The organism is Bifidobacterium tsurumiense (genome assembly GCF_000741765.1).
GTDB lineage: Bacteria > Actinomycetota > Actinomycetes > Actinomycetales > Bifidobacteriaceae > Bifidobacterium > Bifidobacterium tsurumiense.
Genome location: NZ_JGZU01000004.1, coordinates 1 through 57,671, shown reverse-complemented (window position 1 = coordinate 57,671; position 57,671 = coordinate 1). Strand labels below are relative to the sequence as shown.

39 protein-coding genes, 2 tRNA genes and 3 pseudogenes are annotated in these 57,671 nt (G+C 52.3%); 32 read left to right on the top strand and 12 right to left on the bottom strand.

Features of this window, described 5'->3' with window-relative positions:
• Positions 1-9 precede the first annotated feature (9 nt).
• On the bottom strand, positions 10-1,038 hold the full coding sequence (locus tag BITS_RS02495) for a glycosyltransferase family 2 protein (protein WP_026642280.1): 1,029 nt from the start codon (positions 1,036-1,038) through the stop codon (positions 10-12).
• 234 nt (positions 1,039-1,272) lie between these two features.
• Positions 1,273-2,517, bottom strand: a complete 1,245-nt coding sequence (locus tag BITS_RS02490) for a nucleotide sugar dehydrogenase (RefSeq protein WP_026642281.1) — start codon at positions 2,515-2,517, stop codon at positions 1,273-1,275.
• 337 nt (positions 2,518-2,854) lie between these two features.
• Between BITS_RS02490 and BITS_RS02485 the strand changes: the two genes are divergently transcribed.
• The 7 genes from BITS_RS02485 (at position 2,855) to BITS_RS09440 (ending at position 10,663) form a co-directional block, all read left to right on the top strand.
• The gene (locus BITS_RS02485) at positions 2,855-3,511 is read left to right on the top strand and encodes an ECF transporter S component (RefSeq protein ID WP_051264358.1); all 657 of its coding nucleotides are present in this window, start codon (positions 2,855-2,857) and stop codon (positions 3,509-3,511) included.
• A gap of 102 nt (positions 3,512-3,613) precedes the next feature.
• A complete protein-coding gene (locus tag BITS_RS02480) occupies positions 3,614-4,816 on the top strand; it encodes a phosphotransferase enzyme family protein (RefSeq protein ID WP_152571238.1) in 1,203 nt (400 codons plus the stop codon).
• A gap of 137 nt (positions 4,817-4,953) precedes the next feature.
• On the top strand, positions 4,954-5,922 hold the full coding sequence (locus BITS_RS02475) for an ABC transporter substrate-binding protein (protein ID WP_044259291.1): 969 nt from the start codon (positions 4,954-4,956) through the stop codon (positions 5,920-5,922).
• Between the two features lie 339 nt (positions 5,923-6,261).
• Positions 6,262-7,263 carry a hypothetical protein gene (locus tag BITS_RS08655; RefSeq protein WP_051264359.1) on the top strand — a complete coding sequence of 334 codons (1,002 nt, stop codon included), beginning with the start codon at positions 6,262-6,264 and terminating at the stop codon, positions 7,261-7,263.
• A gap of 10 nt (positions 7,264-7,273) precedes the next feature.
• Complete coding sequence (locus BITS_RS08650; RefSeq protein WP_162141990.1) at positions 7,274-9,427, top strand: DUF1349 domain-containing protein; 2,154 nt, start codon at positions 7,274-7,276, stop codon at positions 9,425-9,427.
• A complete protein-coding gene (locus BITS_RS08870; RefSeq protein ID WP_238556527.1) occupies positions 9,400-10,284 on the top strand; it encodes a hypothetical protein in 885 nt (294 codons plus the stop codon). The genes BITS_RS08650 and BITS_RS08870 overlap by 28 nt, the downstream gene beginning before the upstream one ends.
• Positions 10,285-10,486: 202 nt before the next feature.
• Positions 10,487-10,663, top strand: a complete 177-nt coding sequence (locus BITS_RS09440) for a hypothetical protein (RefSeq protein WP_162832369.1) — start codon at positions 10,487-10,489, stop codon at positions 10,661-10,663.
• Positions 10,664-10,757: 94 nt separating this feature from the next.
• Here the strand turns inward: BITS_RS09440 and BITS_RS02460 are convergent.
• Positions 10,758-10,831: transfer RNA gene (locus BITS_RS02460), tRNA-Lys, on the bottom strand.
• Positions 10,832-11,276: 445 nt separating this feature from the next.
• On the opposite strand from BITS_RS02460, the gene BITS_RS02455 reads away from it, so the two are divergent.
• From BITS_RS02455 to clpB, 6 genes are all read left to right on the top strand, one after another.
• Positions 11,277-12,011, top strand: coding sequence for an MIP/aquaporin family protein (locus BITS_RS02455; RefSeq protein ID WP_026642285.1), 735 nt, complete (start codon positions 11,277-11,279; stop codon positions 12,009-12,011).
• A gap of 300 nt (positions 12,012-12,311) precedes the next feature.
• Complete coding sequence (locus BITS_RS02450) at positions 12,312-13,445, top strand: DUF3152 domain-containing protein (protein ID WP_238556526.1); 1,134 nt, start codon at positions 12,312-12,314, stop codon at positions 13,443-13,445.
• Positions 13,446-13,505: 60 nt separating this feature from the next.
• Positions 13,506-14,687: a glutamyl-Q tRNA(Asp) synthetase gene (locus tag BITS_RS02445; RefSeq protein WP_026642287.1), complete on the top strand. Its 1,182-nt coding sequence runs from the start codon at positions 13,506-13,508 to the stop codon at positions 14,685-14,687.
• A gap of 223 nt (positions 14,688-14,910) precedes the next feature.
• On the top strand, positions 14,911-15,756 hold the full coding sequence (locus BITS_RS02440) for a YggS family pyridoxal phosphate-dependent enzyme (protein ID WP_026642288.1): 846 nt from the start codon (positions 14,911-14,913) through the stop codon (positions 15,754-15,756).
• A 78-nt stretch (positions 15,757-15,834) separates the two neighbouring features.
• A complete protein-coding gene (locus BITS_RS02435; protein WP_026642289.1) occupies positions 15,835-16,650 on the top strand; it encodes a fumarylacetoacetate hydrolase family protein in 816 nt (271 codons plus the stop codon).
• Between the two features lie 390 nt (positions 16,651-17,040).
• On the top strand, positions 17,041-19,665 hold the full coding sequence (gene clpB / locus BITS_RS02430) for an ATP-dependent chaperone ClpB (RefSeq protein WP_026642290.1): 2,625 nt from the start codon (positions 17,041-17,043) through the stop codon (positions 19,663-19,665).
• A gap of 250 nt (positions 19,666-19,915) precedes the next feature.
• On the opposite strand, the gene BITS_RS02425 is transcribed toward clpB, so the two are convergent.
• Complete coding sequence (locus BITS_RS02425; RefSeq protein ID WP_034534002.1) at positions 19,916-22,594, bottom strand: HAD-IC family P-type ATPase; 2,679 nt, start codon at positions 22,592-22,594, stop codon at positions 19,916-19,918.
• A 170-nt stretch (positions 22,595-22,764) separates the two neighbouring features.
• Between BITS_RS02425 and BITS_RS02420 the strand changes: the two genes are divergently transcribed.
• The 14 genes and pseudogenes from BITS_RS02420 (at position 22,765) to BITS_RS02360 (ending at position 38,049) form a co-directional block, all read left to right on the top strand.
• Positions 22,765-23,046 (top strand): metal-sensitive transcriptional regulator, encoded by a 282-nt coding sequence (locus BITS_RS02420; RefSeq protein WP_026642292.1) that lies wholly within the window; start codon positions 22,765-22,767, stop codon positions 23,044-23,046.
• Between the two features lie 110 nt (positions 23,047-23,156).
• A complete protein-coding gene (locus tag BITS_RS02415; protein WP_026642293.1) occupies positions 23,157-24,503 on the top strand; it encodes a DNA recombination protein RmuC in 1,347 nt (448 codons plus the stop codon).
• Between the two features lie 174 nt (positions 24,504-24,677).
• Positions 24,678-25,334 carry a hypothetical protein gene (locus BITS_RS02410; RefSeq protein ID WP_026642294.1) on the top strand — a complete coding sequence of 219 codons (657 nt, stop codon included), beginning with the start codon at positions 24,678-24,680 and terminating at the stop codon, positions 25,332-25,334.
• Positions 25,327-26,025 carry a TrmH family RNA methyltransferase gene (locus BITS_RS02405; protein WP_026642295.1) on the top strand — a complete coding sequence of 233 codons (699 nt, stop codon included), beginning with the start codon at positions 25,327-25,329 and terminating at the stop codon, positions 26,023-26,025. The genes BITS_RS02410 and BITS_RS02405 overlap by 8 nt, the downstream gene beginning before the upstream one ends.
• A 65-nt stretch (positions 26,026-26,090) precedes the next feature.
• The gene (locus tag BITS_RS02400) at positions 26,091-27,122 is read left to right on the top strand and encodes an ABC transporter ATP-binding protein (RefSeq protein ID WP_081693548.1); all 1,032 of its coding nucleotides are present in this window, start codon (positions 26,091-26,093) and stop codon (positions 27,120-27,122) included.
• Positions 27,119-28,048, top strand: a complete 930-nt coding sequence (locus BITS_RS02395; RefSeq protein WP_026642296.1) for an ABC transporter permease subunit — start codon at positions 27,119-27,121, stop codon at positions 28,046-28,048. The genes BITS_RS02400 and BITS_RS02395 overlap by 4 nt, the downstream gene beginning before the upstream one ends.
• 247 nt (positions 28,049-28,295) lie before the next feature.
• Entirely contained in the window at positions 28,296-28,592 is a 297-nt protein-coding gene (gatC, locus tag BITS_RS02390) for an Asp-tRNA(Asn)/Glu-tRNA(Gln) amidotransferase subunit GatC (RefSeq protein ID WP_026642297.1), read from the top strand.
• Position 28,593: 1 nt separating this feature from the next.
• Positions 28,594-30,135: an Asp-tRNA(Asn)/Glu-tRNA(Gln) amidotransferase subunit GatA gene (gene gatA / locus BITS_RS02385; RefSeq protein WP_026642298.1), complete on the top strand. Its 1,542-nt coding sequence runs from the start codon at positions 28,594-28,596 to the stop codon at positions 30,133-30,135.
• Positions 30,136-30,156: 21 nt separating this feature from the next.
• Positions 30,157-31,653: an Asp-tRNA(Asn)/Glu-tRNA(Gln) amidotransferase subunit GatB gene (gene gatB / locus BITS_RS02380; RefSeq protein WP_026642299.1), complete on the top strand. Its 1,497-nt coding sequence runs from the start codon at positions 30,157-30,159 to the stop codon at positions 31,651-31,653.
• 196 nt (positions 31,654-31,849) lie between these two features.
• Positions 31,850-32,902, top strand: a pseudogene (locus BITS_RS02375) (GNAT family N-acetyltransferase); the annotation flags it as partial.
• A gap of 9 nt (positions 32,903-32,911) precedes the next feature.
• Entirely contained in the window at positions 32,912-33,226 is a 315-nt protein-coding gene (locus tag BITS_RS08865) for a DUF2469 domain-containing protein (protein WP_026642302.1), read from the top strand.
• Between the two features lie 203 nt (positions 33,227-33,429).
• Positions 33,430-35,043, top strand: coding sequence for an NAD(P)/FAD-dependent oxidoreductase (locus BITS_RS02370; RefSeq protein ID WP_026642303.1), 1,614 nt, complete (start codon positions 33,430-33,432; stop codon positions 35,041-35,043).
• Between the two features lie 287 nt (positions 35,044-35,330).
• Positions 35,331-37,262: a transcription termination factor Rho gene (gene rho, locus BITS_RS02365; protein WP_026642304.1), complete on the top strand. Its 1,932-nt coding sequence runs from the start codon at positions 35,331-35,333 to the stop codon at positions 37,260-37,262.
• A gap of 385 nt (positions 37,263-37,647) precedes the next feature.
• On the top strand, positions 37,648-38,049 hold the full coding sequence (locus tag BITS_RS02360; RefSeq protein ID WP_026642305.1) for a chorismate mutase: 402 nt from the start codon (positions 37,648-37,650) through the stop codon (positions 38,047-38,049).
• 295 nt (positions 38,050-38,344) lie between these two features.
• Here BITS_RS02360 and valS read toward each other — a convergent pair whose 3' ends face one another.
• From valS to BITS_RS09435, 4 genes and pseudogenes are all read right to left on the bottom strand, one after another.
• A complete protein-coding gene (gene valS, locus BITS_RS02355; RefSeq protein ID WP_026642306.1) occupies positions 38,345-41,113 on the bottom strand; it encodes a valine--tRNA ligase in 2,769 nt (922 codons plus the stop codon).
• A 54-nt stretch (positions 41,114-41,167) separates the two neighbouring features.
• On the bottom strand, positions 41,168-42,700 hold the full coding sequence (locus BITS_RS02350) for an ABC transporter substrate-binding protein (protein ID WP_044259289.1): 1,533 nt from the start codon (positions 42,698-42,700) through the stop codon (positions 41,168-41,170).
• A 214-nt stretch (positions 42,701-42,914) separates the two neighbouring features.
• Positions 42,915-43,580, bottom strand: coding sequence for an endonuclease III (nth, locus tag BITS_RS02345; RefSeq protein WP_044259286.1), 666 nt, complete (start codon positions 43,578-43,580; stop codon positions 42,915-42,917).
• A 188-nt stretch (positions 43,581-43,768) separates the two neighbouring features.
• Positions 43,769-44,457, bottom strand: a pseudogene (locus tag BITS_RS09435) (winged helix-turn-helix transcriptional regulator); the annotation flags it as partial.
• A gap of 237 nt (positions 44,458-44,694) precedes the next feature.
• Here BITS_RS09435 and BITS_RS02335 point away from each other — a divergent pair.
• Positions 44,695-45,447 (top strand): hypothetical protein, encoded by a 753-nt coding sequence (locus BITS_RS02335; protein ID WP_044259284.1) that lies wholly within the window; start codon positions 44,695-44,697, stop codon positions 45,445-45,447.
• 9 nt (positions 45,448-45,456) lie between these two features.
• On the opposite strand, the gene BITS_RS02330 is transcribed toward BITS_RS02335, so the two are convergent.
• From BITS_RS02330 to BITS_RS02320, 3 genes are all read right to left on the bottom strand, one after another.
• A complete protein-coding gene (locus tag BITS_RS02330) occupies positions 45,457-46,023 on the bottom strand; it encodes a manganese efflux pump MntP (RefSeq protein WP_026642309.1) in 567 nt (188 codons plus the stop codon).
• Positions 46,024-46,301: 278 nt separating this feature from the next.
• Positions 46,302-46,796 carry an inorganic diphosphatase gene (locus BITS_RS02325; protein ID WP_026642310.1) on the bottom strand — a complete coding sequence of 165 codons (495 nt, stop codon included), beginning with the start codon at positions 46,794-46,796 and terminating at the stop codon, positions 46,302-46,304.
• A gap of 185 nt (positions 46,797-46,981) precedes the next feature.
• A complete protein-coding gene (locus BITS_RS02320) occupies positions 46,982-49,174 on the bottom strand; it encodes a maltotransferase domain-containing protein (RefSeq protein ID WP_044259278.1) in 2,193 nt (730 codons plus the stop codon).
• Between BITS_RS02320 and BITS_RS09430 the strand changes: the two genes are divergently transcribed.
• From BITS_RS09430 to BITS_RS02300, 4 genes are all read left to right on the top strand, one after another.
• Complete coding sequence (locus BITS_RS09430; RefSeq protein WP_034534006.1) at positions 49,173-49,457, top strand: hypothetical protein; 285 nt, start codon at positions 49,173-49,175, stop codon at positions 49,455-49,457. The two genes, BITS_RS02320 and BITS_RS09430, sit on opposite strands and share 2 nt — an antisense overlap.
• A gap of 93 nt (positions 49,458-49,550) precedes the next feature.
• Positions 49,551-51,809, top strand: coding sequence for a peptidase (locus BITS_RS02310; RefSeq protein WP_152571242.1), 2,259 nt, complete (start codon positions 49,551-49,553; stop codon positions 51,807-51,809).
• Between the two features lie 630 nt (positions 51,810-52,439).
• Positions 52,440-57,065 carry a glycosyl hydrolase family 95 catalytic domain-containing protein gene (locus tag BITS_RS02305; protein WP_052366669.1) on the top strand — a complete coding sequence of 1,542 codons (4,626 nt, stop codon included), beginning with the start codon at positions 52,440-52,442 and terminating at the stop codon, positions 57,063-57,065.
• A gap of 203 nt (positions 57,066-57,268) precedes the next feature.
• Positions 57,269-57,345, top strand: a tRNA-Met gene (locus BITS_RS02300).
• Between the two features lie 117 nt (positions 57,346-57,462).
• Here the strand turns inward: BITS_RS02300 and BITS_RS09195 are convergent.
• Positions 57,463-57,671: pseudogene (locus tag BITS_RS09195) on the bottom strand (IS256 family transposase); the annotation flags it as partial.

Genomic DNA, 57,671 nt, shown 5'->3' with positions numbered 1-57,671 from the left:
TGTATCTGACTACTTCATGTTTTTGACACGACGGTCATACACCATTTTTTCTAGCAATCGGATGCGCCTCAAAATGGCACAGATTGCACGTTGTCTCAATGGAAGTTGTTTAATCATCTTATTTCTTAGTATTTTGTCACTCAGGTGGTCATGTTTGTGAGTATTGAAATCGGTTGAGGTGGTTTCATCGGTGACCGCGCCCGTTATGGTGTAGTAACTCCGTGCGGGGATAATGCCCTTTTCGATGCAGAGTTCAAAATTAGTGATTCCGGCATTCATGTTATCTCGATAAAAGCTGAATCTACGTTCTTGATGTGTTACAGAACTTGGGGTCTGCAACCAGTTGTATAGGTTGACGTCAATATCAACGACTTTATTCATTCTTGAATACAGCTGGCCTGCAACCATCACGTCTTGTGCGTACATACCCTCTGGGAAACGAATACCTTCCCAGAGATCTCGGCGATATAAGCGGCACCAATTAGCCTCATTGAAGTATTTGGCCTCTGTGTTCTTGCCAAGCAAATTGCCGATGATACGGAGGCTCTTGCAGAACACGGTCTGATAGGCGCGGAGAGGGTCGGTAAAAACTGTGACCTTTCCGGGGCTGTGGGCACCTTCCTGTGCCTCTTGCGCGATTTGATCAATCGAAGAGATACCGAATTGACGCCAGCGGGCCTTGCTCATATCTGACCCCGTTGTTTCCAAAGCATGCAGCAGGAATTGTATGTTGTGGTGGTCGAGTATGTCATCGTTATCCGCAAAGGCTATATATTGTCCAACTGCAGCATCCAGTCCTGCATTCTGTGCTTTCGATATGCCGCCATTTGATTGATGGATGACTGAAATTCTGGAATCGGATGCAGCGTATTCGTCGCAGATTTGTGGAGAAGAATCATCGGAGCCGTCGTCCACCAAGATGATATCTAGGTTGCGATGTGATTGACTGAGAATCGAATCTAGGCAATAGCGCAAATATCGCTCCGCATTATAAACGGGCACGATTATTGAAACCAATGGTTCGGGTTCTTGTGTCATAGGCTTAAGTGTACCTTGGAATGCAAAACAGCAGCCTAATCTGTTGGGGTAGCGCACTCTGCTGAAACTGCGTTTTAGTCATTGTGATCTGACCGATTGTCAAACTTTCCGTGAAATGAGATTCAATGATGCATACTTCGGAAGTGTTACTCAGAGTATCGCCCGATGCTCGCGATGGAGTGTGTCTGGAAGTTCATCCTGTCTCTCCAAACACACTCCAACACATATGATGTATCAGTCACGTTTGAACAGATCTCGAGTGTAGATTTTCTGCCTGACGTCATCAAGATCACTGCTCCACCTATTGGCAACGATGATGTCCGACATTTGCTTGAACTCAGCGAGATCGGCAATAAGCTTGCTGCCTAAGAAGGCTTGCTCGTCTGAAGTCGGTTCGTAAATAATGACTGCGATGCCTTCAGCCTTGAGGTTTCTGATGACGTCTTGAATGGCGGACTGCCTGTAGTTATCAGATCCAGTTTTCATAGTCAGTCGATAAATGCCGACGGTGGGAGATGGCGAGCCGTTTATTCGTTTGATGACTTCTTGTGCGATGAACTCTTTACGCGTTGAATTCGCGGCGACAATCGCCTCAATGAGATTTTGGGGGACATCTTGATAATTCGCCAGTAGCTGCTTGGTATCTTTTGGCAGGCAGTAACCTCCATATCCGAAGCTGGGATTGTTGTATCCATCGCCGATACGTGGGTCCAAGCTAACGCCGCTAATGATTTGCTTGGCATTTAATCCGCGGCTTTCTGCGTATGTATTCAATTCATTAAAGTAGGCAACTCGCAGAGCAAGATAAGTGTTTGAGAAAAGTTTTATGGCTTCAGCTTCGGTAGTACCAACGATAAGTGTAGGTATTCCACGCGAACCATCATGATTGATTCTTTGGGATTCTTTGTCTGCAGCACCTTCAACGAGCATGTTGGCAAATAGATGAGCTGCATCTACTGATGCCAGATCGTCTTGAGGTGCTCCGACTACCACACGGCTAGGGTGGAGATTGTCGTATAAAGCGTGTCCTTCGCGAAGGAATTCAGGCGAGAACAGAATGTGATTGTCGTTCAGTTGGTTACGAAGCGAAGCTGAGTAACCAACTGGGATTGTGGATTTGATGACAATCCAAGAATCTGGTGAATATGACCTTATGGCACGAATGGAGCTTTCCACGCTTGATGTGTCAAAATAATTCTTTTGTTCGTCATAATCCGTTGGCGTGGCAATGATCACGAAATCTGCGTTTGAATATGCTTCAGCAGGGTCAACGGTTGCGTGAAAGTTTAGAGGTCGTTTTCCATTCGTATTGTCATCGAGGAACGACGTGATTTCCTTGTCAACGATCGGACTCTTACCCTCATTGAGCAAGCGAACTTTCTCAGGAACTATATCCAAAGCGTGCACTTCATGGTGTTGGGCAAGGAGTAAAGCGATTGACAAGCCTACATATCCAGTACCGGCAACTGCTACTTTCACGAATGGCCCTCTTTCAATTTGTCTTCCACGTTCTCGTCCATATTGTAATTGATTCTCGGAGCATAGTTCATGTGTCGACTTAACGCGCGTGGGAATTGGAACCGTTGTGTGGTTGTTTTCCATCTATCCATGTCCCACCCCATCCGTAGCCTCATAAACGTACATGCACGGGAGCTGCAAAGCTGAGAGGGAGACGAAAGTCTCCGACCGTTGAACGTGACGCGGTTAGTACCGTCGAACGGAGTCATCGATTTCTCGCATAGTCATGCATACCTTCCGTGACAATTTGCCCCGGTCGTTGGCGAAACGGACGGGCCTCATTGAAAGAGTGATTGTCATGGCTGCAACACAACCAATGAACATGGAAGAAAACGTCTTTTCAACTTGGCTGAACTCGATTCGGCGATCAATGCGCTGGCGGACCGTTGATATTGCCACAGCTTCGCTTATCGCGGTTGCCTCGGGTCTCGTATTCTGGATTGTTGATTTTCTTATTCCTGCCCCTTATGCGCTTTTGTCCGCTGTTGTCCCTGGTTTGGGCGGTACCTTGAATGGTTTTTGGTATATAGGCGGCGTAATTGCAATGCTTATTGTGCGAAAGCCTGGAGCTGCTATTTATGCAGAAACCCTAGGCGCTGCCTTGGAGCTACTCCTTGGTAATCAGTGGGGAGCTGGCGGCTCATTGGTTACGGGCATTATTCAAGGAGCTTTTACAGAGATCGTTTTTCTCATCGCCGCTTATCGCATCTGGAATATCTGGATTGCGATGGTTGCAGGCGCTAGCACAGCGGTCGGTGGATTCGTCTACACAGCAGTGACGGAATACATAGGTATGCCTGTTGATGGAATGTATCTTGCAGCTTATTTCGCCGCCAACCTTGTCTCCGGCATTGTGATTTCCGGTGCCTTGATGTGGTGGTTGTTCACGGCGATTGCAAAAACTGGAATACTCGAGCAGTTCGAATCCGGACGTTCGCTGATGCAAGAAGAATAAAACGCCGTTGACAGCGAGCGGGAAGGATTTTCAGCTGATTTTTATGAATGCAATCGTCGCAGATTGTCTGTCATCTTCCCGCCGCTGCAACTTTACGGAATTGTGGAAGTCAAAGAGCGTTGTGTTCATGGCGACGGGGTTAAGAACAGTATGGATACGAATGGAAACAGTCAGCTCGATATCGTGATTCAACGATGGCCGGATATTCAGTTGGAAGAAGCACAGTCGGTCTTCGATCTACTTCAATCTCCAGTACGGGCAAGAGCTATTGTGTCGAATAGTGGCAGGCCTACGGCCGCAGCTGCTTTAATTGATACCGATTATGGGCTGATGTTTATGAAACGTTATGCACGTTCGGTACGCGATGTTCAAACCATCGAGCCATACCATCGATATGTCGCTTATTTGGCAAATAAGGGGATCTGTACTCCGATATTCTTGCCTTTTGCATCCGGCAGCAATAGTGACGTGGTAGTGCAAAAAACGGGCGATACCACAGCTATTCGCGGTAACGACATATATGAAGTATACTCTGCTGCAGAAGGCGAGGATCGTTATGGGAAGGCGCTTACTTGGGATCCTCCGGCAACCCTGAGCGAAGCGTATTGCTTAGGCGAGATGTTGGCATCCATTGATTTGGCCTCGTCTGGATTCAATGAGCCAAGGATGGTGCCGAATGGAATGACAAATACATTTGGTTTATTTGCAACACCAGATCTTGACAAACAGTGGCAACAGTGGATTGCTCAACGACCATCTGTGTCGGAATATCTAAGCATGACCAAGCGCGATATTGTTCATGACCTAGAAGCTATAAGGCCGTATGCCTCTCGTATTGCGCATGCCTATGAACAGCTTGAGTCGACTTGGATACATGGAGATCCCCATATATCGAATTTTCTGTGGGAAAATGATGGTCCATGTGCCGTCATTGATTTTGGTCTCGCTGATCGAAATACAGCATTATTTGATCTAGTTATGGCACTTGAACGTCATGCTATTCAGTGGGTGGAAGTGAGTGCTGGCAAACTTGACGCTTATCGTTTGGATGTTGCAGAGGCGATACTGAAGGGCTATGCAGAGGTCCGGCCTTTAAGTGATATCGAGAAAGAGATACTGCCTGATGTATTGCGTTTGGCGCAAGCGGAGGCTGGTTTGAATTGGCTCCAGTATTACATGAACGGTACTCGACGATTAGAAGATGCCGCATGGTGCTATGACTCTTGTTTCTTGGCTCATATGCAATGGTTTGACACAATCCCTGGGCGGGATTTGCTCGATGGAATTCGTCGAGCATTGGATTGATATCCGTAATCGTTACCGTACAGCGGTGCGCGCCCCGACTTATGGGTAAATACGCTGCAAGTGACATTGGAAAGTCATTGTCATTCACTGATCCAATAGATGTTAATTAGCAATAGTGAAAAAACAAAGGAGCGGACATGCTTAATGTTCGATTGGAATATGTACATCCATGGACGAACCATGCGGGAATGTATCTTGCACGAGAACGTGGTCTATATAAGGACAAAGGGTTGGATGTCGAGTTCACCAGTGGTGATTTTTTCCGCGGTGATCCTGCATATCTTTTGTCAAGAGGTGAATATGACATCGCTCTGGTACGCCTGAATCAGCTACTGTTCCATCAACAAGGTGAGGCTTCGCTGATTTCAGTGGCGGTGATGAACCAATGCCAAATTGGTGGCATCATTACGAACAAATCGACTGGTATTACGCGTTTTCGTGATCTTGAGGGAAAACGAGTGTGCATTCCCATGGGCGTAAAGCGTCTGTATACAGAGCTAGAGCAAGCAGTTGCGAAGGATGGTGGAGATTTCTCTAAAGTCATTACTATCGATCCAGGTGAGTGGGAGCCGGATATTCGTTCAGTTGAACGTGGCAAATTTGATGCCTTTATCAATGTTGCTTGGTGGGAGCCATTCCAAGGTTCTCAACCGTTCGATCAGACAGTGACTCTTCCTTTTGATTCCATCGATGTGGCGCCACACCATTCATATTATGTGTGCGTGCGTCGTGAATTTCTGGACCGTAATCCAGTCTTGGTGCGCGATTTTGTTGAGGCAACGGTCCAAGGTTATGCAATGGTTCGTGAAGACTTGCAAGCTGGCGTACAAGCACTCCAGCCCGCTCTTTGCCACATCGATCCCGAAGTGCTGGAAGCATCACTGAAGGCGGTGCTTCCATCTTGGTTTGATGGGGATGGCAATTGGGGAACGGCTGACTTGGATATGGTGCGTTCTTATACTCAATGGATGGGGGAGCATGGCCATCTTAGCGTCGGTTTAGATGATGCAATACGGGCCATAGACAATCAATGCGTAACGAATGCATTCCTCCCACATGGGGGAGAGCAGGTGCCGAAGCCCATGAGCCTGCCAGACGTCGGGTGAGCAGAACAGAGAGTCCAGTGTGGCCATCTCCACAAATAGTTGGAGATGGCCACACTGGTATTTCGCGTCATAAAGACGTAGCTGCGGAGTGGTGTGAACCGCCGCTCCCGGAGAACCCTTTCGAATAATCAACCAAAAGACAATAATATGAACTAAAACTGGCTTCAATCAATTTCACCGTCAATGCAAGGCCTCAAAACCTATATATGTCAAAGGAAATGAGTTTGTAGAATCCTTAGTTCATAATGTTAAGAATGTTGACAATGCTGTCTTCAATAACTGAATATTGATTATTGACCGTGCCCGCGATGATGCAGGCACTCTCGAAAGGAATAACCCATGGCATCGCCTGTCCCTCATAGGGTGGCTAGGCGCCTATTGGGTGTCGCAGCGATGTTCGTCAGTCTTGCCATGGTGCCTGTCACGCATATGGCATTGGCTGCAGACGGACTATCGGCCAATGCGCAGGATGACGCACAGCGATCAGTGGTAAATGTCGTCAACTTTGGTGCAGATCCTCAAGGTGTTAAGGATTCGGCTCAGGCAGTGAAGTCCGCCATAGCCGAAGTCAAGACATTGTCTGACGCCGGTACACCATCGCGACTGGTGTTCCCCCAAGGCACCTACCAGCTCTATCCTGAATCCGCGGAAGTACGTGAACTCTATGTGTCCAATACTGTCGGTGCAGACCGACGATACAAAGACAAGACCATTGCCATATTGCTGGAAGGTGTTTCTGACGTGATTGTGGATGGTCAAGGATCGCATTTTCAACTCCATGGTCAGCAAACCACGCTCGCAGTCATCGATTCCAGCAGTGTCCAGATGCAGAACTTTTCCACTGATTGGACCACCCCTCGCGTTGTCGACATAACGATAGTCGGCAAGGGAACCAACGAAGATGGCACGCAATGGCAGGATCTCCGCATTCCTGATGGATATCAGCTATCCACGGATGGAGGCAAATTCACCGTATCTTCTGAAAACAGCCCAGTGACAGGCACGCCATATTGGACATACGATGATTTACGCAGCGGCAGGACCAGTTTCATAGGTCAGACATATAGTGTCGCCAACGGCAGTAATACCAGAAGTTCCGCGAGGAATACAGCCATTCCATTCCGTCAAGCCAGTGACGTCGCCATAACCTCACCGGGTCATGTGCGCGTCACTTATGCCGCAGGTTCAACAACACCTGCTGAACTTGGCACCTCGTATCAGATTCGCACAACCACTCGCGATACCCCTGGATTCTTCATCTGGCAGTCAAAGAACACGACTCTGAGCAATGTCGATGTGGGTTATCAGCACGGATTTGGCTTGGTCTCGCAGTTTAAGTGATGGACTGACCTTGAGCGGCGTAAATTTCCGCGCTCCGGCAGATTCATGGAGAACCACCGCCGCATTTGCCGATCTGGTGCAGGTCTCCGGCAACAAGGGCAAAGTGACCATTGAAACCTGCAATTTCGGTTATGTTCACGATGATCCGATCAATATTCACGGAACGTATTTGGTAATGACAACCAAAAACGGCAATACCGCGACTTCCTCATACAAGCACAACGAAACCGCTGGATTCCCGCAGCTCTATCCCAGTGACGAAGTGGCTCTGGTGGATCGTTCCACGATGCTTGATACGGGATGGCAGAGCAAGGTCGTGTCGGTGGATGGTCCGGATGAACGTTCACACAATCGCAGCCTTACCGATATCACTGTCACCTTCGATCGTGATCTACCTGAGGATGCGCAGATCAATAATGTTGCTGCTGACAATCTGACTCATCAGCCAGAGGTCGTAGTGCGTGACAATCATTTCGAATCAATCCCTACGCGAGGCCTGCTAGTGACCACACGCGGCAAAGTGCTGATTGAAGATAATGTCTTTGACAATATGTGGATATCTTCCATTTATATTTCAGGCGATTCCAATAGTTGGCTCGAATCCTCGATGAGCCGCGATATCACCATCCGAGGCAACACATTCATCCGCCCTAGCTATTATGCCGGCAATCCCATGCCTACCATTTGGTTTGACCCCACAGCCGATGGCAACGATCCGGCTCAAGCGGAGCATCATAATGTGACCATCGAAAACAACACCTTCCCGATTGGCCAGGCAAGCATATTGACCGCAAAAAACGTTGCGGATACCACATTCTCGAATAACATGAACCGCAAGTATGACGCTTCTTCCTCATTAACGACCACAGCGTCCTTGGAGACCATGCCGGTGGGCTCCTCCACCACACTGAAAGTCACAGATCAGGGAACACAAGGATCGCGCACATTGTTCACGTTACAGGGCTCTCGGAACATCACATTCAGCGACAACGCACATGATGCCGGTTTGAACCGAGTGGTGCGCACGAACAATTCTGATGACGCAACAGTGAATGCAGAAGATAGTCTCGTAGTCAACGGTGATCATCCAGCCGATGCCAACAACAGTGTGCGCTGGGTGCTTTCTGATCCCTCCTTAGCCAGCATTTCGGAAGAAGGCGTACTGCAAGCGCTCGCTGCAGGTACAGTAGCGGTTCGTCCGATTTACGATACCGGTAACGGAATCATTGTTGGCGATCCGGTTGCAGTGACCATCACGGAATCGGGTAATGACGTTCCAACCAATCCGATAGATGCCATTCGCCCGACACAGGATTCCTGGACTGACGGTGATGCATTGGTGGTCCGTTCCGCATCGAACACCTCATTATGGGCTCGAAGCACGCCCCCGAATAACCTGCAGGCTGTGCGTAATGTTTCCTTGGCGCAAGGGGAGTCCGTGACGGTTCGTATGGAAGGAAAGACTCAGGACTTCTACGAAGAGGTCGGCATGCTGTTGTATGCCGATGACGATAATTACATCGCATCGCAACGCAAACATAATAACGGCAGGCCAACAATCACAGTGGTCACCGAGCGGAATGCAAGCCCTGAAGAAAGCCGAAAGGTGAGCGGTCCTGATGCTCAGGCGATCTGGCTCCGCCTTTCACGCGGTGATCAGGGCATGCAAGCTTCGTGGTCTCAAGATGGAGCTACGTTCCAGGATATCGGCAGCCCGGTGAACATCCCGGCGATTGCCGATGCCGGTCGCGTTGTGCTGATGGCAACGGGCCACCGCGGTTCCAATCAGAATCCACCGACATATCGATTCAGCGATTTGAAGGTTGGAGATCGTGGCGTGGCGCTCGTGGGCGGCCAAGCTCCGGATGCCGCTCAGGTTGCGTGGGCCGAAGAAAGCCTTGAAGAGGTCGATCGGGAAGCATCCGGCAGAAATGCGAATCTTTCAAGTGCCGTTGTTGAGGTGCAGATTTCGGTTCCGCCGATGCTGATCTTTCTAGACAAACGGCATTTGTGGGCATGTTGGATCCATCGATTACAGAGTTCTCGATCACTCCGGTGGCTGCTGCCGATGGTGCAATGGTTCGTGCGCGGCTCAACGGGTCTTGGATCGAATCGTCAGAAACCGGGAAGATCACCGTGCCGGTTACTCGTGGCATCAATGTGATGGATATTTGGGGCACGGCGCCTGATGGTGTTCAGCAGAAGGTATATCGGTGGGCGACGATGTCGGATTCCGAGATCCGCAATGTGGTGATGCCAGAAGATCCAGAAGAGCCGACTGACCCTGTTGACCCTACGGATCCAGAAGAGCCGACTGAACCTACTGATCCAACCGATCCCGAGGAGCCCACTGACCCAACCGAACCGGTGGACCCAGTTGATCCGGTGGATCCGACTGAGCCCACAGGCCCTACTGATCCTACGGATCCGACCAATCCGACAGGTCCTACCGATCCGACAGAACCGGTTGATCCGACTGGCCCTACAGATCCGGCTAATCCAGGTGAAGACCATGCGTTGACCTTGGAGATTCTGGAAAGCGAGAATAATGCTGCGACGGAATTCAAGCGCGGTCAGGTAGTGAAGCTTCGTTTGAGTGGCGTAACTCCTAACGCTGAAGTCACGTTCGAAATCCATTCCGATGTGGTTACGCTGCCTACTGTCGCAGCAGATGAACAGGGCGTCGCATCGACTGAGTGGACAGTTCCTGCGGACTATGCGCTTGGCGCGCATGCTGTGGTTGCACGTAGTGGTGAAGCAAGTGTTGAAAGCGCTATCACCATCATCGCTCATGAAGAGGAGAGTGGAGAACAATCCGACAACGGAGACCACAAGTCCGAAACAGCCGATAGCGACCAAGGCAACACGTCTGAAAGCGACAAGGGCGGCAAGGAAGCGGTGAAACGCCGTGTAAGTGCTCTTGCCTCAACGGGCGCAAACGGGGCGTTTGTGGTGCTCGTGGCTTTGGCCACTGTTGCTGGAGGCATCGTTTTGATGACTCTGCGTCGTAAGACAAAGTGATCCCATACGCATGAAGTAAATAGCGTGCTTGCTTTGTGAACCGCACTCAGATTGTTGGACTGAAGACTTTGGATTCAACGATTGGACGTGCGGTTCACTAGCCTGCACGACGCCCTATGCCGGCGGTCCGCGTAAAGGGTCGAGGCGATCGAGACGCATCAATATCTTTATGCAATATTGTTTATTGTTTGCATAGCAATAAATGAGAAACACGACAAGGCTTATGGCCATACCGGGACTCAGTCGGACCCGTCAGTTAGAGAATATGCGCAAGGAGTCGATGGAAAAGGCTCAGCGCAATCTATCGAGACAAGCGCAGAGACGTCTCATGACCTCAGTAATAGGGCAGATTCAAGTGTCAAAGACAAAGGTGAAGTAGTTCCGGACGATTCTGCTGTCGCGCATGCAATATCTGTGCTGCGGTGTTATTCGTGAAAAAACAAAAGCCCGCTGTTTCCAGCGAGCTTAAAAAGTGCCCCCTCGGGGATTCGAACCCCGGACACGCTGATTAAGAGTCAGCTGCTCTAACCAACTGAGCTAAAGGGGCGTTGGTCATTTCTTGAGCCGAGTGACTACTATACTCAAGCTTGTGCGTTGTGCAACTCGGCGTGTCGTTTCGGATGTACAAGGAATAAATACTATTAACCCGGGTATTTGAGTGGCATCCCATCCCGAAACCGCGCTCGCAATACCGTTGAATCACTTGTCTCGCAACGATTTTCCAACCTTTCAGGTTCTCGACACATCCGGCGATCTGAGGCATGCTGAGTAGATACCTTGCCGTAAAGTACTTCTTTGGAGATGCTCAAACATGTCCCTGTGTTCGCTCAGGGCAGAGATGCAGAACCACTGATACTCGCAGGACTTGCTTTCTAATTGCCCGAATCGTTCCGTTGAAGAATCGATTGCGCCGGTGAAGTGCGTCATATTGGGAAGTAGGTCGACTTTGGGTGAATATCAGGCAAGGATACGAGTTATGGAAGAGTAGGACAGTGCAATATCCTCTGATTACTCAGTTGGCGGCAGAATTCATCGGAACTGCCATGCTGATGGTGTTCGGCAATGGTGCAGTAGCAAACGTTGAGTTGGCGAATACCAAAGGGCATCGTGCGGGTTGGCTGAACATTGCCATGGGATACGGCTTCGGTGTGATGTTCCCTGTGTTGATGTTCGGGTCAATCTCCGGCACGCATATCAATCCGGCCATGACCATAGCGCAGGCGGTGAATGGCATGTTCAGCTGGTCTCTTGTGCTGCCGTATATCATCGCTCAACTTCTGGGTGCGGCTGTCGGCCAGCTCATTGTGTTTGTCACGTATTATCCGCATTATCGCGATACCGACGACGCCAATGCCATTTTTGCTTCCTTCTGCACCACCGACGCATCCAATAGCCGCATGAACTATTTCCTGAACGAGTTCTTCGGAACGCTCATGCTGGTTTTGGGCGCACTGTGCTGCCTGACGCTCCCTTGGGGAGCCAAGGATCCGGCTGCCGCCTCAATCGTGGTGGGCTTCATCGTGTGGGGTTTGGTAGCTTCTATGGGAGGCCCCACCGGTCCAGGCCTGAATCCTGCACGTGATTTGATGCCTCGCATCCTTCACCAGCTGCTGCCTATCTCCCACAAGGGTTCTTCACGTTGGAACGAAGCATGGATTCCGGTTGTGGCTCCGATTCTCGGTGCCATAGTTGGCGTATTCATTTTCAAGATGCTATTCGCAGCATGATCTTCATAGCTGCCGGCAATCGCTTGCTAGCAGCCTCATCGATGGATAGTTTGGCGATTGGCGCGTAGGCTCAGCGGAATGTTGCAGGTAATGCAAATTCGTGACTGCCAACGCTATTGCCACTGGCTCCTGCACAATTGAATGCAGGAGCCGTTTTCATCTCTGCGTCCCCGTTCGCGTATGCCAGTCATCTTTCGATGCAGTGCGGTTCTTCATATCACAATCGCATATGCCATACGCATGGCATTTGTGATTCTGCTTGACTAATGTGTGAGTCAGTATTCAGTCTGAGGAGCGATTATGGTTTCTGCCAATAACCCGCAAAGCAATGTTCCCAAGGATCCTCCGCTACCGCCGAGTACTCATGACGAGCAATTGGGCAAGGCGAAGCGATTGGGCATTGCGGTGATGGATCGGTTGGCGCGTGCACTGCATGCCCTGGGGCGTTGGTGGACTTCCGTTATTGTGGCATTGCTTGGCTTTGGCTCCTCATCGAAGCTTCGGATCGGTCGGTGGTTTCGTAAGGTTCATCGGTTGGTGGATCCCGCATCAAATACCACGGTTCCTGAACGGGTGTTCACCGTGCGACGCGGTCTTATTGTCGCATTCACTTCTTTGGTGTTACTCGCGATAATCGGTGTCGGTGTGTGGGGAGCATGGGGATTGATTCGCACTGCATCCCAGGCTGCCACGGCAGCACGGGTGTCACGAGCTCTGCCCGAGTCCAGTGCTTCGCAATCCGGTGCGTCGTCATCGGATGCAAAGCACCGTGATGGAGATGGCAGTTCCTCGGCATCGAAAGGCGAAGCAAACGCAGATGCCTCAGCGCAAAATTCGGATGCTGCGGCCTCAGACGATGTGCCTGCCAATGTGTTGAACGGCGATGAGCGCTCCGCACTGTTCGCCCAAGCTCAACAAACCGCTCAGCAGAGCGGGAAGGCGCAAGCGCAATATGCCTATTGTGTTTCCACAACAGGTGATGTGGGTGATACAGCCGGTTTTGAGGATATGATTTTCCGCACATTGAATAATCCCAAAGGATGGCCTCGCGCGGGGGCGACCTTTACTCTGGCGGACCAGTCTGCAGGGCAGGCTTGCGATATGACGATTACATTGGCTCAAGCGCAATATATGACAACATTCTCCGATGGATGCTCCGATGAATACAGTTGCAGAGTCGGCAATGACGTCATCATCAATGCGGATCGTTGGAACGGGGCTACTCCTTCATGGATTCAGGGTGGGGGAACCTTGGGCAGATATCGTGAATTGGTGATCAATCATGAAGTCGGTCACCGATTGGGGCATATTGATAATGAGACGCCATGCGCAGGCCCCGGCAATCCGGCCCCGGTTATGCTGCAACAATCCATGGGGCTCGACGGATGCACACCCAATGAATGGCCTCTGGACAGCGAATTGTGGATGAGCTGATCATTCGTCTGCGGCATAAGCCAATATGCAGTACGCCGCAATGCAGTGATTGGAGATGACTTGACTGGACGCTTCGCTCCGACTCCTTCGGGACGCATGCATATCGGCAATGCCTATGCCATGCTTGCTGCGTGGCTATCTGCGCGAGCGCGGAAACAGCAGATTGTGTTGCGCATCGAAGATATAGATATGCCGCGTGTGGTGAAAAATGCCGACCAATGGATCATGGATGATTTGCATTGGCTGGGTCTTGATTGGGAAGGTGACCCAGAGTATCAGTCCCGTCGCGGAGCGATATATGAGCTGGCTCTGAAAACCCTTGAAAATATGCGTTTGCACAGCGATGATGATCACAATTCCATGCCTTTGGTGTATCCGTGCTTCTGCTCGCGCGCGGATATCCGAGCGACGTCGGCGCCACAGGAAGGTGATGGATTCAACGTATATCCAGGAACGTGCAGAGAGTTGATATCGACTGATGCGGAGCAATCGGAAATGCGTGTCCGCAATGGCGATAGGCATTCATTGCGAATAGCTATGCCGACAGCTAGCAGCGGATATGACAAAGTTGTTTTTGACGATCGGGTTTTTGGGCTGCAGCGGTATTCTTTGCATTCCCAGATCGGCGATTCGATTGTGAGAAGGTCGGATGGGTTGATGTCCTATCAGCTGGTCGTTGTGGTGGATGATTTGCTGATGGGTGTGGATGACATCGTGCGTGGTCGCGATTTATTGCGTTCGACGGCATTGCAAATGTGGATCCGTGATGCCTTGGTATCGGGCGGTTTCGTGAAGGCTGCCCGCGAAAAGGGATATCCGGTCGCGCAACAGGTGCTCTCGCACGATGAAGGTCATGGTCAGCAACTAGGTCATAAAGATCAAGGTCATACAAGATGTGGAGAAGCGACCCTAGATCTGCCGGCAACATCCGAGCATGCGGGCTTGGGCAAAGCCTCTCCATTCAATCCTGAATATGCGCATCTGCCGTTAATCGACAATGCCGCAGGGCGGCGACTGGCCAAGCGTGAGCGCTCGCTGGATCTTGGGACTCTGCGGGAGCATGGCATTGCGCCGGAAAGAGTCATTGGGTACTGCGCCTGGCTTCTCGGCCTGCAGCAAGAGAAGGAACCTGTCCCGATGTCGGCGGACGATGTCTTGCAAGTGTTTGCTTGGTCGAAGGTTCGAAGCCGGCTTGAGGATCGGAATGTGCCGGATGATGTGTCGGACATATTGCTTAAATAAGCATGATTTGATTCATAGCGGCTTGTGATGGTCCTTGCGCATCTCCTAAGATTTGGAATCCGCCTGTTTCGGCGATTGTTGTGCTGGAGTTTTTCCATTGTGATTCTTCGTGTGGATTGTTGGAATATGAATAACCGGCCATTGAATATGGTTATGTCGTTGCCGAGGTGTTGTGTCGGTGCAAAGCTAGGATTGGTGATGCATTGAGCGACAAGGGGTGAATATGGCGACGTATATGGAACGTAAGAATCTGGCCAACACTGATATTGATGATGCAAGGAGAACGAGCATTGTTGATGGCGTGCACAGAGTTCTTAATGGCATTGAGCAAGCGTGTGAGCGTTCCGGACGCGATGTTGGCAATGTGCAATTGCTGGCGGCAACGAAAACAAGGGATGTCGGTGAAATCATGGCTGCCATCGACGCAGGTGTGCGCATGATAGGGGAAAACCGCCCCCAAGAGGTGACGGCAAAGGCCGAGGGGCTATTGAGATTATGCGCTGAGCGCGGCTTTGCTTTGGGAGCGGCTCAAGCAGACGGAGAAGACGGTGAAGAAGGTGAGCCGGCTGGAGGAAGCCGAGAACATATCCCATTCCACCTCATTGGTCAATTGCAATCCAATAAAATCGGCAAAGTATTGCCCGTAACAGATGTGATCGAATCGGTGGATTCAGTGGAGCTGGCTGAGAAAATTGCGCGTCGGGCGGTTGCTCGCGGCATTGAGGTGGGTGTTTTGCTGGAAGTCAATGAATCAGGCGAAGCATCCAAGTCCGGCTGCAATCCGGCCAATGCAGTGATGACGGCGCAACGTATTGCGTCCATGGGAGGTCTGCGCTTACAGGGGTTGATGACTGTTGGCGCGCATGTGGATGATGAGCGTGTGGTGGCTGCTGGATTCGCCCATCTGCGTCGAACCCGTGAGGCGATTCTCGCTTCGGGTGCACCTGGTACCGAATTGTGCACGGAACTGAGCATGGGTATGACCTCGGATATGGCCATCGCCATTGCTGAGGGGTCGACTATCGTGCGTGTGGGGACTGCGATTTTTGGAGAGCGTGCATATAAATAAAGCGTGAAGATTGCCGTCACATGAGATTCGGCATGTATTGACTTTCGCATATGTGCCGATGGTCGTAACCTTGGAAGTATGAGAATCGCGCGTTTTTCACTGAACGATGTTCCGAAGTATGCCTTTGTGCAGCAAGACGAGAACGATAGCAAAGACTATCTCGTGGTATTGGATGGCTATCCTTTGGGAGGGCGTCCTGTCGCTCCCACGGGTGAGCGGTATCCTTTGGACGGGGATGGCATTCGTCTGCTCTCCCCGGTCATTCCTTCCAAAGTGTTTGGCTTGGCGAAGAATTATGACGCACATGCGCGTTTCATGCATGAGCAGGGTCAAAGCGATCAGGCACAGGCGCCGTCGGAGATGGTGGTATTCACCAAGCCCAGCACCTCGGTTATTGGCCCGGATGATCCGATTGTTATGCCCTCGTATTCAAATAATATGAATTTCGAACCCGAAGTCGCCGTCGTTATCGGCCGCATCGCCAAGAATGTGCCGGTCGAGCATGCCATGGAATATGTGCTTGGGTTCACCTGTGTCAATGATGTGACCTTGCGTGATTTGCAGGGAATGGATCCGATGTGGACACGTTCCAAGGGATTCGATACCTCATGTCCATTGGGGCCGTGGATTGAAACTGAGTTGAATTGGAAGGACGCGGCCATATCCTTCACGCTCAATGGCGAGGATGTTCCTGAAGCAAGCGGCACCACTGCGAATCTGATTCATGGAATTCCTGAACAGATTGCAAGTATTTCAGCATTCTCGACGCTGCTGCCTGGCGATGTGATCCTGACGGGCACGCCTCATGCTTCGGGTCAGTTGAAGCCGGGAGATGAGACCGTGGTTCATGTCGAGGGTATCGGTTCGCTGCGTAATGTCGTGGTTCGTGGCTGATTTGTGATATGCGGTTTCATGAGTCGCTAGCAGCAATGCCATGACAATAAGAGAAACTTTCTATACAAGGCGCATGGCAGGTGTCATGCGCCTTTATTGTTACGGTTTCAGTTTCACTATGTGCTGCACTATGGCCTTGGTCGCATATCGTATTGTGGGCTCGATCACCAGAGGTTGTGGGCTCGGCCACCTGAGGACACAGCATTGATCGAAATGCATTTGAAGAAAGCAAATCAATTATCATAAAAACAAAACTTGAGTGAATGAGACTCAAGTTTGGAATAAGCGACCGGTGGGAGCGGTTGGACATATCAGACGCAAGAAATTGGGCGCATCATGTTGGACTGCAAAACCTCGCAATCCTAAGGATGTGCCAATTGGGAGGATGATATGGAACAACGTTTCACCACCATGGCGCAAACAGCTCTTGGAGATGCAATTCAAAGTGCATCCGCCGCAGGGAATGCTCAGGTTGAAACCCTGCATGTCTTGGATGCAATGCTGCGCCAGGAAAATGGTGTCATAGCAGGACTGATTCAGGCAGCTGGGGGAGACGCGCAGCAGATAGGTGCTGCGGTGCGCAATGCATTGGTGGCATTGCCTAGCGCCAGTGGTTCGACCACTGCACAGCCCCAAGCCAGTCGGCAATTGTCAACCGCTTTGGCTCAAGCTGAAAAAGAGATGCAGGAAATGGGCGACGAATACGTCTCCACAGAGCATCTGCTGATCGGCATCGCAGCCAGCAAGCCGAATCAGGGTGCTGAAATACTCGAAGCCAACGGCGTGACGGCCAAAGCTTTGCGCAAGGCCGTGCCTGAGATCAGAGGCGGCGCAAAAGTCACGAGTCCTGATGCAGAAGGCAGTTACAAGGCTTTGGAAAAGTATTCCACCGACCTCACAGCCGCTGCAAAGGAAGGCAAGCTTGACCCGGTAATCGGCCGAGATCGTGAAATCCGTAGGGTTATCCAGATCCTGAGCCGTCGTACGAAGAACAACCCGGTGCTGATTGGCGAACCTGGTGTCGGTAAGACTGCGGTGGTTGAAGGATTGGCTCAACGAATCGTTGCAGGCGACGTTCCCACGACCCTGCAGAATAAGAAGTTGATAAGCCTTGATTTGGGCTCGATGGTCGCTGGTTCGAAATATCGCGGTGAGTTCGAGGAGCGTCTGAAGTCAGTGCTCAATGAAATCCGCAGTGCCGAAGGCCAGGTCATCACCTTCATCGACGAGATTCACACGATTGTGGGAGCTGGCGCTGCCGAGGGATCCATGGATGCCGGCAATATGCTCAAGCCTATGCTGGCTCGCGGTGAACTCCGTCTTATTGGTGCGACCACGCTGGATGAGTATCGCGAAAACATCGAGAAGGACCCCGCTTTGGAACGTCGATTCCAGCAGGTATTCGTCGGTGAGCCAAGCGTTGAGGACACTATCGCCATTTTGCGTGGTTTGAAGCAGCGGTATGAGGCGCATCACAAGGTCACCATAGGTGACGATGCCCTGGTTGCGGCGGCGACTTTGTCGAACCGTTATATCAGCGGTCGTCAGCTGCCTGACAAGGCAATTGACTTGGTTGATGAGGCAGCGGCGCATCTTCGCATGGAGCTTGATTCACAGCCAGAGGAAATCGATGAATTGCAGCGCAAGGTGACGCGACTGGAAATGGAGGAAATGCAGCTGAGCAAGGCTGAGGATCCTGCGTCCAAAGAGCGTCTGGAGAAGTTGCAGTCTGATCTTGCCAATACTCGTGAACGCTTGAGTGGCTTGAAGTCCCGTTGGGATGCCGAGAAGGCCGGACATAACAAGGTCGGCGATTTGCGTGCGCAATTGGATGCCAAGCGCGTTGAGGCAGATAAGTTCACTCGCGAAGGAAATCTTGAGCAAGCAAGCCGCATTCTCTATGGCGAAATTCCGGCAATCCAACGTGAATTGGCGCTTGCAGAGCAAAGCGCTGAGGATGAGCAGTCCGGTCGTTCCGTCCAGAGTGAGCCCATGGTTCCTGACCATGTGGATGCCGATTCCGTCGCGGAAATTGTGGCGGATTGGACAGGCATTCCTGTTGGACGCTTGATGCAAGGTGAGAATGAGAAGCTGCTCCACATGGAGGAGTATCTCTCTCATCGCGTTATTGGCCAGAAGGAAGCAATTCGTGCCGTTTCGGATGCAGTGCGTCGTTCAAGGGCCGGCATTTCCGATCCAAATAGGCCAACGGGTTCTTTCCTGTTCCTCGGACCAACCGGTGTCGGAAAGACCGAATTGGCGAAGGCCTTGGCAGACTTCCTCTTTGATGATGAGAAGGCCATGGTGCGCATCGATATGAGCGAATACATGGACAAGGCATCCGTGAGTCGCCTCATCGGTGCTGCTCCTGGATATATCGGATATGAGGAAGGCGGCCAGCTTACTGAAGCCGTGCGTCGTCGCCCGTATTCGGTGGTGCTTTTCGATGAGGTGGAAAAGGCTCATCCTGAAGTATTTGACGTGCTCCTGCAGGTGCTTGACGATGGTCGTTTGACGGATGGTCAGGGACGGACCGTGGACTTCAGAAACACGATCTTGATCATGACTTCGAATCTGGGCTCACAATTCTTGGTGCAGCCTGAACTGGACGAGAACGCCAAGCGCAATGCCGTGATGAATGCGGTCCATATGCAGTTCAAGCCGGAGTTCATCAACCGTCTTGATGAGTTGGTGATATTCCATCCTCTCACAAGAGAAGAGCTGGGCGGCATCGTGGATATTCAGGTGGCACAAGTGGCTGCCCGCCTTTCCGAACGTCGCATTCGCTTGGATGTCAGCGCGGCGGCACGCGAATGGCTTGCGGATATGGGATTCGATCCGGCATACGGTGCGCGTCCGTTGCGTCGACTGGTGCAAACCGAGGTCGGCGATCAACTAGCCCGCATGCTGCTGGCAGGAACAGTGCATGATGGTGACCGCGTGCTGGCTGACCATGTCGGCGATGAACATCTGAAGCTCAGCGTGATCGGACAAGAGGGTGAATCCTCTGAGTGATAGGTGACTGAAGGCCTCGGCCATTCTTGACTGCGCAGATGTATTGGATTGAATCATCGATTCAATGGTGCAGCCGGAATGGTCGAGGCCTTTCGTGTTAGTGCGCGAAATGCAATCTCAAAGACCAACGGAGCATAGCAAAGCGCCCACCGATTCTATGAGGGCTACACATCCGATCATCGAATCTGAATCTCTTCAGTCCGACAATGGGAGCGGTCCAACGAAGGATCGGTGGGCGCTAATCTATCAATCAGTGTACGAAGTTGTGTGGTTCCTTCTCAAATGAGGAAGCGCAGTGTTCGCTGCAGAAATAATATGTTTTGCCGTCAAATTCCTTGGAGAGTGTGCCTTCGCCCACGCTCACGGACATTCCGCAAACCGGATCGATTGCGGTGGACGCATCAGTGGATGATTCCATATTCATATTGTGCTCCTTGTGATTGTGATGATGATCTTCATGGGTGGTGTGATGGCTGTGCTCAACGCCGTTGGATGCGGTGTGAGGCATGCTGCCATGCGATGATTCGGTGCTGTCCTGCGAGATGCGGGTGTCGATTATGACACGCGGTTTGCCAGTCGAGGCTTCGTGGTGCAGTCCGTCACTGCCTCCTGCCTCATGATTCCTGCCGGAGGTCGTGCTCACGGTTTCGCCGCTGATACGTGCACGGTGCAGACGATTGGCGTTCAATACCAGGCAGACAGAAGACAATGCCATCGCAGCTCCGGCGATCATCGGGCTGAGGAGCCATCCGGTGAACGGATAGAGAAGGCCTGCTGCCACTGGGATGCCGATGACGTTGTATCCAAGCGCCCAAATCAGATTTTCGCGAACATTGCGCATGGTTGCATGGGAGAGGTTGATAGTGCGCAGCACCCCGCGAAGATCGCCGCTCATCAAAGTAACGTCAGCGGATTGCATCGCCACATCGGTTCCTGTTCCTATGGCCAATCCCAAATCCGCCTGTGCAAGAGCGGGAGCATCATTGATGCCATCGCCGACCATGGCGACCAGTTCATTTTCGGCATGTCTCTGATCGCGTTCGTTTTGGAGCCGTTCGATCCAGTACGCCTTGCCATCCGGTTTCACCTGAGCGATCACCGTATCGATGCCGACTTCAGTCGCAATTCGCTCTGCGACTTCGGCCTTGTCGCCGCTTAACATAACCGTGCGAACACCGGCCTGATGCAAGGCGGCAATGGCCTCCTTGGAGCCTTCTTTAATGGGATCGTCGTCATACGATGGCTTGGAGAAATCGGCATTCGCATCAATAACGCCGCGCGTTATGGTGCCGGTCTTATCAAAGACCACAGTGCGAATATGACGTGCCTGTTCGAGTGCCTTGGCCGAAGTGACCAATACGCCATTGGTAGCTCCGATACCCATAGCCGCAGTCACTGAAAGAGGGGTGGCCAAACCAAGGGCGCAAGGGCAGGCAATGATCAATACGCTCACCGCAGTAACCAAGGCATGTGCAAGTCGAGGATCTGGGCCGAGTGCAAACCAGACCGCAAAAGTCCAGACTGCAATGACAAACACCACTGGCACAAAGATGCGAGAAATCTTGTCGGCAAGTTGCTGGACAGGAGCCTTGGTTGCCTGTGCTTTGGACACCATGGTGATGATCTGTGCCAACACAGTGTCCTCTCCAACATGCGTCGCTTGCACGGCCAAGGCACCGTCGAGCAGAATGGTTGCTCCCGTGACGGTTTCTGCAGTGGTGCGCTGAACAGGCCGTGATTCACCGGTAATCATCGACTCGTCAATATGGGCGCTACCTGCCAACACGATGCCGTCGGTGGGGATGCGCTCGCCTGCGCGAACCACAATAATGGCACCCGATGTGAGCTGATCGATATCGATATCGCGTGCATTGTTCGGATTGGACCAAGCTTGCTGTCCCTGATCCAGAGTGTTCTGGTCAATGGTATGTGCCGTACGAGGGCGAAGCTTGATTAGTGATTGCACCGCTTTTCCGGTGCCTTCGCGAGCGCGGCTTTCCAACAGTCGACCCAGCAGGACCAGCGTGATGATAACGCCTACCGATTCGAAGTAAGGCTTACGCGAACCGGCCGGCATGATATTTGGTGCGATGCAGATCAACAGACTGTAGACATATGCTGCTGTTGAACCCAATGCGACAAGAGAATTCATGTCGGGGGAGCGGTGAAGCAGAGCCGGCCATCCGACTCGATGAATCGGTGCGCCGGAGTAGAACATCACAGGTGTTATCAATACCGCTTGCAACCAAGGATTCACCATCCATGCGGGGACCCACGTGTGATTCACCATATGAAGCATGGTTGCCACGAATACCGGCAGGGTGAAAATGGCTCCTACGATGACCAGTCGGGTCAGTTGTGCTATCTCTTTGCGGCGTTCTTCACTGGCTCGTTGCTCACTATTCAGGGCGTTGCTGCCGAGAGTTGCTGTGGCGGATGCGTGTGAGGTGGTTGTCTTGGTGGAGTCGTTCGTGTGATGCTGCTTTGCGGCGACTTGCGCGGATCGTTCTGACGTATTCGTAGTTGTTTGCTGTGCATTCTGATCGGCTGGAAGCACAGTCACCGAACCGTGCACCATATTCATTCCGCAAGCGAAGGAATACATTCCCGGTTCCAGTGCAGGGAGGTTCACATCCGTGCGTTCGTGTCCCGGGAGGAATGTGTCCAAGCCAAGGTCCGAAAAGACGACATGAGAAGTGCATTCGCCCTCTTCTTGGCGGTCGAAGGTCAAAGTGGTGGGAACCCCGGCCTGTATGGCAATATTTGCCGGCGAATACCCTCCCTTAACCGTGATGGTTGCTGTTTGCATACCGTCGTGCATAGTTCCTGAAGTTTGACGCTGCTTGCCGAAAAAGAAGGCAAGTATCGCCCAAGTCAGTACGGCAGCGATGACGAATGTTGCTATGACGACCAAAACCTGAGGTGTCATATCATGCTCCTTATTCTCGCTGTATTGCGTTCCCGTTGGAACGTTCCTGATTTCGTTGACGGCTTCATAATATACCCCATGGGGGTATTGGGTATATAATTTAACCATTCAGCATAACTTATGTCGTTGGTGCAGTATGGAAACGCCGAAAGTGCAAGAAAGGATTGGTTATGCAGGGATATAGTGCAGACAAGGCCAAGGTCGTGGCGAGATTGAAGCGGGTCGAAGGCCAGGTTCGAGCCTTGTCGCAAATGGTGGAGGATGATGCGTATTGCATCGATGTGCTCACGCAAATCTCCGCATCCACTTCTGCTCTGAAATCGGTTGCGCAGATATTGCTCGATGATCATCTGCAGCATTGCATTAAGCAGGCGGTTGAGCAAGGCGGAGATGTTGCCGACGAGAAAGTTGCCGAGGCGTCAGCTGCGATCGCTCGCTTGGTGAAGTCGTAATGATTGCGGGTGCCTCAAGCTGGTTCGCTCCAGTTGTCTGAGTTGATCTGGCTGAGCTCTTTGTGGTGGCCCAGTGTGGAGGGTCCAGCCCATCGGCTTAGATAGAACATATGTTCGATAATGTGGCTGTTGGCATATTCATATTGATAGTTATCGCAGCGTTGGGGTGCGCAATCGGCTTTCTCCTCGGCAAGGCCAAGGGTCAGGAATTGGCGCGGTCGGTAAAGAATGCCGATTTGGAAGAACTGACCGCTCAACGTGATGATTTGCGGCAACAGCTTGCAGATCTTGCGGCGGCGCATGCGGAAAGCAGGGCTCAAAGCGATGGTTTGGGTCAGCAATTGGCATTCGTGAAGTCACAGCTCGCCCAGTCGCAACAAGCGGAACAGCTGCGTTTGCAGCGAGAAAGAGAACGTGCGGAGGCTGAGGCAGAGCGTAGGCGACATGAGGACGCCAAAACCATGGCTGAGCAAAGCAAGGTATTGGAAGCGTTGGCTCCGGTTCAGAAGAATCTGGATGCCCTGCAACACAAAGTCACGCAAATTGAAGAGGGTCGTAAACAGGAGATGGGCGCTTTGGGCGAGCAGCTCAAAGGGTTGGGCGAGCAGCAATCGAGGCTCGACAAAGAGACAAGTTCATTATCGGCGGCTTTGCGCAATAACACCATTCGCGGGGCTTGGGGGGAAGCTCAGCTGAAAAACATTGTCGAGTCCGCAGGGCTTCTGGAACATGTCGATTTTGACACACAGGTTGTCGTGGAGGATGACAACGGACGCACGCAGAGGCCGGATATGGTGGTTCATCTGCCGGGAGGAAAATCCATTCCTATTGACGCGAAAGCGCCCTATGCGGATTATCAGCGGGCTTGTGCCATTCCTGATACCGCCTCCGAGGAGGAGCTCGCCAGGCGTTCGCAATTGTTGAAATCGCATGCCAAGGCATTGCGTGATCATGTCAAAGTATTGGGCGACAAGGCATACTGGAACGCATTCGACACGGCTCCTGACTTCGTGGTGGCGTTCATTCCAAACGAAGCACTGCTGCAAGCTGCCATGGAAACTGATCCTGCACTTATGGATGACGCTTTTTCCAAGAAAGTCGCTCTGACGTCGCCCGTAACCCTATGGGCTGTGCTGAAATCCGTGGCCTATGCTTGGCAACAGCAGAGTCTGACCGATGACGCCAAACAACTCTTCGATCTGTCTCGAGAATTGTATGAACGCTTTGCGGTGCTGGGAGACAAAGCCCAGAAGCTGGGTTCTGCGATCACGCGCACGGTCGCCTCATACAATGCCTTTGCCTCTTCGCTTGAATCACGTGTATTGGTAACAGCGAGAAAACTGCAGAAAATCGACCAGAACAAAGTTATCGAACCATTGGAAATAATCGATTCGGACAAAGCTGATGTCAAGGAGTTGACTGCCCCGGAAGTGCAGTCTGCGGGTGAGACCAACTGAAGTGTGTTCTGTGTGTTCTAGGTGTTTTATGAAGTGCGTTCAGTCAGGATGCAGCACAAAACATGAGGAATTCCTGTCTCTGACGGCACTACGATTGTTGAAAAACTCAGGTTCCAGCCGATCGACTTGCTTCGGATCACATTGGTTGACGAGCCAAGGCATTAGGCTGAAACCATGAGCGACAATCAGGAATTCCGCAAAACCGGTGGTGTGGTCAATGCCGCACCGGTGACCGCCGACGAGAACACGCCATTTGCAATGCTGGATCCTCGGGAGCAGCTCGCGAGATTGCTGAATGCTTCTATGGCAGACAAACCCTTCAGTGAGCTTTCGGATGTGCTGTATGGGCATCAAGGCGCGGCAATAGTCGGCCATGTGGTGCTCGACACCTTGGAGGAACGCGGATATTCAGTGGATGACTTCGACGCCATAGGGGCATTGACGGCAGCAGCTGTGCCTGTTATGGATGCGGTGATCCATGCTGCTGCTTCCCGCGGCGAAGATCTTGATGGCTTCGTCATGGATTTTGTGTATCCCTCTATCAAAGGCCCCTCGATCGCTGGGAAACGTGTCATTCTATTAGACGCCTGGTTGTCCGAAAAGTCCTATGTGCAGACATCTTCGCTTGTCACACTGCGCAATGGCAATGAATTAGGGCTAGATTTCGGTGTTATGGAACGTGAACAGGCAAAGGTTGTGGCTGTAGCCTCCTTGATCGGTGGCGTTGACATGGCACAACCTGTTGTGGAAATCGTCAATCCAGTGAATGGTGAGCGCCATGAACTCCCATTCGTGGAGATTTATAAGGAAAACGAACTGCGCCATGCATGAACCGAATCCCATCGACATAGCTGCCAAAGCCTCTGGCGAACCCGTGTTCAGAGAAGTGGGTGTCGGTCCGTGGTCTCAAACCCATCCCGGAGAGCCTCGTCCCGATGATCCCCAGTCACCCAATTTCGACACTCGCCTGGACTCGGCATTGCTCGATGAAGGCGACCGTCGCAATGTTCTCGATCGATATCGGTATTGGTCAGTAGAAGCCATAAAAGATGATCTCGATCAACGTGGTCGCCACGGATTCGAGGTGGCAGTTGAAAATTGGACCCATGATTTCAATATCGGGTCCATGGTGCGCACCGCAAACGCTTTTAGCGCACGCGCTGTTCATATCGTCGGGCCGCATAAATGGAACCGCAAGGGCTCATTGATGACCGAGCTCTACCAACATGTGTTCAATCATCCCTCGATCAGTGAATTGGTGAGCACGTGGAGACAGAGCCATCCTCAAGGGCGCGTTATTGCCTTGGATATCGTTGATGGTGCACAACCCATTGAGCGGTATGAATTCCCCGAGACCTGTCTGATGCTGTTCGGGGCGGAAGGGCCTGGCCTTTCTCAAAAGGCTTTGGAACTTGCTGATGATGTGGTCTATATTTCCCAATTCGGTTCGGTGCGCTCCATCAATGCAGGTGCTGCAGCTGCGGTCGCCATGCATTGCTGGATTGCGCAACATGCCGCATGAGATGTCTTGTCTCAGAAAAGGTTTGATAACGGCGCTCAATTGTAAGGCCGCTGTACAATGAGACTGTGATTGAAATACAAAATCTCACTAAATCGTTTGGGAACAAAGTTGCTCTTCGAAACGTGAGTTTCACAGCCGAAGATGGCAAAGTCACGGGATTCTTGGGTCCTAATGGAGCGGGCAAGTCGACCACCATGCGGGCGGTGCTCGGCTTGATCAGACCCGACTCGGGTCAGGCCTTCATTGACGGAAGACCGTATGTCGAAAATCCTTCGCCAATGACTGCCGTTGGAGCGGTCTTGGATGCAAAATCTGCTCATAAAGGCAGATCGGCATATGCTCATCTCAAGGCATTGGCTGCCACACATGGCATTCCAACCCGCAGAGTTGACGAAGTGATCGCTCTGACAGGGTTGGAGTCGGTAAAAAAGCGAAAAGCAGGCGCTTATTCGTTGGGGATGAGCCAGAGGCTCTCGATTGCTGCCGCGTTGCTAGGCGACCCACATAATCTCATTCTTGATGAGCCGGTTAACGGACTCGACCCGGAAGGCGTGAAATGGGTTCGCGAGCTATGCCGTTTCTATGCCGGACAAGGACGCGCGGTGCTGCTGAGCTCGCATCTCATGAGCGAAGTGGCGCAAACCGCGGATAACCTCGTCATAATCGGACAAGGAAATATTCTGGCGAATATCACAGTGGAACAGTTCATCAATGAGCATTCCTCACACGCTTTGCGAGTGGTGACGCCCAACCCTGATTTGCTTCGCGCAATTTTTGCCCATGCCTCGGAAGTGCAGATTCAACCTGACGCTTTGCGTGCTGGCGAACCGGAAGACGGCATCGCAGTGCGCATTACCGGCGCCGATTTGAAAGCCACGGCTCAAGTATTCGCGCAGGCGCAGCTGGTGGTGTACAGCATGACTCAAGAGCATGCCTCACTTGAGGATGCCTATATGACGCTCACCCACTCGCAGGTGCAATATGTGACCAGAGAAGTTCCTGGACAAGCACCTGTGCAATACGGCAATAGCATTCGGCAGAACCAAAACAACAACGTCTCGCCCCTAACACAGACCGAAGGGAAAGATTCCCGATGAGCCAGATGCATTCGAATATGAACTCTTCTTTATCGAGCGGATACACCACGGGTCGTCGCATGTCGTCAAGGCGCATACGGCTCAATTTCTGGGGATGCGTACGTGCCGAATTCATCAAATCAATGAGTCTGGTGTCGACATGGTGGATGATAGGTATTGCCATCGTTCTGTTCCCCGCGCTCACTGCGTTGCAAACCGGTCTGACTCGTTGGATGAGCGAACAGGCTCCTCAGGACGAGATGTTCTCCATGGACATGACATTGTTGTGGAACAACATAGCGGGCGCTTGCGGATTGGCCGCTTTCGTTCTGGGGATATTCGGCGTCATGAATATCACCACTGAATACACCACGACATCAATTCAATCGACATTGACGGTTAATCCGCGACGTCTGTCGGCCATGTTCGCAAAATGCGTTGCCTTGGTTGGGATTGTGTGGGTCACCACGCTTGTTGGAGTACTGCTCGCCATTGGAGCATTTTATATAACGAGTGCAGGCATGAGCTTAGGAGCCTTGCCTGAAGGGCAGGCAGGGCTGCCGTATCTGGTTATTCTTGGCGCTCCATCGGGTGTTGCGGCCATTTGCCTGATTGGTTGCGGACTGGGAGCGATATGCCGATCGACTATCGGTGGCGTATTGGCTCTTATTGGTCTATTGAGCATATTGCCATCGATATTCCAAATGCTTTCGATTTTTGCCGTTAACATTCGCTGGCTTGGTGCAGCAGGCTACTATCTGCCTTCATACTCGCTGTCGAATTTCGTCTTAGGAAGATCGCCCGCAGCTGAAATCGCATACGCAGATTCCAGTGATTTGGGATGGGGCATGCCAGTGTGGTGGGTGAGCGGTTTGGTCTTGCTTACATGGACAGTGGTGATCTATGCAATCGGGATGCTGATAGTGAAGCGCAGCGATATCAAGTAGGCTGCTGTCCAGATTTCAAGACAGGGTTATTGGCGTCTGAGGTCTCCTTCATCTGAACATGAGATTTCAGACGTCATATTGCTATCTTCAACGCCGGTTTTGAGCGCACTCTTTTTCCGCATGGCTTAAGCGTTCTTCCCACGATTGAAACGCTTTCATTTCCTTGCTGATTGCTTGTAACGCATTCATTGCGAATAAATGACGGTTGGTCTATGCAACGTCATATACGGCTCATATAGTTACAAGCATGCCAACATTCACACGTGAAGAAATCGAGCACCTGGGCGATTTGGCCAGGATTGCGCTCACCGATGAGGAAATCACCCGCTTGCAGGGTGAATTGAATGTCATCGCAGAATCCATCAACAAGGTTCAAGAAGTGGCTGGTGACGATGTTGCCCCCACTGCGAATCCGGTCCCGCTTGAAGCGTATCTGCGCCCCGATGTGGCTGAGACTCCTTTGACTCAGGAGGAGGCCACGGCCGGTGCTCCGGTATCTGAGTCCGGTATGTTCGTTGCGCCGCGCATTTTGGGAGAGGAGTGAGATGAGCGATATTCAAGAATTGGTCAAGCTCAGCGCCGCTGAGATGGCTGGGAAGATTCAATCGAAGGAAGTCTCCAGCCGTGAATTGGTCGAGGCGCATCTTTCTGTGATCGAACAAGCCGAGCCGAGCATTCAGGCTTTCCTCACCGTTTCAGGCGAAGAGGCGTTGGCGCAGGCCGATGCTTTTGATGAACGCCACGCAGAAGGCGAGGCTGAGGATGCACCGGAGTTGGCCGGCGTGCCCATTGCGATCAAGGATATGATCGTCACCAAAGGCATCCAGACAACAGCAGCATCCAAAATTCTCGAGGGTTGGGTCCCTCCCTACGATGCCACTGTTATCGAAAAGCTCAAGGCTGCCGGTATGCCATTGTTGGGTAAAACCAATCTCGATGAGTTTGCACAGGGTTCCTCCACTGAGCATTCCGCATATCAGACCACTCACAATCCTTGGGATACCGAGAGGGTCCCAGGCGGTTCCGGCGGTGGTTCCGCTTCTGCAGTCGCAGCTTTCGAAGCTCCTTTGGCTTTGGGAACGGATACCGGTGGTTCGATTCGTCAGCCGGGTGCTTTGACCGGCACAGTCGGTGTCAAGCCAACATATGGCGGAGTGAGCCGTTTTGGTGCAATCGCCATGGCAAGCTCATTGGATCAGATTGGTCCTGTCTCTCGCACGGTTCTTGATTCCGCACTCCTGCAAGAGGTCATCGGCGGACATGATCGCCGCGATTCCACCTCGATCCCAATGGATGTCCCGGCTCTTGCCGCAGCTGCACGAGAAGGTGCAAAGCGCGATCTCAAGGGCATGAAGGTCGGACTGGTTAAGGAGCTTTCCGGTGAGGGATTCCAGCCAGGCGTCGAGGCTCGCTTCAATGAGGCGGTATCCATGCTCGAGGAAATGGGCGCTGAGGTCGTTGAAGTGTCCTGTCCTCACTTCCCCTACTCCTTGGGTGCGTATTACATCATCATGCCTTCCGAGGTCAGCTCCAACCTTGCTCGTTACGACGGTATGCGCTATGGTCTGCGGGTCATGCCGCCTGCTGATGTGCCACAAACCGCTGCCAATATGATGGCCTACACTCGTGAAGCCGGTTTCGGTGATGAAGTCAAGCGTCGTATCATCCTTGGCACCTATGCGCTTTCGGCTGGATATTACGATGCCTGGTATGGCTCAGCCCAGAAGGTACGCACCTTGATCATCGACGACTTCAACAAGGCGTTCGACCAGGTCGATGTGCTGGTTTCTCCTACTTCACCATCCACGGCTTTCCGTTTCGGCGAGAAGACGGATGATCCGATGGCGATGTATATGAACGATATCGCCACCATCCCAGCAAATCTTGCCGGTGTGCCGGCGATGAGCATTCCTTCGGGATTGTCTGACGACGGTCTGCCGACAGGCTTCCAGCTCATTGCGCCGCAGAAGCGAGATGATGTGCTGTACAAGCCTGCAGCAGCATTGGAAGCGGCATTGAATGACAAGTGGGGCGGTCCGATGTGGCAGTCAATGAATACGCCTTGGCTGGATGGCTTGACCAAATAAGCGTCGGAAAGAATAGGAACAATGGCTGAAAAACTGATGAAATACGCCGATGCCGTCAAGCAATTCGATCCGGTATTCGGTTTGGAGACCCATGTTGAGCTGAGCACCAACACCAAGCTCTTCTGCCCGGCGCACATTGAATTCGGCGGCGAACCGAATTCCCAGCTGACACCTGTGAGTTTGGGATTGCCCGGCTCTCTTCCGGTTATCAATGAGACCGCAGTGGATTATGCAATCAAGCTCGGTCTTGCATTGCACTGCGAAATAGCGGAGTGGAGCCAGTTCGCTCGCAAGAACTATTTCTACCCGGATATGCCACGCGATTACCAGATCTCCCAGTACGATAAGCCGACCAACGGCAATGGATATCTGGATGTCGAACTGGAAGATGGCACGGTGTTCCGCGTGCAGATCGAACGCGCGCATATCGAGGATGATGCGGGAAAGAACACCCATGTCGGTGGTGCCGATGGACGTATCGAAGGCGCCGATCATTCTCTGGTCGATTACAATCGTGCAGGCGTGCCTCTGATCGAAATCGTCACCAAGCCGATCGAGGGTGCGGGAGAGCGTGCGCCGGAGATCGCAGGAGCATATATGCGGGCGATTCGCGATATCGTGCGTGCTTTGAATATTTCCCATGCTCGTATGGAGCAGGGCAATATGCGCGCTGATGTCAATGTGTCGTTGCGCCCAATGGGTTCCAAGGAATTCGGTACACGTTCGGAGACCAAGAACGTGAACTCCTTCCGTGGCATTGAGAAGACCATGCAATACGAAATCCGTCGCCAGGCGGCTATTTTGGCTGATGGCGGCGAGATCCTGCAGGAAACCCGCCATTGGGATGAGGCAACACAGACCACGGCAGGTGGCCGTGTGAAGTCCGATGCCGATGACTATCGCTATTTCCCTGATCCCGATCTTGTCATGCTGCATATCACGAAGGATCGCATCGACCGGATCTCGAAGGAAATGCCGGAAATGCCGCGTGAGCGTCGCAATCGCCTGCAGCAGGAATGGCAGTTCAGCGATTTGGAAATGCGCGACGTCATCAACGCCGATGCTTTGGACACCATTGAGGCGACGGTAAGCGCTGGAGCAAGCGCTTCCGGTGCCAAGAAGTGGTGGCTGGGCGAGCTTTCGCGTGAGGCCAATGCAAAGGGCGTGTCTCTCGAAGAGTTGGATATCACCCCTGAAGATGTGGCTGAAGTCGAAAAGCTGATCGCAGACGGCAAGCTCAACGATAAGTTGGCAAAGCAGACGGTTGCCGGAGTCCTGGCAGGCGAAGGTCATCCTGCAGACGTGGTGAAGGCACACGGATACCAGGTGGTTTCCGATGACGGTGCTTTGGTGGCTGCCGTCGATGAGGCATTTGCCGCCAATCCGGATGTGGTGGAGAAGCTCAAGAGCGGCAATATGAAGCCGATGGGAGCGATTATCGGCGCTGTTATGCGTGCCACGAAGGGACAGGCCGATGCCAAGGCCGTGACCAAGATCGTCATGGAGAAGCTGCACTGATTCAGTGGCTTAGATACTCCGCATAAGGTGCATTTAGCAGGGTGCATACGTTCGTTGGTGACGTATGCACCTGTGACATATCCAGTCGGCTTCGATATGAATTGCGCAATCGCTGGGACTGCACTTTCATAGGGGCTGCGGAGTACCATGGAACGAAGGAATGTCCGATTGCAACCGTGTGAGGAAACACAAACGAATGTCCGTGAGTTCTGAACCTCCGTTAGTACAGTCCGAGCTACGACAGTTACCGGCTCAGCTGTTTATTCCGCCTATTCGAGGGGAAATGGTCCATCTGCGGCCGGCAAGTGTTGAGGATTTGTCACGCTTGGATGAATTGGAAGCTTTTTATAACGCGTCAGGAATAACAGGCAAGGATGTTCATTCCGAGCGGGCGATCGTGCAGACATGGGTGAAACGCTCCGTGGCATGGTCGAAGGGACTGGCACCATCCGATTCCGGGGTCGGTGATCCGGAGGCGCGACGTACCATCGCTTGGTCGATTCTCACCGATGCCGATCATGATGCGGACGGCCAGATTGATGCGGCGAATACCGATAATGTCATCGGAATGATTTTCCTCATAGACATTGACGGTTGGGCGCGTTCTGCTCGTATCCAGGTTATTTTGGGCAAGGATTACCGTGGTCGCGGGTATTCTCGCGATGCGATGCCCAGGGTGATGACCTATGGTTTTGCCTCGACTCCTGCAGGATTGGGGTTGCATCGCATATGGGTGTCTGTGCCTGAGAAGAATACGCGGTCGCTATCCGTCTACCAGTCCTTGGGATTTGTGCCTTCAGGCACTGCTCGTGACGGACTGTGGGATGCCGAAGTGGGCAAATACCAGGACCTTATCGTCATGGATACCTTGGCTGACGAATATGATCCCATCCGTTCATTGGATGCCTTCGGCATGCATATGATCGAAGATAATCCCGGTGTGCAGGAAGCCCTTAGCGCGCGGGAACACTCGATCGCCATCAAGCAAAAGACCAAGCGGGAGAATGCCGCCGGCACAGAAGACCACGATGATAATCGTGCGGCCAAGTCAGATTTCGATGGCAGCAAAGCTCACGATGCTGAGTCCCATTTTGAATCCGTGCAATCCGAAATTACTTCCGAAACGCAGGAAGCACAGGATGATTCCAAGTCGGATGTCAGCAATTGGCCGTTCTCTTCGGAGGATCGAAAAGGATCGAAGGACGCCTGGTGGCGCACACTGGGGCGGAGCCGTAAACGCGGCTCGGAAGGGGAAATAATGAGCGCCGAAGATCTGGACAATTACGAGACCGACGCTGAACTCGCCCTGTATAAGGAATATCGTGACGTCATCAAGCTTTTCACATATGTAGTGGAAACGGAACGCCGATTTTATCTGGCCAATAAGGTGGATTTCAACGTGCGTTCCGCCGGGCAGGACGTGTATTTCGATGTTCAGCTCACTGATGCGTGGGTGTGGGATGTGTATCGTTCCTCTCGTTTTGTGAAAAATGTGCGGATTGTTACCTTCAAGGACGTCAATGTCGAAGAAGTGCAGAAAACCGATATCGATATCCCTGACGCCTTGCCCTAAAAGGGGAGGGAAAGTAATTGCGGCTCTTCGGTTCAACGGTGCATCGAAGGGCTGGTTCTTTGTGCAGGTGTGTATTTGCAGTTTGGATACGTTTCGTAATGCTATACTGTGTCCGAATCGCAACGCGTACCGAAGCTTAGAGAGCTTGTTGAGTTCTCGAACTTGTTAATCCAAATCTCTGGTACTGCATGTAGGAGGTCAAAGTGACAGAGAAAAAATCCGTCGTCATCATCGGTGGCGGCCCTGCGGGTCTTACCGCCGCATGGGAACTCGTCAAGGATGGGGGATCCGAGCAATATGATGTGACGGTACTGGAGGCCACGAAGCAGTTCGGTGGTATTTCGCGTACTGTCAAGCACAATGGCAACCGTATGGATATTGGTGGCCATCGTTTCTTCTCCAAGGACGATCGCATCATGGATTGGTGGAAGAATGTTCTGCCATTGCAAGGCGCACCTTCCTACGATGACAAGAAGCTCGGACGCCATCATGATCTGGAACCAGGCGGCCCTGATCCTGAGACCACAGATGAAGTCATGTTGAAGCGTCATCGCGTTTCTCGTATTTTCTGGAATCGCCACTTCTTCGATTACCCTATTTCCCTTTCACCAAACACTCTGCGCTCCTTGGGCTTCAAGCTCACCATGCAGGCAGGGTTCAGCTATCTGAAGTCCATGGTGCACAAGTTGCCAGAAGATAATCTGGAAAACTTCTACATCAATCGTTTCGGACGCAAGCTGTATTCGATGTTCTTTGAGGGATACACCGAGAAGCTGTGGGGACGGCATCCGAGCGAGATCTCCGCTGACTGGGGTGCTCAGCGCGTCAAGGGCTTGAGCATCATCGAGGTTCTGAAGAATGCGTTCTCCAAGTTGTTGCCCAAGAAGCGCAGCAATAAGGAAGTCGAAACTTCTCTGATTGAAGAGTTCTGGTATCCAAAGCTTGGTCCCGGCCAGTTGTGGGAAACCGTCGAACGCAATAGCCGTGAACTTGGCGCGAATGTCATCACTGATGCCCATGTGGTGGAGATCCGTCAGGATCAAGGCAAGATTTCTTCTGTGGTCTACGAGAACGCTGCCGGTGAACGCACTGAACTGCATGCAGATGAGTTCATCTCCTCAATGCCGGTGAAGGATCTGGTCAACGCTTTGGACGCCGCCGGTAAGAACGAAGAGAACGAGCACAAGGTGGCTGTTCCTGCCGATATGACCAAGGTGGCCAATGGTCTGCCTTATCGCGACTTTGTGACAGTCGGTTTGTTGGTCAAGCGTCTGCGTTTGAAGAACACCACTGATATTCCGACATTGGGTAATCCTCCGATCGTGCCGGATTGCTGGATTTATGTGCAGGATCCCGGTTACAAGGTCGGTCGTATCCAGGTCTTCAACAACTGGAGCCCGTATCTGGTCAAGGATGTTGACAATACCGTGTGGGTCGGCTTGGAGTATTTCTGCGCCGAGGGCGATGATTTCTGGAATATGAGCGATGAAGAGGCGACGAAATTTGCCATCGAAGAGCTCACTCGCATGCATATCATCAATGGCGAGCAGGATGTGCTTGATTCGCATCGCGAACGTGTGCCCAAGGCTTATCCTGCTTACTTCGATACCTATGAGCATATGCCTGAATTGGTGGAATACTTGGATTCCTTCGGCAATCTCTATTGCGTCGGACGCAATGGACAGCACCGATACAACAACCAGGATCATTCCATGGCAACTTCTATCGAAGCCGTGAACAATATCAAGACCGGTAAGACTTCCAAGCGCAATGTGTGGTCGGTGAATACCGAGAAGTCCTATCACGAAAAGAAGTAATAGCCAACAATAGTTTGGTCGAGGCCCGCAAGCTGAATCTGGTATCCGTCACATTGTGTCAATGTGCGGTACGGATATCGAATGGCTTGCGGGCTTCTCGTTTTCCCAGCAAACTTGTAGCAAAATACGGCGTGGTCGTGTTGCACAGGTCGTGACAGCGTTGTATTGTGTGGGAAGGTTCGGCGTGAGCCTATGGAAAGGTGCCGAACATTCATAGCGGTTTTTCCGCATCTTTTTCATACAGCTCTCCGGCGGTGTTCGTCGGGGGCCAAGGAAAGGCAACACTAGTGGCAACTAGCCAAAATCTTGAGGATATGAAGCTGCCTGAGCTCAAGGAGCTCGCCAAGCAAATGGGACTTCGTGGCACGTCAACGATGCGTAAGCCCGAGCTTCTTGCGACTTTGCAGGCTGCGCGCTCCGGAGGGCAAGCCCCTGAAGGCGTTACCGTACGCGCACCAAAGGCAGCGAATGAAAAAACTGCACGTGACACTACCGCTGAGGCGCAGGCTGTTCAGCAGGACCAGCCCGTGCAAAACGAACAGCAGGAATCACAGGCGGTTCAGGAATCGAAACCTGTGAAGCGTACACGTCGTAAGCAGGAAGTCGAACATGAGACGGAAACGATTGAACCGTCAACATTGTTGGAAGAGCTTGGATTGACGGACAATGCATCGGCCAAGCCGAAGTCCGACGATGGTATGCGAATTCGTAGGCGTCGCGATGGGGAACGCAATGTCGAAGGGGATCAGCGCCGTCGCCGTCGTAATGCCAATGACGATCAGCAACATGAGACTGCCGAAGAAGCCGTCCGTGATCTGGATGATATTCTGGCCTCGTTGCCAACTCAGAAGGATGAGTCTGCTGAGGGCACGAACGAGCGCGAGACACCTCGTCGTAACAGGCGTGACCGTTCTGGCGATCGCAATGACCGCAGTGAGCGCAACGATCGTGGACATTCGAATGGGGATGAGCAACGCGGCAACGGCCATCAACGTCGTTTGCGCGGCCGCGGCTATGAAGAGCGCGGTGGCGAGCAGCGTGAGGAGCGTCGCAGCGAAGAGCCACAAGAGAACACCGTGCCGGTGGCTGGCATCGTGGATGTTTTGGATTCGTATGCATTCATCCGCACTTCCGGATATCTGCCAGGCCCCAATGATGTGTATGTATCCATGGGTCAGGTCAAGAAATATGGACTTCGTAAGGGCGATGCCGTTCATGGTTCCATCCGCGCCCCGCGTGAAGGAGAACGCCGCAATCAGCGTCAGAAGTTTGTGCCCCTGCAATCCATCGATGCCATTAATGGCATGAGTGTGGAAACGGCTTCGAATCGTCCGCAATTCTCCAAGTTGACGCCTTTGTATCCACAGGAGCGTCTGAAACAGGAAACCGTTCCGAACAAGATTCTTGGTCGTTTGATCGATATCGTTGCCCCGATCGGCAAGGGACAGCGTGGTCTGATTGTATCTCCGCCCAAGGCTGGCAAGACCATCACTTTGCAGAATATCGCCAATGCGATTGCCACCAATAATCCTGAGGTGCATCTGATGGTGGTGCTTGTCGACGAACGCCCCGAAGAAGTTACCGATATGGAACGCACGGTTCAGGGCGAGGTCATTTCCTCAACCTTTGATCGTCCAGCTTCTGATCACACGACAGTCGCTGAATTGGCTATTGAACGCGCCAAGCGACTCGTCGAATTGGGACAGGATGTTGTGGTGCTGCTTGATTCCATGACTCGATTGGCACGCGCCTACAATATCGCAGCTCCAGCTTCAGGTCGTATCCTTTCCGGTGGTGTTGATGCTCAGGCATTGTATCCTCCGAAGAAGTTCTTTGGTGCCGCACGCAATATCGAGAATGGCGGCTCATTGACGATTATTTCCTCTGCTCTTGTGGAGACCGGATCCAAGATGGATGAGGTCATTTTCGAAGAGTTCAAGGGCACCGGAAATATGGAGCTTCGCTTGAGCCGAGAGCTCGCGGATAAGAGGATGTTCCCCGCAGTGGATATCAATGCCTCCGGCACGCGACGTGAGGAACTGATTACTGCAGCCGATGAGTTGCCTATTATCTATCGTTTGCGCCGTCTCTTCGGTGGTTTGGATGCCGAACAGGCTTATCAGACATTGGTGCCTCGTCTGAAGAAGACCGCTTCCAACCGTGATTTCCTTGCCGCGATTATTCAGCAGAGCGGAAATACTTCAAGCGGCACGAACTGAATAGGCCATAATACAACTGATAATGATGAAGAGGCCGGACGGGGGTAACGCTCCGTCTGGCCTCTTCGATAGTAGGGGTGCTTACCTAATCAAGGGCAAGGATGATCACTGTTTGTTTTAACTTGGAACTCGGCTGCTGATTTGGACAGCAGTTTTATTTTGGCAGGGTTTGATTTGCGATATATGTATCCTTTGCTTCCTCTCCTGGCGATGATTTTTGCTATAAGTCCTATTGTAGATGAGTTGCCGCAGGAATCTGGTTTGTTCGAGCATTCGTCACGATCAAAAACGCTCACGGATAAGACAAAATAGTCGCATTATGATTAATCTTGATCATTGATATTTTCTCGTATTGCGGGCTGAATCTCAGGGTATGGTGAATCATATGAACGAATCGGAGACCAACGAGGCAGGCGACTGGCAAAACACGTTTATTGACAGTTCGCAAGCCAAACAGGATGATGAAACCGCGCGTATTGTGGCGCGCATTCAGGTATTGCGACAATCCATTGACAATATCGACATGGCAATAATCGCATTGCTTGCCGAACGGTTCAAAACCACCGCCCAGGTCGGGGTACTCAAGGCAAAGGCGGGTTTTGCCCCTGCGGATTATCATCGCGAGGATTATCAGATGGATCGGCTGCGTCGAATTGCCCAGGATGCCGGTCTCGATTCTGAAATCGCCGATATGTACAGGATGTTCGTGGTGAGTGAGGCAAAGAAGCGTCATCAGCGCATTGCCGAAGCCGGGGGAGACGCTGGCGTTCTCGATGTTTTTGCCTGAGTGAATATGCCCAATAGCGCTGTCGGGAATATGGCTTGAGGATATTTGTTAGTGCAATTGCATTTCAAAAATGTCTATGTCTTCATAAATATACGACGCCCGATATCGGTTGAAGACACCATTGTATGCAAAGCGAATTGCCATATTCGATAACAAATCAGCGTTGTTACATCACTTTGAAATCCGAAGCTATGAGTCTGCGAACCATTTATCTAACTCAAGTGAATAGAAATATCAAAGGTGGCTGTCAGCTAACTCAAGCTGACAGCCACCTTTTCATATCGATGCTGAGATTTTAGTTCTTCTTGCGCTTTGCCGGAGGTTCGCCCAGAGCACTGTTCTCAACGATCACGTTCATAACCGCTTCCGTATCCTCGGCGGCGGTATCAAGCGCTTCCTTGGCAGCACGAGCCGCTGCGGCAGCCCTGACCAAAGTGATCTTGCCAACCACTCGACCGGCCTCGGCAATATCGCTCATCGTACTCTGAATGGCCTCTGCTGCCTCATCCAAAGCGCCTAAGGTCACCGACAAAATAGGTGTCTTCATAGAAACCTTGGCTTCGGACTTGATCTTGCGCAGAGCTGCCAGAGCTTCTCCCGCATGGGTCAATACTTCAGGAGACACCTTGAACGCAGCCTGAGCATACATCATGGGATCCGGCCATGCTGCACGGTGCACTGAGCCTTCGCCTTCATGCATCCAAGACCACACTTCTTCAGTGGCATAAGGCAGATATGGTGCCAGCAAACGAGCGAAGGCATCCAGACCAAGCCCCAAGGTGGTACGCGCTGAGAGCACAGCAGCATCCAAAGGAGTGTGACCAGTGGAGTCGGCGGTGCCATATGCGCGGTTCTTCACCAGTTCGATATAGTCATCGCAGAACTGCCAGAAGAAGCTCTCAATAGCCTCCAAAGCCTTGGAATGTTCATAGGAATCAAGCGCATCGGTGGCCTGACGAATCACCATAGCCATCTTCGCCATTGCTGCGCGATCCAGCGGCTCGGTCACATCGGCAGGATTCCAGGTCGCGCTCGCGGATTCACCAACATGATGCTGCTCGTCCTCACGACCAATAGCCAGGGCGAATTTGGTGGCGTTCAAAAGCTTGATGGCCAAACGACGGCCGATCTTCATCTGGCCTTCGTCATAGGTGGCGTCAAGTCCCAAACGTGCGGATGCCGCCCAGTAACGCACTGCGTCTGCACCAAATTGTTCGATAGGCTTATTCGGCACGACCACGTTGCCCTTGGACTTCGACATCTTCTTATGGTCAGGATCCAGAATCCAGCCAGACAAAGCGGCATGTGCCCAAGGCAGGCAATTATGTTCAAGATGAGCGCGGTCCACAGTGCTGAACAGCCAGGTGCGGATAATATCCTGACCCTGCGGACGCAGATCCATAGGGAATGTTGACTTGAAGAGCGCTTGGTTTTCCTCTCCTGCTTCTTCCCAATGCGTCACGATCTGTGGCGTCAAAGAAGAAGTGGCCCACGTGTCCATGATGTCATTCTCAGCGGTGAAGCCATTGGGCTGATCGCGCTGGGATTCGTCATATCCCTCAGGGGTGTCATTAGTCGGATCGATAGGCAGTCGATCCTCTCTCGGGGTAATCGGATGCTCATACTCAGGCTCACCATCGGCGTTAAGCGGATACCACAGGGGGAATGGAACACCGAAGAAACGCTGGCGGGAAATCAGCCAGTCGCCGTTGAGACCGTGGACCCAGTTCTCGTAGCGCACGCGCATGAAATCTGGATGGAATTCCAGCTGCTTGCCTCGCTCGATGAGCTCGGCGTTCAAAGCCTTGTCAGTTCCGCCATTCTTGAGGTACCACTGACGTGACGTGACGATTTCCAAAGGCTTGTCGCCCTTTTCATAGAAATTCGTCATACGCTTGGTAGCAGTAGGCTCACCATCAAGATCGCCGGACTCGCGCAGTCGATCAACGATTACCTTGCGAGCGGAGAATGTGGTCTTGCCTGAAGTCTCAGCGAATACCTCGCGGCCGCCTTCATCCTCAATCCAATCAGGAGTGGTCATCACAATGCGGCCATTGCGCTGGATTATGGAACGAGTTGGCAGCTTGAGATCACGCCACCACTCCACATCGGTGACATCACCGAAAGTACAGCACATGGCAATGCCGGCACCCTTGTCCATTTCTGCCGCTGCATGGGCCAGGACAGGGACCTTCACCTTGAACAACGGGGAATACACGTACTGTCCGAAATATTTCTTATACCGATCGTCCTCAGGATTGGCAATCAAAGCCACGCAGGCCGCCAGCAATTCCGGACGAGTGGTCTCGATATACAACGGAGTGCCGTCTTCAAAACGGAAGGCGATCTTGTGGTAGAAACCGGGATATTCGCGGGATTCCAACTCGGCCTGTGCAACGGCTGTCTGGAAAGTCACATCCCACAAACCTGGGGCATCTTTCTGATATGCCTCGCCACGAGCCAGATTGCGCAGGAACGCTTTTTGCGCCACACGGCGAGGATGCTCGCCTATCGTGTGATAGGACTGCTTCCAATCAATGGACAGGCCCAGCTGGCGCCACAATTCCTCAAAATGTTTCTCATCCTGAGCCGTGAGTCGTTCGCATAGCTCGATGAAGTTCTGCCTGCTCACCGGCACCTGATCCTTGGCATCGATCTTCTTGCCGTCGGTGCCTTCGAAAGGTGGCTTGAAATCAGGATCATACTTCAACGAAGTATCCACGCGAACGCCATAGTAGTTTTGCACACGGCGCTCAGTAGGCAGACCGTTATCGTCCCAACCCATCGGATAGAACACATCGAAGCCCTGCATACGCTTGAAACGGGCGATGATATCGGTATGGGTGTAAGAGAATACGTGCCCGACATGAAGATGTCCGCTCACCGTTGGTGGCGGGGTATCAATCGAATACACCGAAGCGCGATCCCGAGTGTTGCGGAATGCATACGTCTGCTCGGCATCCCAATGTTCGCGCCATTTACCTTCAAGGCCGTCCACGCCAACCTTGTCAGGAAGAGGGGTCAAATGTGCCTCAATACCTGCATTTTTGTCCTGATCAGTCATACTCGCAATAGTAGAAAGCGTTGGTGACAAGCAACCAGGACCTATTGCCCACGATTATCGTGTAGCCACATCGCGTAGCGGCAGCATATGAGTGGTCATATTGGTTGTGTATCCATCGAGTTTGGATTGAGCGATTATGAAATCCTTGCGCACATACAGCCAATGCGAAGCGGCATCTTGGCTGAGAAGATTGGCATAGGCATTGAGCCTATCCTGATAATCCTTGTCGTTTGTGGCGGCAAGTGCATTGGTATAGGCATCTTGGGTGCTGCCGTTTTGATAATGGAATACCGAATCAGCACTGCTGAAGGCACTGACATCTGTCGTGCCGTCCATCGTGTAGAGAGCCAAGGTGTAATCGCCGCTTTGCATACGAGTATGCAGTGTGGAGTCATCCGCGGCTTGCATATCCACAGTGAAGCCGCTATTTGATTGCAATTGCTGGGCTATGGTCTGTCCAAGATCGGCATACTCATTGGGCACCAGGAAAGTTGCCGTTCCCAGATATGACGACGAGAAATAGGAGAACATCGAACTTGCCGTGGACGGGGAGTACGGGAAGAGATTGGTCAAATCTTCGAAGCCAGGCTCCAGAGGCTTATCGGTCCGCCGAGTGCCTGTGCGGGCGTCGGAGCGTGAAGAGGCGATCGATGCGGCGTCAATGGCGAATCGAGCTGCCTTGCGTGCTTGTTCATCAGAGAATATGGAATCGGTGCCGCTGTTGAATGCTACGAGCACTTTTTCAGTTCCCATGCCTGTCGATATGCACAAGGATGGATCTGCTGACAATGACTCCACATCGGGTGCCGTTTGAGGTAAGGCCAATTGGATATCGTTATGCTGCACCGCTTGGAGTAATGAGTCGTCATCTGCGTAATACCGCAGCGTCACTTGCGAGGATTTGGCTTGTTGCCTCCAATATTGTTCGTTGCGCTGCAGCGTGAGCGAAGAACCTTGTTGATAATCGGACACGGTGAATGGGCCGGAGCCTATGGGAGCCTTTGCATAATCGGGGTTGGCTTGTGAATCATACACAATGCCTGCACGGCTGCTTAGCGTACGTAATAATTGTGGATTCGGAGCGGACAGGGTGAGATTCACGGTGTTCGCTCCGTCGTTTTCCACAGCTGTGAGATTGGTGAGCTGATCATAATCGAGATAGTGCTCATTCACACCCTGTTGCAGCGACCATACGACGTCATTGGCATCCAGGGTGTGGCCGTTGGAAAAGCGCATATTGGCATTCAGCGTGAAGGAGTAATGCAGTCCGTCATCGGAGATCGTCCATTTGCTGGCCAAACCGGGTTGAATGGTATTGGACTGATCCCGTGTCACCAGCGTTTCCATGACATTGCCCAGCAATGCCTGTTCAACGGCGGTGCCTTCCTGTGTGCGTATGTCCAAGGATTCGGGAGCGGTGCGCAAGCCAACGGAAACGGTGGTGTCCGATTGCAGAGTGCTGACTCCAGGAATTATGCTGCGGTGCTGAGTAATCGACCATGCCACCCAGATGATGACGAACAGGGCGGCGGAGATTGCGACAAATAACAGCCAACGTAGCCATGAACTTTGCTTCTTCATACGCATGCTTGTGAGTTTAGCCTGTGGTGTGGCTTGGGTGCCAGTGCAAAGGGAAATATGCTCGGCTTATGTGCAAGTGTAGATGCAAGTGTCTGCGCATATGCATGTGATTGAGATGAGCATATGGATGTGCACGCGTTAATGCAAGTGCAAGACGATAAGGCTGCTGAGTCGCATCGACTTCCTGTGAGTCTTATGCAACGATATCGCATCGTCTTTGTTAGATATGAAAAGCGCTGGGACAGGTTTGCTGCAAGGGGCAATGCGCGCAGTCAGGTGTGCGTGCGTGGCAGATAGCACGGCCGTGGAGGATCAATCTATGTGAAAGATCAGTCCACTCTTCGGCAGGAAAGTAGCTGGTTATTTCCTTTTCGATATGAACCGGATCAGGGTTCGTGGATTTCCAATCTTCGCGCCAACGAAGCCTGCCGGTGACCCGAATCACATGGGTGTCGACAGGGAATCCCGGGATGCCAAAGGCATTGCCAAGAACGACATTGGCGGTTTTTCGGCCCACTCCGGGAAGCGTGACCAAATCCTCCATATTGGAGGGCACCTCTCCATCGAAGCGCTCCATGAGGTCATGGGACAGGGCAATAATATTGCGGCTTTTACTTCGATAAAACCCTAAGGAGTGAATGATATTCTCCACGATTTCAGGATTGGCTGCTGCGAGTTCTTCAGGGCTTGGATATGAGGCAAATAGCGGGGGAGTTACCATATTGACGCGCTTGTCAGTGGTTTGGGCACTTAATACGGTGGCGACCAATAATTCGAAAGGGTTCGTAAAATCCAGCGCGCACTGAGGATCTGGGATTTCTTCACACAGGAGTGCATATTCCTGTTGCATGCGAGCTTTTTGTTGAGCACGTGATTCGCGAGGCATGACTAATCTCGCGGTGTGTTATGTCGTTGGAATTGCGTGGTGTGCGGCTGGGACTTATGGGAATGGGCGGTTGGAAGAGTTTTATGAGCGTCGTGATGCCCGTCCGCAGAATCGGAATGCCCGCCTCTCCGCTCTTCAGCACTGTTGCCGACGGCATTGTGTCCATTGCCATCATCATCTGATCCAACCTGCGAGGCATGCGGAGGGTCAAAACGATAGCCCACATTACGCACAGTGCCGATCAGTTGCTCGTATTCGCTGCCGAGTTTGGCGCGCAAACGGCGAACGTGCACGTCAACGGTTCGGGTGCCGCCGTAATAGTCGTATCCCCACACTTCTTGCAGGAGCTGGGCACGTGTGAATACACGACCCGGATGTTGAACCAAATATTTCAGGAGTTCAAATTCCTTGTATGCCAAATCGATGGGTTTGCCGTGGAGATTTGCGGTGTATCCATCGGTGTCCACCACAAGGTCGCCGGAACGAATCTGCCTGATGGGGTTTCGGCAGTCACATCCTGAGCGGTGCCGCGAATAGGAACTGGCGAAGTTCTTTGTTCCGATGCAAGTCGGAGCCTGCCTTCGACCTCGGCTGGAGAGGCTGAAGTGACCACCATATCCGTAATGCCCCATTGAGCGTTGACCGCTGTGAAACCACCTTCGGTGACGATAAGCATTATGGGAGTGGGCAGTCCGGATGCATGGACGAGATTGCATAGGGTCTTGGCTGAAGCAAGATCATCGCGGGCGTCGAGCAAGAGAACAGTGTTCTCCGGCATTTTCACCAAACTCGAGGCATCCATCGGCAATACGCGTACACGGTGTGAAAGCAAGGCAAGGGATGGCAGAGCGGTGGCTGGGTCGCTGGCGAATGTCATCAGCGTCAAATCAGTCACGCTACCTCCCTTCGTGGATGGCGCGGGTCTCATGCAATGGTGTGAAGCGTTAGTGACAAGTGTATTGCGTAAATACCATAACCTGGTCCCGTAGTGCAGATTGTAGACGCAGGTTGTGGACACGTACGGCTACATTTATTCCTAGATATTGGGTTGATCCGTTGTAAATCGCCGATTGGCGGCGAATGGTGGACGTCGTGCATGCGAGGAGGAATGACTATGACAGATGCACTCACGATGGAGACTCGCAGGAGCGAACGAGGCATTGCCGGTCTGCTCATCGTGCAAGCTGTTGCCTACGTGCTGTTGATCTCTTTGTCGGTTTTTGTTGGGTTGGGCATAGTGCCCATTGAAGCTGTGGTTGTAGCCGCTTTGGCAGTTGTGGTTGTTTTTTTGGTGTGTTGGCCACTGCGTGGAACCATGGTTGACCGCATTATCAGTCTTGTCACTGCAGTGTTGTCAGTGGCAATGGCGACTACAATCCTTGGCGAAATCACGATGTATCCGGTAGTGAGCGCCCAGGAGGCCATGCGCAATATCACAAAGGCCATTTTGTATCCATATGGACGATGGGCTGCCGCCTTTGTGATTTTGCTGGTAGTGCTCACCATAGTTGGATTTGCTCGGCAAATGGCACGCGAGCACAGGACTCATTTGGTGCGCGCACTCTCACACAGCTTGACCAGCGGAGTGGTATCTGCAAGTGTTGCTGGTTGGGTATTCCTGCCTGATCTGATGGTCTATGTGCAATCGGGCTCTCAGAAAGTGAATATTGCCCTTACCATCGTTATCGGAGTTGGGTTGATACTCGGCATTGCGATGGCGGCGGCTTCATGCCTGTGGTGGAAGGAAGCAGATCCGGATCCTCTGATGCCGGCACCTTGGGTCGGGTTTGCATTGATTCCGGTTTTGCTGTTTGGTCTGGTGTCGTACGGTATGAGCCTGACCATGTTGATTATTTTTGGTTGGTGATTCCGGAACTCACCCGATAAAGCCCATGTGTTCCAAAAATACTTTGAGGCCGATAAGAATCAGAATAAGCCCGCCAGCGATCTGTGCGGGCTTTTGCCATCGCGAGCCGAAAACATGCCCCGCATGCAGTCCGATTGCCGATGCTGCACCGGTGACGATGCCAATCGCTGTGATGGCGAAGGGGATATTGACATCCATGAATGCGAAGCTGACCCCAACGGCGAAGGCATCAATGCTGCATGCCACCGCTAGAGGCATCATATGACGCCAGTCGAATTGTGCATCGATGGTTTCATCATTCTCTTCTTCCTTGAATGCTTCGCGAATCATATTGCCGCCGATAAGGGAAAGCAGGATGAGAATAATCCAGTGATCTATTGAAGTGATGTATCGTGTGAGCGTCGCCGCTGCGAAGAAACCGACAAGTGGGAATAGTGCTTGGAGACCGCCGAACCACAATGCGGTTTTCAAGGTATCAATTGGTCTGACACGGCGTGCCGCCAAGCCTTTGCCGATGGACACGGCAAAAGCATCCATGGAAACGGATAGTGAAATAAGCAGAATTTCGATGATCATTGCTGGTGCTACAGGTTCATCCCCATCGGTTCCGCGGGGATGGGCCTCGACGGTTTGACCGCCTACGCCTTACGGACACCGACATAGAGAACTGCCAGACAACACGGCCGGGCTTTGAATTCCAAGCGAATGCTGTTCGCATGCCGTCAACTTACCCGATGTATTCTATCAGATCGGGCATCGCATACGAATAAGCGGGTGTGTACCATGCAAAACATACACACCCGCTTATTGCTTCATGTTCCGCCTATATCGGTCGGAATATGCTCATGCAGAGCTTACTTTTCGGATTCCTCAAGACGCTTGCGTGCTGCGACGATCTCTTCCTCCGCCTTGGCGACACCGGTCCAATAATCGCCTGGCATGACTTCCTTGCCTGGCTCAAGAGCCTTGTACTGCTCAAAGAAGTGCTTGATTTCAGCCTTGTGATATTCGCTCACATCTTCGATGTCCTTGATGTCATCGAAACGCACGTCAGCAGGCACGCACAGCACCTTGTCATCTCCGCCGGCCTCATCAACCATGTGATACAAGCCGACAGCGCGGCATTCGACCACGCAACCGGGGAATACCGAATTCGGGATCATGACCAATGCATCCAGAGGATCGCCGTCTTCGCCCAAGGTGCCCTCAATATATCCGTAATCATCGGGATACCCCATGGCAGTGAACAGGGTGCGATCCAAGAAGACGCGACCGGTCTCGTGGTCGACTTCATACTTATTCTTTGAGCCGCGAGGAATCTCCACGACGACGTTGAAGGTTTCAGCCATATCATGCTCCTTTTGGAACGGTTGATGCTAACAGATATCACCTTACCTCGCAGTACGAACTCGAAAGGCCGCGGAGGAATCCAAAGTGCAGAATGTGATGTCGGCATCACAACGAAAGCCGACGCGACGAATGCGTCGTTCCGTGCGCCGGCTTTGCTTACTTATCGCTCGGTTATGGATTGCATTCAGTCGCGGATGGTGAAGATGTGCGCAACATCCTCCCAAGGAGACAATGACACGAAGTTATCGTCACCCCAAGTGAAATTGCGCCCGGTCAATTCCTCATGCAAGCGGATTTCACCGCTTCCCAACCCCAACTGTTCGCGGTCGATATGAATCATCGCCTGATGATTGTTATGGCCGTCGAGATTCACGATGACGATTACGGTGTCATCCGTGCCTTGCGCATTGGCATGCGCAGGGATATGGCGTGCGAAGGCAAGAATGCTTGGATCGGAGCTCTCCAACAATGTCAGGCTGTGATAGCTCATGCAGGCGGCATGCTCGCGTCGGATGGCATTCAATGAGGTCAGCAACGGCGCAATGCCATACGACTCGGCCTTTGACCAATCGCGCACCTTCACTTCATATTTTTCATTGTCCACTTGTTCTTCGAAGCCGTCGCGCTGCTTGTTCTCGATGAGCTCATATCCGTTGTAGATGCCCCATGAAGGCGAGCCCATGGCCGCCAGCACGGAGCGAACGGCATGGCCTGCGATGCCGTTGTCGCGCACATATGCAGTGAGGATGTCCGGAGTCGTCGGCCAGAACGTATTGTGCTGATAGTATGCATCGTTGCCATTTGACTCCGATAAATACTCTTCCAGCTCCTCCTTGGTGTTTCGCCACGGGAAATAGCAGTGCGACTGAGTGAACCCGACATAGCTGAGCGCTCGCATCATTCCAGGACGGGTGAAGGCTTCGGCCAAGAAGAGGGTTTCAGGATGTTTTTTGGTCACGGAGGCAATGACATCCTGCCAGAATCGCACAGGCTTGGTATGGGGATTATCGACGCGGAAAATGGTGACCCCTGCGTCGATCCACAGATTGAGTATGCGCTCGACCTCGCGCTCAATACCCGGCATATCTGCATTGAAATCGATAGGATAAATGTCTTGATACTTCTTCGGCGGATTCTCGGCGAAGGCTATGGTTCCATCTGGCTTATGCCTGAACCAGTCCGGATGCTGCTTGACCCAAGGATGATCCGGAGAGCATTGAAGTGCGAAGTCAAGTGCTATTTCCAAGCCGAGTTCATGGGCCTTGGCGACGAATTCCTTGAAATCTTCCATAGTGCCCAAGAGCGGATCGACAGTATCGTGGCCTCCCAGTGGCGAACCGATGCCGAAGGGGGATCCGGGGTCATTCGGTCCTGCGACAAGTGTGTTGTTGCGGCCTTTTCTATTGGTGACACCGATCGGGAAGATGGGCGGAAGATACACGACGTCAAAGCCTTCAGCGGCTGCACGTTCCAAACCGGCGACCGAGGAGCGCAGTGTTCCTTGCACGATGGTGTGGTTTTCTGTGTCGTAATATGCGCCTTCGGAACGGGGGAAGAACTGGTACCAAGCGGTGAAGCTTGATTTCGGCCGCTCGACGCGAATCGTCTGTGGCTGAGATGCGGATATGGCATCGCGCAAAGGCTTTGCGGCGTGCAAAGCAGACACTTCGTCATTGTCTGCCGCACCGAGTCGTTCCTGTGGGGTGAGCGATGTGTCTGCCATGATCTTTGCGGCGGAAGTGAGAATATGGCGTTCATGAGACTTGAGATGGGAGTCCTTGGTCTCCGCCCAGCGAGTGAGCAGTTGAGCGCCTGAAAGTAGTGCGTTTTCGGTGTCGTCGTTGACTTTGACCTTGATACGTGCGTCGTGCAGCCATGACAGGTAGGTGTCTTCCCAACCCTCAAGAGTTACGGTCCAGTCGCCAAACTGGCGTTTGATGCTGGAATAGCCGTCTTCCCAAGGCGTGAGATCGCTGTGGTCACCGGCGCGAAGCGTGACTTCCCAACGGTCCAGACCGGGATTGGTGCAGTGCATGGGGGTGCGGGATATTTCCTTGCCCCTTGCATTGCGCAATACTGCGGTGGCTCCGACTTTGGTTCGACCTTCTATGAATACTTGCGCGGTGATCGTGAAGGCTTCGCCCAATTCAACCCCGTGCCGGTAGATTCCGTTTTCTTGGCTGGGCGTGATGTCCATAACGACGATGCGTCCGAATTCCCCGGAAGTAGTTGTGGGAATGCTCGGGGCTGCAACTTCTCCACTGTGCTCGATGTCCTTGGCCTTGGCCGTGCGGCGGGGTTGGTGTTTTGCCAGATTTTCGACAGAAGATTGTGCTTTGCGAGAGAAGTGTGCTTGAGAAGCTGGTCGCTGTGACATGGTTGCTGATGTCTCCTTGATGCCGACCTGGCTGGGTTTTACGTTGCTATGTTGTTGTGGCGGTTGTGAGGTTGATGAAGTTAAGGCATCGGAGGTCACCGTCGACTTGGCTGCCGATGCTGTGGATTTCGTTGATATATTGCGTTTTCTTCTAACTACTTCCATGTCTCTCATTGTATGGGCTTTTTGTAAAGCATTGTTTGCCGTCTCCTTAAATGAAATGGAAATAGGAGATGGAGCGTCAATGGGGCGGCGGAGCTCAGGTGTCGGGGCAATCCTCTGACCACATAGGTGGTATTCGCGTCGACCAAATGACCGAGTGTGACAGGCTCATCACTGTCCGTAGTTAGCGGATTTCAATGATGGAAGGATGGTCATGACTGACGTACGGTTTTTCAAGCGTGCAACTCGGCTGGGAGCACTTATTGTCATAGCGATGCTGACTTTGGCGATATTGCCTGCGCAGGCTTCGGCTGCGACGCTTCATGCCCCGACAATCGGCTGGTATTTGCAATATCGGGTGAATGGTGAGGTGCTGCATATTGGTGTGTTGGCCAAAGACAATGACGGGAACAATTACTATTGCGTTGAGGCCGGCGGTCCTGTGAGCTATGTGAACGGTGCCGACGAGCGCATTCCCGATTCTGATGCTGCACGGCGGATTGCTTGGCTTATGCAGCGATACAAGCACGATCAGGATCCGGCAAAACATGCAGCCATTGGCATTTTGGCTCATGATCATTTTGATGCCAATCCCAGTGTGTGGGCTCAGCACAAGGCGGTTATTGTGCAGACGCATCCTCAATTGCCGACAATGGTTGATGGATTATGGCATGAGGCTGGGCAGCATGCTCCGTCACAGGGTCGGGTTTCAAGTACTTTCACCCAGGGCTTGCGAGAAGGCAATATCGATGTTTCGGTGGTGAATTCGTCAGGAAATGTCATACGCGGCATTGAATACTCGGTGACTTTGCAAGGGCCGGCGCAATTCGAGAATGGCGAATCCCGTATTTCCGGTGTTTCTCAAGATCATGTGATCAAGCATTCGTGGAAAGCAACGGGGGATGGAACGGTCAATGTTGCTGTGGATTACAACATCATGGCCATGGGTCGCGTATTGGGCCCCCAGGATTTGGCGCATCCGGCAACCGCTGAGCAAGCGCGTGGTGAGGCTCTCACCATGACAGTCAAGCAAAGTTTCCAACCGTCGCTGAGCACAACGGTTCGTGATGTGGTGAATGATGCTGAGGAGGAAGTGGTGGACACCGTCACCTCTGGTGTGCAAAGCGCTGAAGATCATTGGGTTCCTGGTTTGGAATTGCAGGCCTATGGCTGGTATTTCTCATTGGACAGGCATCAATTGGGCGAGACGGTAGAGCCAAATTCGGGGGAAGGCGCTCAATCATTCTTGGAAAGGCTGACACGCATGGGCTATCGACCGGTGGCGTATGGTCGGGCTTCGTTCACGGCTCCTGGACAACGGGTAGAAGTGACTGCAACGACTCAGCAGGATGGCAAACAAGTGTATCGTGCTCCGGAATCCGGAGGCTTCGGCACCTGGGTCTGGGCTTTTGACCGTGAACGACTCAGTGAGCAGGCAAAGCAATATGTGCTCAAGGATGTGGTGAGTCCGCTGATGGAGGTCTCGGAAACCAATGTCAATCGCAATAGGGTGAAAGTTTATTCCTCGGTTACCGAACACAGTGCAGTCGTTGGTTCTGAATTAAGCGACACCATTACTGTGTCGGGTTTTCCAGATGACCATGGCTCATTCCTGGGTGATGCGCGGTTTGGATTTGAAGCAGACAATGCTGAGTCACAAGTAAGCGTGTGGTGGTCGGGTGATGCTGCTGCCCCAAGCAATGATGCCAAGTATCGACCTGAAATCATCGAAGAGCCGCAGGAAGACGAACATCATCGCCTTTTGGGAACGTGGCGCTATGCTGCGGTCAACGGCGTCATACGAGTGGGCGGAGGTGTGCCGGATCTTTCCGGAGAGCCCGTGCATATTGTGGCGGAAACTCCCGGTTGGTATGTGTTCGTATGGAAATTTGCAGGGGATGACCGGGTGATGCCGGCTTCCAGCGCCTATAACGATGCTTGGGAGCGTACCAGAGTGGTGGGTGTCGAGTCACCTCGAAAGCCGAGCATAGTGACGCAAGTCAATCGGGACAAAGTGTTTGTGGGGGAGCCTTTCAAAGATACGGCCACGATTACCGGGTCATGTGACACGGGTTCGTATGTGACCTTCAGCGCGTACCAACCTGTTGAGGAGGGTGCGATTCCGGGAATGAATGAGAAGTTGCTGGATGAGGCAAGGGTGGATGTTGATTGCACTAGTGGACGGGCTCGTGTGGACTCTCCCGAAGTGCAAGCGGATTCACCGGGGATTGTGTATTGGAAGGCAACGCTGTGGTCGTCTGAGGGTGATGTGCTCGCCGATCATGAACTCGGGGTCGATGGGGAGCAGGTCGTGGTTGACGAGAAGGAACAAGAAGAAAAAGAAGAGCCGGCCCCCTTGGCGAAAACCGGAGTTTCTCTGTTTCTTCCGCTAGTGCTCGGTCTTGGCGCGCTCGGGACGGGACTTGCCGCCAATTGCCTGCTCCGACGAAGGCAAAGCTTGAAGAGCCGGTAAGGCTGTGCGGTTTTAGGCAGTGCGCGCAATATTTGTGCTTCCATTCGTGCGCACTGTCTATGTATGTATTGGTTGAGTTTCAGCTTTAGGCGGAGATGGCAAAACCTCAAGACAGAAGCTTTCGTGATGAGGGACGGAAAGGTAGTTTGCTTGTGTCGGAGCCGGGACGCTGGATGTTCAGACTGCTATGAGTCTGGATAGAGGGGTGGTTTGCTGGATGGAGGGATGGTTGAATGGATGGGCTGCGAATTCTGGATTGGCCGAGTCGGTGCGCGGAAGTCTGGTGAACAATCGTCTGCTCAGGCACTGTCAATGCAGAAAGAACAGTGACAAAGTGATAGGAAGGTAAGTGAATCAAATCCCTTGATATCACATATTGATATCAAAATATCCAAATGGAAAAGCTTGTAAATTATCGGGTGCTTACTGCATAAAACGCTGAAATAACAAAGATAGTTGCCGATTTCAATACTTAAGTTCACTCGAGTAATCATTCTAAGTCATTAAGTTAGGTGTGCTAACATTACTCTGATTGTTGGTGGTCGATGACGACCGCGAACACGATGATGCAGTGTTGCATCCTTGGCGGTGCGGATTCCCGTGGCGTCATCACATTCAAGGAGCCAGAGTATGAGAATGATTACGGGGACGGGTGGATTTGCAATAGCCCGTTCATGGGTGGCAGTCGGTGCCTCAATAGGCATGTTGGCTGCGGTGACCTTGTCGTCGGCGACAGTCGCCGGTGCTGCTGACACCGAAACAATAGTTGGGAATACCTCTTCGATATTGGTGTCTGCGGATACTACTCTCCAGTCATGGAAGAATGAAAAGAATCAAGACAATGCTGCGAAGTCATATATCGGTGCTCTGCAGCCTCAAGGATATGGCGAATTCGGGGAGGCGTTCGAATCGACCGATACCAATGACGGTACTGACGCAAAGATGGGGTTGCTCTCCTTTGATCTGTCTCGCTACGATTCAACACCTGTTTCAGCAACATTGCGACTGTCGTATTTGGGGTATGCGGGCAGAACCAGCACGGATGAGCAACGCACGGACAGCATAGTCATCACTGCAGTGGATGATACCCAATGCACCAATGATGCAGATTCATGTGCGCCGAATACTGCCACATGGAGAACCAGACCTCGATTTGATGCCACCGATGGACGACAGGTGGCCCGATCCAATGAATTTATTGTCGGTTTGACGAAATACGGCGACAACATGACCGTGTCATCAGCCACTACAGTCGATGTGGATGTGACCGACATAGTCAAAAATCAGATGGAGCAAGGACGCAAGAGCCTTACCCTGGCAATGGGGGAAAGCAAACATATCGACGTTCGGTTCGCAAGCTCCGAAGGTGCGTCCAACCTTTCCGGTGCCGAAGCTTCAATGGCACCTCAGTTGATTGTGCAAGAAGCGGCGAAGCCTTACTCCTTGGAAATTGGTGCCCCGACGAAGACAAGATATCGTCAAGGGGAGTCGTTCCAATCTCAGGGCTTGACTGTTACTCGTGTCAGCACCAGTGATGGGGTGAAAACCGTTTTGAACGCTGATCAGTACACACTGAGTGGGACGGATTATGACACCAATGATGTGGGCGCTCACCCCATCACCGTGCAAGATAACGATGACCCGACTATTAGCGCAACATTTATGGTGTATGTCGCCGGCGACGAGTCGACTGAAGATAGCGAAGATATCACATCGGATGACCGCATGTGGTACGCCCAGCCGGCTTCTCAGACCGATATGCGCCTGGGCTCAGGCGCACCTGCAGCGGTGAGGGAAGAAGACAATAATAGGTGGCAGCAGACCACGCTTCCCATAGGCAATGGAAAATTGGGCGGAACGATCTGGGGCGAAGTGGGTACGGAACGCATAACCCTGAATGAAGAAACCCTGTGGACAGGTGGTCCCGGCAGCACTGCGACATATAACGGTGGTAACAACCAGTCCAAGGGTCGTGACGGGGCAACGTTGCGAGAGCTTAACAAGCAATTGGAATCCGGTAAGGAAACGGTCAATCCCGGCAACCTCACCGGCGGGGAGAATGCCAATGAGCAGGGCGCATACCAGAACTGGGGCAATGTCACCATCGACTATGGCTTCGGCAACGACGCAACCTACGACAATTACATTCGTGATCTGGATCTTTCAACAGGCAAAGCGCATGTTTCTTTCCGCCATGATGGCGTGGATTACTCCCGTGAATTCTTCGTATCCAATCCTGACAATGTGATGGTGTCTCGCCTCGCCGCAAGCGATACCGGAAAGCTCAATCTCACCATTGGGCTGAAAACCAATGCCAGCTTCAGCAAGACGGGTGAAATGTCTACTGTGCATGGAGATACCTTGACCGTGAAAGGCGCTTTGGGTAATAACGGATTGGTATACAACTCCCAAATCAAGGCCGTTGTGGATTCGGGAACCGTTGGGGTAAGCGCGGATGGCACATCCTTGGTGGTGAGCGATGCCACGGTTGTGACGCTTTACGTTGCTGCGGCAACCGATTACAAGGAAGTCTATCCCCAATACCGCACCGGTGAATCGGCGGATGATGTCGACGCTCGAGTCGGCGATGTGGTGCAGGCTGCCGCAAATAAGGGATATAAGTCCCTCAATGCGGCGCATGTCGCCGATCATCGAGGCTTGTATGACCGCGTCCATCTTGATCTGGGTCAAGCCGCTGCACAAGCCTCGAATGAATTGGCCACTGACAAGTTGGTAGAGAAATATGCGAATGGCAGCGCGAGTGTGGCTCAACAGCGCCTACTGGAAACCACCGTCTACCAGTATGGTCGTTATCTCACCATTGGTTCGTCGCGCGAGAACAGCCAACTGCCTTCAAATCTGCAGGGCATCTGGTCGTCCATTTCCGGAGACAGGGCTCATGGTCGTGCTCCGTGGGGTTCGGATTTCCATATGAATGTCAATTTGCAGATGAACTACTGGCCGACATATTCGGGCAGTATGGCGCAACTTGCTGAACCACTCATTGGGTATGCAAAGGGATTGGTGGAGCCTGGACGTGTTACCGCCAAGACTTATGCCGGTGCAAGCACCGCGGAAGGAACGCCCATCGGTGAGGGTGAAGGCTTCATGGCCCATACCGAGAACACGGCGTATGGCTGGACGGCTCCCGGCTTTGCGTTCTCCTGGGGTTGGAGTCCTGCCGCTGTGCCGTGGCTATTGCAGAATGTTTACGAGGCATACGAATATTCAGGAGACCTCGAACAGCTACGCAATGATGTATATCCGCTACTCAAAGAGGAATCTCATTTCTATGTTTCCTATATGTTGCACAAGGCTTCGGCATTGGCGGCTGACGGCAGCGCACGACTGACCACCGGTGTGGCATATTCTCCGGAACATGGTCCTCAGGGCACCGATGGCAATACCTATGAAAGCTCGCTGGTTTGGCAGATGCTCAACGACGCTATCGAATCTGCACAGGCACTTGGAGTAGATGAGGATCTCGTCGGCAATCTGGAAGGATGCTCTGCGGATAACTGGGCAACAACGGATAGCGGTTCATTCTCTGTTGCCAACGCAAATCGTTCTTGGTCCTGTGCGCAATCCTTGCTCAAGCCGATCGAGGTCGGTGCCGATGGGCAGATCAAGGAATGGTATTTTGAAGGCAAACTGGGCAAGAAGACTGATGGCAGCAACATCCCAGGGTATGAGATGAGGCATCGTCATATGTCGCATCTGCTCGGTTTGTTCCCCGGTGATCTGATCACCATCGATGACCCGACCTTTATGGATGCAGCCAAGGTTTCTATGACCAACCGCGGCGATGATGCCACTGGTTGGGGTGTGGGTCAGCGTATCAATGCCTGGGCGCGTACGGGTGATGGCAACCATGCGTATAAGCTCATCAAACTCCAACTGAGCGGAGCGATGTATCCCAATCTCTTTGATGTCCATCCGCCATTCCAGATTGATGGCAACTTTGGCAATACCTCAGGCGTCAATGAGATGCTGCTGCAGTCGAATTCCACTTTCACGGATACCGACGGCGTGCAATACGCAAATTACACCAATATTCTTCCGGCGCTTCCGGACGCTTGGAAGCAGGGAAGTGTGGATGGACTTGTGGCACGTGGGAACTTCACCACAAGCATCTCGTGGTCTGAAGGCTCCATCGACACGGTTTCGCTTGTGTCCAACAAGGGCAACAAGGCTGCGGTCAAGCTTACCGAGGGCGATGCTGATTCGTATGAAGTCAAGCATGATGGAGAAGGTGTCGAATATACCGTCGTCAGTAACTCGCGCGGTGACAAACTCATCACCTTCGATACCACGGCTGGTGAGCGGTATGACATCGTGAAGAAGTCCGTGCCGGAAAAGATCAATGTTGAATCGGTTTCTGTGGACGGAGCTGCGCAGATCACTGCAGGAGAGGATATGACCCTGACTGCAACGGTGACTCCAAACGATGCCACGAACCAAGAAGTGACTTGGTCTTCTTCAAATGAAGAGATCGCCACGGTTGATGCAAACGGCAAAGTGCATGCGGTAAGTGCGGGTCAGGTTATCATCTTCGCCACATCGGTTGACGATCCTACTACTGGCGGCAGCATGACGATCACGGTGACCGCAAATCATACCGATCCCGATCCTCAAGAACCGGAACTGGAAGTAAAGGCAATCGACGCTTCTACAGTCGGATATGAGTATCTTCGTAAAGAACTCAAGCCGGGTGAGGAAATCGCTTTTAATGAGCCACAGGAAGTTGTAGGAGCCCGAAGCAGGGAGGTGATATCAGTGCCTTCGCAAGGGCAGGTGCGCCTAGCCTCGGTTCACTATGTGGCATCTGAGGATGCTCAGCGCGGTGAGGATTCGTTCACAGTGCGATATCTGTTGGATGATACCCATGCCGTGGATGTGGTGTACGCGCCGGTGGTGATGATCGCGAACGAGCCTGGGAATACGCCTGATCCGTCAGAAACCCCCGACGAACCGTCTGAAGGTGACGGCGTCAATAACGGTGGCGGTGATGATAACGGCGACAATGACGGGAAAGACGGCGGCGATGTCGGCAATGGCAGTGATGCCAATGTCGATAACGAGGGCCGTGTTTCGGGTTCCGACCGAAATCTTTCGCACAATGAACCAAAGGAGAAGAAGGTTGCAACGCAACGACGTTTGGCAGCTACTGGATCCGAGATTGCATCCGTTGTGGTTCTGGGAATCTTCGCCTTGGTCGCCGCTATCTTGGCTATGGAATGGAGGCGCCGGCAATAGGTAATCATCAATAGTCGATATCAGGTAATCAGTATTCGTGCTGGTTGGAAGGACAAGTCGGCGTGGGCTAAATAACGCGAGTTATGAGGTCCTCGCCGGCTTAATATCTGAAACTGGGCGATTTACTCAGAGCAAAACGGCGTTTCGGTTTGACAATCTCATATCACCGCTCTACTCTATATAGAGCTGTCTGGAACAGCCGACGCGGGGTGGAGCAGCTCGGTAGCTCGCTGGGCTCATAACCCAGAGGTCCATGGTTCAAATCCATGCCCCGCTACCAATCAAAGCCTAGAAATCATGCGGTTTCTAGGCTTTTTATTTTCCTCTTGTCCTACGCTAGAATGCGGATTTGGACAAATTCTGGGTTATAGGCCAAATTGTGTGTCTGGTGGTGGTTTTATTCGGTGGCGTTTGGGTATCTGGTGCTGGTGTGGAATTCGTTCCAGTCGATGCCGGTTCCGTATCGGTTGGGTATGCCGAACGTTTCGTATGCGCCTTGGGGGCTCCTTTCCCATGCCAGCCTGTGGAGTTCCTCGATTTTCTGGTCGGTGAACGCGTTTTCCACCAGTCCAGGATGCGGGTTCGGGATGTTCGGTGCGTTGGTGG

Bases quoted from the DNA above. Each gene is read 5' to 3' on its own strand.
- BITS_RS02425 (WP_034534002.1), bottom strand. From the start codon at position 22,594: ATGACACCTCAGGTTTTGGTCGTCATAGCAACATTCGTCATCGCTGCC.
- gatB (WP_026642299.1), top strand. From the start codon at position 30,157: ATGGCTGAAAAACTGATGAAATACGCCGATGCCGTCAAGCAATTCGAT.
- gatA (WP_026642298.1), top strand. From the start codon at position 28,594: ATGAGCGATATTCAAGAATTGGTCAAGCTCAGCGCCGCTGAGATGGCT.
- BITS_RS02320 (WP_044259278.1), bottom strand. From the start codon at position 49,174: ATGTCACAGCGACCAGCTTCTCAAGCACACTTCTCTCGCAAAGCACAA.
- BITS_RS08655 (WP_051264359.1), top strand. From the start codon at position 6,262: ATGGCATCGCCTGTCCCTCATAGGGTGGCTAGGCGCCTATTGGGTGTC.
- BITS_RS09440 (WP_162832369.1), top strand. From the start codon at position 10,487: ATGAGAAACACGACAAGGCTTATGGCCATACCGGGACTCAGTCGGACC.
- BITS_RS08865 (WP_026642302.1), top strand. From the start codon at position 32,912: ATGAGCGCCGAAGATCTGGACAATTACGAGACCGACGCTGAACTCGCC.
- BITS_RS02495 (WP_026642280.1), bottom strand. From the start codon at position 1,038: ATGACACAAGAACCCGAACCATTGGTTTCAATAATCGTGCCCGTTTAT.
- nth (WP_044259286.1), bottom strand. From the start codon at position 43,580: ATGCCTCGCGAATCACGTGCTCAACAAAAAGCTCGCATGCAACAGGAA.
- BITS_RS02420 (WP_026642292.1), top strand. From the start codon at position 22,765: ATGCAGGGATATAGTGCAGACAAGGCCAAGGTCGTGGCGAGATTGAAG.
- BITS_RS02440 (WP_026642288.1), top strand. From the start codon at position 14,911: ATGGCGACGTATATGGAACGTAAGAATCTGGCCAACACTGATATTGAT.
- BITS_RS02475 (WP_044259291.1), top strand. From the start codon at position 4,954: ATGCTTAATGTTCGATTGGAATATGTACATCCATGGACGAACCATGCG.
- clpB (WP_026642290.1), top strand. From the start codon at position 17,041: ATGGAACAACGTTTCACCACCATGGCGCAAACAGCTCTTGGAGATGCA.
- BITS_RS09430 (WP_034534006.1), top strand. From the start codon at position 49,173: ATGGTTGCTGATGTCTCCTTGATGCCGACCTGGCTGGGTTTTACGTTG.
- BITS_RS02450 (WP_238556526.1), top strand. From the start codon at position 12,312: ATGGTTTCTGCCAATAACCCGCAAAGCAATGTTCCCAAGGATCCTCCG.
- BITS_RS02305 (WP_052366669.1), top strand. From the start codon at position 52,440: ATGAGAATGATTACGGGGACGGGTGGATTTGCAATAGCCCGTTCATGG.
- BITS_RS02395 (WP_026642296.1), top strand. From the start codon at position 27,119: ATGAGCCAGATGCATTCGAATATGAACTCTTCTTTATCGAGCGGATAC.
- BITS_RS02335 (WP_044259284.1), top strand. From the start codon at position 44,695: ATGACAGATGCACTCACGATGGAGACTCGCAGGAGCGAACGAGGCATT.
- BITS_RS02330 (WP_026642309.1), bottom strand. From the start codon at position 46,023: ATGATCATCGAAATTCTGCTTATTTCACTATCCGTTTCCATGGATGCT.
- BITS_RS02415 (WP_026642293.1), top strand. From the start codon at position 23,157: ATGTTCGATAATGTGGCTGTTGGCATATTCATATTGATAGTTATCGCA.
- valS (WP_026642306.1), bottom strand. From the start codon at position 41,113: ATGACTGATCAGGACAAAAATGCAGGTATTGAGGCACATTTGACCCCT.
- BITS_RS02310 (WP_152571242.1), top strand. From the start codon at position 49,551: ATGACTGACGTACGGTTTTTCAAGCGTGCAACTCGGCTGGGAGCACTT.
- BITS_RS02325 (WP_026642310.1), bottom strand. From the start codon at position 46,796: ATGGCTGAAACCTTCAACGTCGTCGTGGAGATTCCTCGCGGCTCAAAG.
- BITS_RS02435 (WP_026642289.1), top strand. From the start codon at position 15,835: ATGAGAATCGCGCGTTTTTCACTGAACGATGTTCCGAAGTATGCCTTT.
- BITS_RS02405 (WP_026642295.1), top strand. From the start codon at position 25,327: ATGCATGAACCGAATCCCATCGACATAGCTGCCAAAGCCTCTGGCGAA.
- BITS_RS02485 (WP_051264358.1), top strand. From the start codon at position 2,855: ATGGCTGCAACACAACCAATGAACATGGAAGAAAACGTCTTTTCAACT.
- BITS_RS02410 (WP_026642294.1), top strand. From the start codon at position 24,678: ATGAGCGACAATCAGGAATTCCGCAAAACCGGTGGTGTGGTCAATGCC.
- BITS_RS02360 (WP_026642305.1), top strand. From the start codon at position 37,648: ATGAACGAATCGGAGACCAACGAGGCAGGCGACTGGCAAAACACGTTT.
- BITS_RS02350 (WP_044259289.1), bottom strand. From the start codon at position 42,700: ATGCGTATGAAGAAGCAAAGTTCATGGCTACGTTGGCTGTTATTTGTC.
- gatC (WP_026642297.1), top strand. From the start codon at position 28,296: ATGCCAACATTCACACGTGAAGAAATCGAGCACCTGGGCGATTTGGCC.